We start from the raw sequence: 57,671 nt of genomic DNA, 5'->3' as shown, positions 1-57,671 counted from the left end.
TCTATCCAAAGACGTGAGGCGCTCCACCATGACAGCGGACTCAACGAGCCAACTGATGGTGGTGTCGTTCCCTTGTCTGGCTGAAGCGGCAATCAGGCTGAACCGGTTGCGTGAGCCTGATCGCCGTTGTCACCCAGTTTCGGCCCGATGGCCAAGCACCGAGGGAGTGATTCGCCCTGGTGCCTTGGTGTTTCAGCCAGTGGTTAGAGTGTCGGCCCGGAATCCTCGCCACCGCTGCTCTGGTAGAACCAATCATCGGCGAAGGGTGCACCATCGGTATCGTTGGCATCGACGCGGGCAATCTGACCGCGGCCGAATACCGGCTGTTTGGTGCCATCTCTGGCCGGGTCGACGTACTGCTCGAACCACGCAACCATGCGCTGCTCCAGCTCTGCCGCGATATTGGCATGCTCGGGGGAGTGGATGAGGTCGTTGAGTTCGTCCGGATCCTCGGTCATGTCGTAGAGTTCGTTGGGCCAGTCGCCCACGCGCCAGATAAACTTCCAGCGGCTGTCGCGGAGCATTCGCACGGGTCCATATTCGTCGAACACCACGACATCCCGGTCTTGCGTGTCATCTGGTCCCGTCAGGATCGGCAGAAACGACCTGCCAGGCAGATTGTCGCCGACCTTCGCATCGATGCCGAGGTACTCGAGCAAGGTCGGGCAGAAATCGTAGTGACTGACGAGTGCCGTCGAGGCTCTTGGTGTGATCTTGCCGGGCTGGGCCATGATAAAGGGCACGCGAACCGCCTGGTCGTACATATTCTGCGGGTAGGTCGCGTTGCCTTTGCCGTAGATGCCGTGGTGGCCAAGGCTCATGCCGTTGTCGCTGGTGAAGATGACCAGAGTATCTTCGGTGAGACCGAGATCCTCGAGCCTGGCCAGGACCCGTCCGATCGCCGCGTCGGCTGCGGTCAGTGAGGTACAGTAGCCCTGGATCATCTCGTTGACGTCTTCCTGGGGATAGACGCCGTTGTTGATCTGATCGGGATGGCGCGGCAGGCGAGGGAAGGTGGAAAACTCACAATCGTCGTACTGGCTCCAGACCTCGCGTGGATGCTGTGACTTGTGCCAGGGCCGGTGGGGAGCGGAAAAGTTCAAGGACAGGAAGAAGGGACGGTCTTCTTCGGCACGGGTCTCGAGATAGTGGGTCGCCTCGTCGGCCAGGAAGTCCGTAAGATAACCCGGGACTATCTCTTCGACGCCGTTGCGGTACATTCTGGCGCCGTAATAGCTGTCGGAGCCTTTCGGCATGGTGATCCAGTGGGTGAATCCCTTCTGGGGGCGTGCGCTATCACCCAGATGCCACTTGCCGATCAAGGCGCAGTCGTAGCCGTTGTCATGAAGCACGTCACTGAATCCCAGCATGCCTTGCAGGTATTCGACGGACCTGTCGCCATTCTTGTCCTCGGAGCCCTGACGGATCCAGTCGAGCACACCGTGCTGCGACGGGATGCGCCCGGTGAGTAGCGAGGCACGGGCAGGGGAGCACACCGGAGAAACACAGTAGCAGTTGACGAAATCCACTCCGCTTCGCGCCAGAGCGTCGATATGGGGGGTCTGGACTTCCTGATTGCCGCGCGTTCCCAGGCTCCAGAAGCCCATGTCGTCGGCCAGGATCATTATCACGTTGGGTTGCTTATCCATATTGTTCTCCTCGCATGCGTGATGGATGACTGTAGAGCGAGATTTGGATAGACGTCAATAGAACGATCTAACTAGGTGTCAAGTGAGCTAGTATTTGTGGCAGGACGGCGGCATGATTGAGAAAAAGGAGGTCCGATGCGTAAGAAAGTGACGATGGAGATGGTGGCCAAGGCGGCCGGTGTGTCTCGGGCGACCGTTTCGCTTGTCGCGCGAAATTCGCCACTGGTGTCGGATGCGACTCGCGAGCTGATCACCAAGACCATGAAAGATATGGATTATGTCGCTGATCGTGCGGCCGCCCGGCTGCGCAGCAACAGCAGCGGTACGGTGGGGCTGATCGTTCCAAACCTGATTAATCCGTTTTTCATCGATTTCCTGGCGGGCGCCGAGCGGACCATGGCCGACGAAGGTCGGGTCATCCTGTTGGCCAACAGCTACGATGACACCGATCGTCAGGAGGATATCCTGCAGAGGTTCCGGGAGCATTCGGTCGATGGCATCATCCTGTGTCCGGCCGTAGGCACCCCACCGGAGCTGCTTTCACGCATTGCCAACTGGGGTATTCCGGTGATTCAGGCCATGCGCGCAGTCTCTCCGACCGAGTCTGACTATGCCGGGACCGACAACGCCAGCGGCATGCTTAGCGCCGTTCGGCATCTGACCTCCCTTGGACACCAACGCATTGTTTTTGTGTCTGTTTCGTCCAGGTCGTCGGCGCGGGCCGAGCGGGTTGGCGCCTTCCATCAGGGGTTGGCCGAGGCCGACGGAGTCGAGGGAACCATCATCGAGACCGAGTTCTCGCTCGACGGCGCCATCGAGGCGGGGGCCCGCATCAAGGACGAAGCCGCTGACGCCACCGGCATCATCTGCTTCAACGATATCGTCGCTGCTGGGGTGATGCAGGGGCTACGCCAGAGCGGCGCAGTACCAGGCGAGACGCATGCCATCATCGGCTTTGGCGATCTGCCCGTGGCGCGGATGGCGTATCCGCAGTTGACGACGGTGGCAACGAATCCCGGCAACACGGGATCGAGCGCATCTACTCTTTTAGCGCGCCGTCTGGGCAAGCCGGAGGCGCCTTTCGAGCGTGTTCTTACCGTTCCCTCCCTGGTGGTTCGCGGCAGTACCTTCGCCCTGTAGTGGACAGTCGACGGTAGTACTTACAGGCTACTTCGCTGTTTATGCTTGCTATTTTTCGTCTAAATCACTCTCGCTGGAGCGGCTCGATGCTACCGGCGAGTGGTAGTGCGATCCTCCTTCGCCCTCTCTGTAGTCTCCCCTTGTCGCTGCTTGCTGCGGTATCGCTGACCCAAGCGCCAGGAGGTCTGAGATCTAGGCTTCTACGACTATTGATATCAAGCCTGGCGCCCGGCGAGTTTTCTGCTGTTCCGGCGTCGAAGAAGTTCTCGAATACGCCAGAAATATCCATGTTTAACAGTGTTGTAGGTTCATATTCGACAACGCTAACGGATTGCTTGACGAAGGTGCCGGCAGCGATGGCCCTTGGCGTGAACCGGCCTCCTACCTTGACATTGTGTAAGGTGCAATTTAGAACGATATAAACAACAAGGAGGACAAACATGTACGATTTCAATTTTCAGCCAGTCTTCGCGAGCTGGGATGCGCTGCTCGTTGGGGCACTGCTGACCATTCGGCTATCGGCCACCGCGATGGTGTTCGGGCTGGGGATCTCGATTCTCGGTGCCGTCGCCCGCACGTCACATGTTCGACCCCTGCGAATGGTCGTGGCGTCCTATGTCGAGGTCATCCGCAACACGCCCTTCATCGTACAGATATATTTCATCTTCTTTGGCCTGCCGGCGGCTGGCATCACGCTTTCCCCGAACACCGCGGCGCTAATGGCGCTGACGATCAACGTCGGCGCATACGGCACCGAGATCGTGCGATCCGGTATCGAAGCGATTCCGCGCGGCCAGATCGAAGCGGGGCGGGCGTTGGCACTCAGCCCGTTCAACATCTTTCGCCATGTGGTCATCAAGCCTGCGCTTCGCACGATATACCCCTCGCTGACCAGCCAGTTCATCTACCTGATGCTGATGTCGAGTGTGGTCTCGGTCATCTCGGCAAGCGACCTCGCTTCTGTCGGCGCCGACATCAACGCCGCGACCTTCGCAAGCTTTGAGGTCTATCTGGTGCTGACCGCCGCCTACCTGGCGATGGCACTGGGCTTCTCGGGCGTATTCGCGCTCATCCGTCGCAAACTCTTCACCTACCCTGTGAGCTGACGCCATGATTCGTGAATTCTCGACCGCCGACATACTTTTCATGGCCTCCGCCGTGCGCTGGACGCTCTTGCTGTCGCTTATCGCCTTTGGATGCGGCGCGATTGGGGGCTTGCTGATCGCCGCCATGCGTACCTCCGGTTACAAGATGGTGAGCACTGCTGCAGCCTTGTATATCCAGTTGTTCCGGGGCACTCCGCTGCTCATGCAACTCTTCCTGATCTACTTCGGTTTCTCGGTGTCCAGCTTTCCGGTCAGCCCCCTCACCGCTGCCGCGGTGGGCCTCACCCTGCATGCCAGCGCCTTCCTTGGTGAAATCTGGCGAGGCGCCATCGAGGCCGTACCGGGTGGGCAGACCGAAGCGTCGAAGGCCCTTGCGCTCAGCTACGTCAACCGGATGCGTCACATCATCCTGCCCCAGGCGATCAAGATCGCCACGCCCGCCACCGTCGGTTTTTCGGTACAGCTGATCAAGGGCACCTCGCTCGCCTCGATCATCGGCTTCACCGAGTTGACCCGCGCCGGACAGATCGTCAACAACGCCACGTTCTCGCCGATTCTGGTCTTCGGCACGATTGCCATTTTCTATTTTCTGTTGTGTTGTCCGCTGTCGATGTTCGCCAAGCGACTCGAAGCGCGGATGAGACTCTCAACCGTTCGATAATCCCCTAAGGAGCATAAAAAGATGATAAAAATAAAACATCTTGTCGCCAGCACCGCCTTGACCCTCATGGCCGTCGGGACACAAGCGTCCGCCGTCGCTGCTGAACTCACCGACATCCAGGAGTCCGGCAAGCTACGTGTCGGCATGCTGGTCGATTTTCCCCCCTTCGGTGTGCTCGATACATCAGGCAATCCCGATGGCTATGATGCCGCCGTGGCAACCGAACTGGCGGAAAGCCTCGGCGTCGATTTGCAGATCGTGCCGGTGACAGGGCCAAACCGTATCCCTTACCTGCTGTCCGGCCAGGTCGATGTTCTTGTGGCGTCCCTCGGCATTACGCCGGCTCGTTCTGAAAAGGTGGATTTCTCTGACCCTTACGCGGCCATCAGTATTGCCGTGTACGGCGATGCGTCCAAGGAAGTCGAATCGAAAGCGGACCTGGCCGACTACATCGTGGGCGTAGCCCGGGGCTCCACCCAGGAAAAGGGCGTCGTCGAGGCGGCCCCGGAGGGCACGGAAATCCGTCGCTTCGATGATGGTGCCGGTGCAGTACAGGCGCTGATGTCGGGCCAGGTCGACCTTCTAGGCGCCTCCAACGTAGTGATGGGAGAAGTGATCGCCGTCACCGGTGGCCGTTTCGAGAAGAAGCTCGATCTGTCCAACCAGCTCCAGGGTATCAGCGTGGCGCCTGGCTCCGACGAGCTGCTGGAGCAGATCAACAGCTACCTCGCCCAGATCAAGTCCGATGGCACCCTGAACGACATCCACCAGGAGTGGCTGGGTGAGCCGCTTCCGGATTACCTGAACAAGTAAGCCAATAATTGGGGACTGCCAATGTCTGCACAAGCTGTCGTGATGCAGGATGTCGTGAAGTACTACGGCGAGTTTGCCGCCCTGACAGACGTCAACCTGTCCGTCGAGTCGGGTGAGCGTATCGTCATCTGCGGCCCATCCGGATCAGGGAAGTCCACCCTGATCCGCACCATCAACCAGCTCGAAGAGATACATTCGGGCACGATCGTCGTCGACGGGATCGAGCTTACCGCGGGAGGCAAGAACGTTGCCAAGGTACGTGAAGACGTCGGCATGGTGTTTCAGAGCTTTAATCTGTTTCCTCATATGACGGTGCTGGAGAACTGCATCCTGTCACCGATGAAGACCAAGAAGGTCAGTCGTGCCGAAGCCGAGAAGACCGCTCGTCACTACCTCGAGCGAGTCAAGATCCCCGAGCAGGCCGACAAGTATCCGGCGCAGCTCTCCGGTGGGCAGCAACAGCGCGTGGCCATCGCACGGGCTCTGTGCATGAAGCCACGGATCATGCTGTTTGACGAGCCGACCTCTGCGCTCGATCCGGAGATGGTGAAGGAGGTACTGGATACGATGATCGATCTGGCCGGGGAGGGCATGACGATGATGTGCGTGACCCATGAAATGGAATTTGCCAAGGCCGTGGCCGATCGTATCGTCTTCATGGACGCGGGCAAGATCGTCGAGATCAACGAACCGACCGGGTTCTTCACCAACCCGCAGAACGAACGGCTACAGAACTTCCTGGGTCAGATCACCTGAGCTGACAAAGGGCCAGGCCTCCCTGCCGGTGCGTCGGCAGGGGGCGTCCTGCTTGGAGCAGAGGGACGCATGGCCTTCCATGCAAGGTGAGTGCTTTCTCTCCGGTTGAATACTCGCCATGGCAAGGGTGTCAGTACACGTAGTAGCGTATTCCCGATGTGAAGATGCTTTCATAATCTTCATCCGGGGAAAATACGTAGCTCGGGACGACCTCCGAGAAGACTGAAATATCGATCGGCGTCATCAGCTCAATGCCGATGGGAAGCCTGACTCCCCGGCGTTCGTTGGTATTGTTGCTCTTGTTCTCGAAGCCGTAGTCTTCTTGTCCTTTGAGCAACATGATCCCTGCGCCGGCGTAGAAGATGGGAGTTATACGTGCTAGCGGGTCCTTGGGTGATGTGTACAGGTGCGCATTCAGATGAAGCATGAATGAGTCGTCAAAGTCTGTGTGGGCGCCAAGCTCTGCACTGAAGTTTTCGTAAAATGCCTTGTCCGAGTAGTGTAGCTGTTCGTTGTTGTAATTTGCGATGCCGATGCCAAAGTGTAGCGTATCGCTGGCCCCCATGGTTGGCGCAAGGAATAGAACCGTCGCGATCGGAAGGGTCATGATATGCATTGCTTTTGCTCTCTTGTTTTTTCTGGTTTTTTCGTCTTGTCGAGATTTTTATATTTGCCATCCGATAGATGTTTCTTTTTCTGAGACTGCCCATAATTTCTCGGCGACGGCCCTGTCCCAGACAAATGGTTTGATCTCACATTTTCCGACTGGCCCTATCCAGTTAAATAAGCCGGAAGGACCATAATAAGCTTGCTGTTCGAGGTTTTTAGTGGTGGCACACATCACTTCCGGGTAGGCGCCTCTTTCCGCTGTTTGCACCATCGGTGATTTTGCCATCAACGAAAAGATCAAACGTGACGCCACATTGGCCTTTTCGTTTATCAGGGAAGTCCGGGATGCACCAGGATGGCACACATATACTTTTATGTTTTTCCCTGCCTCTGTTGTTCTTCTCTGTAACTCGTAAGCAAATATCATCTGAGCTAGCTTGCTATGGCAGTAAGTGCTGTTTGGGTGGTAATTCTTGTTCCAGTTCATATCATCGAACTGGATGGTTTTTAAGCCCATCTTGTAGCCTTCACTGCCAACTACGACTATGTGCCCGTTCGAATCATCGATTCGCTGGTAGAGCAGTCCACAAAGAAGGAAATGGCCGTAGTGGTTTACGCCGAGATGACTTTCAAAACCATCCTGAGTAAATTCCTGCCTGGCGACCTGTGCAATAGCACCGTTGCAGATAAGGGCATCAATTCGGGGGAGCGTTGCCAGTACTTCTGCCGATGCTTTACGCACCGAGTCAAGCGAAGCAAGATCCAGTCGAACGAACGTTGCTTGTACCTCTCTACCGAATTCTTGTTTCAGTGCTGCTATCGCTGCTTCCGATTTTTCGACACTACGATTCATCATCACCACCCCGGCGCCTTTGGACACTAGAATGCGCGCCGCCTGAAAGCCCGTACCTGAGTTGGCTCCAGTAATTACATAGGTGTTTCCCTGCAGGGACTCGAGTTGATCTGGTGTCCAGCCCTTCGCTAGGGTTTTTTTTGTACACATTTTCGTGTCTCCAATTCTAGCCAGACCGACTAGTCAAACAGTGACTGAAGTTTGTGGCGCCAATGATAACTCTCGGCCATGCGTGAATGTAGACCAGATAATCTCTAAAACATGCCTATTCGTATCACTTCGTTGACTTTGTCTCTTTTGGTTGATAGCTTTCTTCCACTAAGTTATTCGAGTTTTGTCGAATGAGCAGGCACAAGATAAAAGCGCTTGTCGAAAGCAAGCTTCACGAAGATGGGGTGATGGAAACGGGGGTATCGGGCGTTCAGATATTCCGTGTTACTGAGGCGCTTCATTGTACTCCTGCCGTCTACGAACCTAGCGTGATCGCGATCGTAGGCGGTTCCAAGGAAGCCATCGTGAATGGCAGGCGATATGTGTATGACAGCAGCCAATACATGTGTTGCCCCATTTCGTTGCCGGTCGAGGCGGGTACCCCGGCTGCCTCCCCAGAAAATCCCTTGTTGGGTGTGTCTATTTCCCTGAATACAAAAGTGATGAAAGAAATAGTTATTCAGGTAGAAAGCACCGCAGCGGGGGCTGAAAAACCTCGTGGGGATTCATTGTCGCAAAGCGTATCTCTCGCCCGATGGGATGATGAATTTTCTGAAGCACTGTTACGCTTGTTGCAATTAGGTGATAGCAAGACGCAGACCGAGGTTCTCGGAGAAGGGCGCCTTCGCGAGTTGTACTATGCCGTTTTGATGGGAGATGCCGGGGCTTCGGCGAGGCTCGCTTTTGGAGTCGGCAACGAGATTGCCAGAGCCATCGAATATTTACAGTCCCGCCTCGATGAAACTGTCACCATTGACGAAATCGTCTCGTATGTGGGGATGAGTCGTGCTGTTTTTCATCGGAAATTCAAGCAGGCGACCACGATGTCACCCATTCAGTTTGTGAAAACGATGCGGCTGAACAGCGCCGCCATGAAGATTGCTACGGGAATGAACGTGAGCGAAGCGTCAATGGCGGTCGGGTACGCAAGTGCTTCGCAATTCAGTCGAGAGTTCAAACGACTGTATGGAAAGTCCCCCAAGCAGTGGAGCCAATACCAGGCGCTTGCCAGGGGCTAGAGAAGTGGCAGGCATTCAGGTTTCAGGGGGAGAGCCCCAAGCGAGGGCGCCGAGCGCGTAATACCTGCTCGCCATTGTCTTGCCCGCTGCGATGGGTATCGATATTGGGTCGACCACGAGGTGATCTCGCTGAAGGCGGTAAATCCGGCTCGCAGGGCAGCATCCGCCGCCCTGCGTGTGTGAGTGGTAACTTATCCGAGCACGCCCTGGCTACGCAGGTAGTCGTCGTAGCTGCCACTGAAGTCGACGATGCCATCGTCCTTCATCTCGATGACGCGGGTGGCCAGTGAGCCGACGAACTCGCGATCGTGGCTGACGAAGATCAGGGTGCCGGGATAGTGCTCGAGCGCCAGGTTGAGCGCCTCGATGGACTCCATGTCGAGGTGGTTGGTGGGCTCGTCCATCACCAGCACGTTGGGGTTCTGCAGCGAGAGCTTGCCGAACAGCATGCGTCCCTGTTCACCGCCTGAAATCACCTTCACCGACTTGCCGATATCATCATTGGAGAACAGCATCCGCCCGAGGGCGCCGCGCACGATCTGCTCACCGGCGGTGGTCCACTGCTGCATCCATTCGAACAGGGTTTCGCCCCCCTCGAAGTCCGCCGCGTGGTCCTGGGCGAAATAGCCCACTTCGGCGGCGTCGGTCCATTTGACCTCACCGGCATCGGGCTCCATCGCGCCGACCAGGCAGTTGAGCAGGGTGGTCTTGCCTATGCCGTTGGGGCCGATGATGGCGACCCGCTCTCCGGCTTCAATACGCAGCCCAAAGCGCTCGAACAGGACATTGTCGTCCCAGGCCTTGGACAGCGCTTCCACTTCCAGCGCCTGGCGGTGGATCTTCTTGTTCTGCTCGAAGCGAATGAACGGACTGATCCGTGATGACGGCTTAATCTCGTCGAGCTGGATCTTGTCGATCCTGCGCTGGCGTGAGGTCGCCTGCTTGGCCTTGGAGGCATTGGCCGAGAAGCGGCTGACGAACTGCTTGAGTTCGGCAATTTCTGCCTTTTTCTTGGCGTTTTCGGATTGCAGACGTTCGCGCGCCTGGGTGGCGGCCGTCATGTACTCGTCATAGTTGCCGGGGAACAGCTGCAGCTCGCCGTAGTCCAGATCCGCCATGTGCGTGCACACACTATTCAGGAAGTGGCGATCGTGGGAGATGATGATCATGGTCGACGAGCGCGCACGAAGAATGTCCTCGAGCCAGCGAATCGTGTTGATGTCCAGGTGGTTGGTCGGCTCATCGAGCAGCAGCACGTCGGGGTCGCTGAATAGCGCCTGGGCCAGCAGTACGCGTAGTTTCCAGCCCGGTGCCACCACACTCATCGGCTGGTCGTGCTGCTCAAGCGGAATCCCCAGACCCAGCAGCAGCTCACCGGCACGAGCCTCGGCGGTGTAGCCGTCGAGCTCGGCGTAGCGCACCTCGAGGTCTGCCACCGCCATGCCGTCTTCTTCGCTCATCTCGGCCTGGGAGTAGATGCGCTCGCGCTCAGCGGTCACGCTCCAGAGTTCTTCGTTGCCCATGATGACGGTGTCGATGACACGTTCGTCCTCGAAGGCGAACTGGTCCTGGCGCAACTTGCCCAGGCGAGTGGTGGCGTCCTTCATCACCTGGCCGCTGGTCGGCTCGAGGTCGCCCCCGAGGATCTTCATCAGGGTCGACTTGCCACAGCCGTTGGCCCCGATCAGACCGTAGCGGTGGCCCTGGCCGAATTTGACAGAAACGTTTTCAAACAGCGGCTTGGGGCCAAACTGCATGGTGATGTTGGCGGTAGAGAGCACGGCGGAGTATCTCGCGGGATGAACATGAATGAGAGACTTGGGCCGGCACGGCAAGGGGCTTCGACCAAAGTGGAGGGCGCATTGTACGCGTCTGACCCGGTGACTAGCTACTCGAGAACCGGGCGGCACCGGCAGCTGCCAGCCGGCGGGGCAGGGAAGGCCTTTGAAACGCGGAGTGAATCTTGTCGGTACGTCGTGAGAGGGGGGAGGGTTGGCAGGCTCGGTTTAGCCTCGTGTGTTGGTGGGCGTGTGTAAACGGGTGAAGCGGTCCCGTGATACCGTCAAGTGCTTGTCCAGCTCCCGCTCGGCCAGGAAGGTGTTGCGCTTCAGGGCGTTGGCAATATCGTAGTGCCCAGCGTTGGATAGATCGAAGGTGCGGGTCATGTTGTTGCGAGCGAGACGGATCTTGTCTGCCACCAGGCGATAGGAGTCGATGAGATATTGATTGCCGGAAGATTCGATCAAGGTCATGTGGTATTGGTAATCGAACGCTTCATAGCTCAGCCAGTCTTCTTTCGCGATGGCCTCATCCATCTGATGGCACAGGGTCAACAAACTGTCTGAGAGGGATAACACATCCGGAGACATGTGCAGGGCGCCAATCTCCATCATCTTTCGGTACGCCATGAGCTGTTCAAGCTCGGTCAGCGTGGGGTTCCAGATCCTGTTGCCGCTCTTGGGTGAAATGGTGATCAGCCCTTCATGCTGCAGGCGTTTCAACGCCTCGCCTACCGGGCTGCGTCCAATCCCGAGGCCCTCGGTCAATTCCTTGATCGAGATCTTCTGGTCCAGGGCATAGGTGCCTTTCAGGACGCGATCCTTGATGATGGTATATGCCTGCTGCGACATCGACTCGGCACCGTCGGCCATCCTTCTTCTCCTGTTCTTGCTCTTCAGACCGTATCCGTTCCGCCGTGACAACGGGCGAGGTGCCAATGACACCAAGCCCGTGTGTTTTACTGTCGATCGTGGACTTAGTCCAGTTCTGGCGATACTGCGCCGGTATTGACTGGTGCATCGATGCCAGTGGTGGTCGGCGTTAGATACTTCTTGCCATCGATATCTCGCACCGCCGTTTCGTTGAACAGATCCCGATTCAGCATCAGCATGAAGCTACGTCCGACGATGGCGATGACGAAGCACAGCGGGAACCCCGTCAGGATCGATATCGTCTGTAGTGGCGTCAAGCTTTCTGGATTGAGGAAGTAGAGCGCTGTGGAGACCAGCCCGACCAGCACCAGCCAGAAAGACGCGTTATAGCGTGACGCCTCCTGCTCGGGAAGCAGGGTCTTTTGCGTCGCCGAGGCTAGTGAATAGCCGACCGCACATTGACCGCTGACATAGGACAGCAGGGCTACCAGGCCGAACACCACGATGAACAGTCCTGCGGCAGGCAGTTGCTCGAGCATGGCCTTCACCACCTCGCCGCGACCCGCCTCGTTCATCACCGCGATGAGGTCCAGTTGGCCGCTGGTCTGGAGGTGGATGCCGAATGCCGGAAAGACCATGTAGAACACCATGCAGCCCAGCGACCCGGCCACCAGGCCGGCGAAGACGATTCCCCGAATGGTCCTGCCACGCGATATCTTGGCGATGAAAAGTCCGTAGGGCAGGGCGTAGACGACCCACCAGGAGAAGTAGAAGATCGTCCAGGCTTGGGGAAAGCCGGTATTGCGAATAACGTCTGTGGCGAAGCTCATGTAGACGAAGTTCTGGAGCATCAGGCCCAGCCCGTCTACCGATTGGTTGAGCGTGAAAGACAGCGGGCCACACGCTAGGACGCCCACCAGCAAGGCAATATCCAGGCGGACGTTGAAATTGGACAGGCGAGCGACGCCTTTCTGCAGGCCGAGGATCAGCGCCATCATCGGAATGGCGGTCCACAGAAATATCACGAAGACGTCGAGTACCGGGTTGCCTGCCTGCATGCCAAATGCGTAGGCGAAGGTGCTCGAAATAAGCGGCGTGCCAAGGGCGATCGACGTCATTACGCCGCCGATGATGCCGAACATATACAGAAAGTTGATGGCGTGACCGACCAGGCCATCGGCCCAGCGCCCTAGCACCGGGCGAGTCAGTTCACTGAGTTTCAGGTTGCGTTGCTTGCGGACGTACATGGCATAGCCGATCGGTATCGCGCAGGCGATATACCAGGCCCATGCCGAGGGGCCCCAGTGAAACATGCCGAAGGCGCTGGCCCAGCGTGCCGCCTCTGCACTACCGGGCTCGGCGCCGAAGGGAGGCGACTGCATGATCCAGATCCATTCGGCGGCGCTGAGGTACAGCAGGCTACCGCCGGTGCCCGAGGTGAAGATCATGCCCAGCCAGGTGAGGGTCGAGAATTCTGGACGAGTGTCGCGGTCTCCCAGAACCACCTTGCCGTAACGCGACATCGCCAGATACAGGCAGAAGCTGATCGCGCCGATGGTGGCCAGCAGGAAGAACCAGCCAAGTTCGTTGGTGGTGAAGGCGTGAATCTGATGGAGGAGGCTCCCGCTCTGCTCGGGCCAGAGGGAAAAGACCAGAGCCAGTAGCAGGGTGAGGAGGAGTGCAGGCATGAACACCGCTGGATCGATGCCGGCGATTTCCTTTCTTATTTTCTGATAGCGCATGGGCGAAGCCTTTGCAGGTGAAAACAAAAACCCTGTCGAAGCAGGGGGCAGGCGTGTTGTGGCTATCTAAAATGCTAGTTTAGGGGTTGTCTTTCAACTGCTGTGCGAGGGTGATGTCGTGTCAGAGCGAGAGATGTCACTGAGTGAGTCCTTATATTTCCATAAAAAACAAATATATGAAGGTTTGTTGTGTTTTGGTTAAAGGTTTTTCGCTACGACAAAAGTCTATGCTGTTGTGATGGCTATGGCTATTTCATGTCTTCACAACACTAAATCTAGAATGTTAGATTGTGGTCAGTCATCACCTTTCCTGGCTGGAGCAGCCCGCATGGTTTCAGAGGTCGACATCATCATCATTGGAGCAGGCTCCGCCGGCTGTGTACTGGCGGAAAGGCTGTCACAGGATTGCGATCGACAGGTGCTGGTGATCGAGGCAGGAGCACGCGGCAAGACGCCGACAATCTCGGTGCCGGCAGGGTTCGTCCATCACTTCAACAGTCCTCGCTACAACTACTGCTATCGCTCCGAACCTGAGCCCGAGCTGGGGCAGCAGCGGGTTTACCAGCCCCGGGGGAAGGGGGTTGGTGGCTCCGGTGCGATCAACGCCATGATCTACGTGCGTGGTGATCGGCGAGACTTCGATGACTGGGCTGCGGTCAGCTCTCCACGTTGGTCCTATGACGCTGTCCTGCCCTATTTTCGGCGCCTGGAGCGACACCATAGCGAGGACACAAGGTATCACGGTCGTGATGGAAGCATTGGGGTCCTTTCCACCCGGGATAGTGCCCCCGAGCTTTGCCATGCCTTCTTCGCTGCCTGTGACGCGTCTGGACTGCCGAATAATCATGACTTCAACGGCGAGCGCCTGGATGGCTATGGCTTCTACGACATGAATGTTCGGGCCGGTCTGCGTTCATCGAGCGCTCGGGAATACCTGACCCCGGCGCTGAAGCGCTCGAATCTGTCGCTGATGACGCAGACTCAGGCGAGGCGACTGGTATTCGAGGGGCGACGTGCCGTCGGTGTCGAGGTCGCGTGCGGTGGCGAACGACGCACGATCAAGGCCCGTCAGGAGGTAATCCTGTGTGCCGGAGCGGTGGATTCCCCGAAGTTGTTGCAGCTTTCTGGCGTTGGTGACGCCAAGGCGTTGGCGCAACTGGGCATCGACAGTGTCATCGACAACCCCAGGGTTGGGCAGAATCTGCAGGATCATTTGTGCGGCAGTCTGTTCTTCGAGAGTCGCGAGCCGACACTCAACGTGACGCTTGGCCGGCTGGCGGGCAAGTTGCGGGCTGGCTGGGACTACGTGAGTCGCCGCCAGGGCCCCTTGGCCTTTGGCGTCAAGCACGCTGGCGCCTTTGTCCCCCTCGAGGGGACGGGGCTGTCGGGTCACGGGGAGCACCCGGTGCAAGAGAGTGGCGATGGTCACGCCAAGGCGCAGGTGTTCTTCAATCCCATCTCCTACGCCCTGCCGGAAGAGGCCGGGGGGCGCCTGGTGTTGCATCGGCACGCCGAGGTGTCGCTTTTCTACAATGTCTGCCGACCCTACAGTCGCGGCTCCGTGACGCTGAAGAGCGCTGACCCCGACGATGCGCCGGCGATTCACAATCGTTACCTGTCCGATGCTCGTGACAAGGCAGAACTGCTCGCGGCCTTTCGTCAGGTTCGCAGTCTGGCCAGCGCGGGGCCGCTCAAGGACATCCTGGTCGATCACCGCGGTTACGCCGATATGCACAGTGACGAGGCCATTCTCGACGACTTCAGGGCGTCGTGCGGGTCGATCTACCACCTCTGCGGAAGCTGCGCCATGGGGACCCGGCTCGAGAATTCAGTCGTCGACCCGTCACTCAAGGTTCACGGAGCCGAGGGCCTGAGGGTCGTCGACGCGTCCATCTTTCCCAACATTACCTCCGGCAATACCCAGGCCCCCACCCTGATGGTGGCCGAGGTGGCCGCCGACATCATTCGCCAGTCCTGGAACACTTAGATGAAAATCAAGAAGGTCGAATCTTTCTACAGCGAGGACGTTGGTATCGTCCGCGTCACCATGGCCGACGGCAGCCAGGGCGTGGGCCAGGTGTCCACCTACAACGCCGACATCAGTGTCGAGATCATGCATCGTCAGGTGGTTCCCTTGTTCGAGGGGCGCGACATCAACGGGATTGATGATATCGCTGACAGCGTGGCCCTGGTGCTGGAACGCCAGCACAAGTTTCTGGGCTCCTATCTCTATCGCGCGCTGTGCGGTGTCGAGACGGCGCTGTGGGACTGGCTCGGCAAGGCTCATGACAAGACGGTCTGCGAGCTACTCGGTGGTACGGTTCGACCGCTCAGGGTCTATGCCTCCAGCATGAAGCGCGACATTACCCCCGAGCAGGAAGCTGAACGCTTTCTACGCTTGCGTGATCGCCACGGCTATGACGCTTTCAAGTTTCGTGTGGGCGCCGAGTGCGGTCGTAACCAGGATGAATGGCCGGGGCGCACGGAGGCGATCATCCCGACCATTCGTCGAGCCATGGGGCCTGACGTCGACCTGCTGGCCGACGCCAACAGCTGCTTTCGCCCAGAGCGCGCCATCGAGGTAGGGCGTCTTCTGCAGGACAATGGCATCCAGCATTTCGAAGAACCCTGCCCCTATTGGGAAATGGAGTGGACTCGCCAGGTCACGGCCGCGCTGTCGCTGGACGTCACAGGGGGCGAGCAGGATCACTATCTGCCGGCCTGGCAGAAGATGATCGATGACCGCGTGGTCGACGTGCTGCAGCCAGACATCTGCTACATCGGCGGCATCACACGCACCCTTCAGGTGGTGGAAATGGCCCGCAAGGCTGGGCGTGTCGTGACCCCTCACACCGCGAATCTCAGCCTGGTGACCATCTTCACCCTGCACCTTCAAGGGGCCATCGACAATGCTGGCCCTTATCTCGAGTTTTCCATCGAGGAAGACGACTACTATCCCTGGCAGTACGGCATCTATGACAACTTCCCGGTGGCCAAGGATGGCAAGGTTGCCATCCCCGACGAGCCAGGCTGGGGCATCCGCGTGCGCCAGGACTGGCTGGAATCCGCCCACTACCGAGCGAGCGAATTGACATGACAGCACTCAAGACTCTTTGCGAGAAAGCCGGCGTGATCGATCCGACGCCGCACCTTACGCCGCAGCACTTCATTGACGGGCGGTGGCATACGTCTACCTCGGGCGAGACTATCGAGGTTACCGATCCCGGCAGCGAAAGCACGATTGCACACATCGCCAGGGGCACCCCGGAAGACGTCGAGGCTGCGGTAACCGGCAGCCAGCGTGCCTTCGAACACTGGCGCCGCCTTGCGCCTGCCGCGCGGGCCGAGCACCTCTTTCGTCTCGCCGACACGGTGCGGCGTAATAGCGAACTGCTCTCGGTCATCGAGTGTCTGGATTCGGGCAAACCCCACGCCGAGGCCGAAGCCGATATTCAAGGGGCGGCATCACAGCTCGCCTACTATGCAGGGCTAGCCGACAAGATCGAGGGAAGCACCACCCCCCTGGGCGACGGGTTTGTCTCGATCAATCGCCGCGAGCCGGTGGGGGTGACCGCCCACGTCGCTCCGTGGAACTTTCCGCTGTTGACCGCCGTACGCGGGATCGCCCCGGCACTGGCGGCCGGCTGTACCGCGGTCGTCAAACCGTCCGAGCTGACGTCGCTGTCCACGCTGGTCATGGCGTCCTTGTTCAGCGAAGCCGGCCTGCCCGACGGTGTGGTCAATGTCGTGACCGGCTATGGTCACGATATTGGCGATGCCCTGACGTCCCATCGTCTGGTTCAGCACGTGACCTTTACCGGTTCGGTTGCGACCGGGAAGCAGGTAATGAAGTCGGCTGCCGACAATGTTTCCAGCGTGCTGCTGGAGCTTGGCGGCAAGTCCCCTGCCGTGGTGCTGGCCGACGCCGATATCGACAAGGTCGCCGAGGACATGGTCTGGGCGATCTACTACAACGCAGGCCAGGTATGCACCGCCGGTTCGCGCCTGGTGATCCATGAGTCCCAGCACGAAGCCTTCATGCAGGCCTTTCTGCCACGCGTGGCGGAGCTGACATTGGGACATGGCCTCAAGGGACGAGACATCGGCGCTATCAATTCCGCCGGCCACCTGGCCAAGATTGCCTCCTTCGTCGATGACGCCAAGGCGCGCGGCTTGACCATCCGCTGTGGCGGAAATGTTACCCGTGACCCTGAGAGCGGCAAGGGGCTCTTCTTTGAGCCCACCGTGATTGATCGACTGGAGCGTGATGACCGACTGGTGCAGGAAGAGATCTTTGGTCCGGTCCTGGCGGTACAGGTGGTCGCCAGCGATGAGGAAGCCCTCTCGATTGCCAATGGCACCGACTACGGCCTTGCCGCCTGTGTCTACAGCCGCGATGTCGCCAGGGCGCTTAGACTTGCCGCCGAGATCGATGCAGGTCAGGTCACCATCAACCAGTACTTTGCCGGCGGAATATACGCACCGGTCGGTGGCACCAAGCACTCAGGGTTTGGCCGAGAAAAGGGCCTTTTGGCACTCGACAATTACCTGAGGAACAAGAACGTGACGGTCAAGCTCTAGGGCTTGTCTGAAAAGTGCCTGCGCTCGTCGACTTTTCGGACAGCGCCTAGCGTCCCTGGACGGCTGAATGATACCGCGCCACCCGCGTGGTGGTGCGGTATCGAGCGCTGTTCACCCGTCTTCCCCATGCAAAACGCTCGGCCAGGTGGTACTTGGCCGAGCGCCCCTCTTGCCTGGCATCTGCCTGCCGATTCCCTCACCATACCCCCTTCAGATCACCGCACCCTTCGCGGCGCGCTCGCCAACCGCCTGCCTCGGACTGGATGGCTGGTGCTATCTGCCGCTGTCTGCCGCTGCCTGTCACCCCAGGGGCGTCCCTGCAAACTACCCGGCCCATCACATCTTCTGCCTATGAACCCCAACCCCGCTTCCATGAAGTCGCTGATCGCCTTCGAGGCCACGGCCCGGCTCGGCTCCATGACCGCCGCTGCGGAGGCCGAGCGTACCACCCAGCCGACCATCTCCCAGCGAATCCGGGGGCTGGAGGAATACCTGGGGTTGGTACTGTTCGACCGGCACGGCGGCCGGCTGAGCCTGACCGTCGACGGCGAGCGCTTCTACCGCGAGATGGCGCCGAGTCTCACCACCCTCAGAGACACCTGTGATCGCTTCGTGCGCCACGGCCAGGGGCCAGCGCCAACGGTCGTCATCGCAGCCGACGCGGGTTTTACCCACCTGTGGCTGTTGCCTCGGCTACCGGCGCTCAAGCGGGCCTTTCCCGACTTCAGCTTTCACCTGATGCCGATCGACCGCTCGGACGATCCGCAGCTGCTGGCCGCCGACATCGCGATTCGTTTCGGGCCTTATCTGCCCCAGGAAGAGGGGCAGTTGGTGGCCCGGGAGGCGGTCTTCCCGGTGTGCAGCCCAGACTACGCGCAGGCACATGGGCTATCAGGCCCCCTGTCAGCACAGGACCTGTCACGGCTCTCGCTGTTGCACCAGGACATCAGGAATCCGCGTTGGCTGGACTGGGCCCAGTGGTGCCGCCATGCGGGGCTCACTCCACCCCCGGCGGAGGATATCTTCGCCTACCACAACTACGCGCTGTTGCTGAACGCGGCGCTGGCGCATCAGGGCGTGGCGCTGGGCTGGTCGAACCTGGTCGAGGAGTATCTGGTCACCGGCCAGCTCACTGCCCTGGGACCGCAGGTTACGCGGGAAGACTATGGCTACTGGCTGAGCGTCAAGCACCAGCGCAGCGCGGTCACGGAGCCGGTCAGGGACTGGCTGCTGGACGCGGTGCATCGTGGCGAGGGTGCCACCTCGGGAGATCCGGGGCGGTTGCGCTGAGGGGGCGCCAGATCGGGGCTGATAAGACGCACTGACGCAAAGCAGGGCATGCGTTGGGCGTGGATGCGTTCGCAATGGTGATGGCAAAGGTGCAGAGAGGTAGAGAGGGGCGAGGAGAAAGAGCGGGCGAGAATAGAGAGGGGCGGGGCACAGGACCCCGTGCCCGATGTGGGCACGGGGTGACCTGTCAGCGCCGGCGCGGGCGCAGTCGGAAGCCTTGGCGATAGGGATCGCCCGGTTCGCGGAACAGCGAGAGCAGCACGCCGAGGGTCATGACCAGGATGACCACGCTGACCGGCAGGGCGGCAGCGATCAGGGCGGTCTGCAGGGCGGAAAGCCCACCGACCACCAGCAGCACGGCGGCCACCAGGCCGATCACCACACCCCAGAAGACGCGGAACAGCTTGGGCGGATCATCATCGCCCAGCGACAGGATGGTGGTCAGCACCAGGGTGCCGGAGTCGGATGAGGTGATGAACCAGCTCATCAGCAGGAACACCATCATGGCCGACAGCACCCAGCCGAAGACGCCAGAGCCGACGATCCCGTCCGCAGTGGCGAACAGCGCAGACGGCAGATCCCAGGCGCGCACCATCTCCATGATGCCGGCAGTGCCGGCGCCACCGGCGGCGTTCAGCTCCTGGTGGATGGCGTTGCCGCCGAAGATGACCAGCCAGACAAAGGCCAGCAGTGTCGGTACCAGCAGCACACCGAGGACGAACTCGCGCAGGGTGCGGCCCTTGGAGATGCGAGCGATGAACAGCCCGACGAAGGGAGCCCAGGCGAGCCACCAGCCCCAGTAGAAGATGGTCCAGGCCTGCTGCCATTCGCTGGTACCGGATTGCTCGGCGTACCACAGGCCCATGGGAATGACCTCGGTGGCGTAGTCCGCCAGCGTTTCGCCGAAGGTCTGGATTAGCCACAGGGTCGGCCCGCCGAACAGGAAGATGCCGATCACGACCGCGGATACCCAGATGTTGAGCACCGAGATGATGCGGATGCCCTTCTGCACGCCGCTGACTACCGAGATGATCGACAGCGTCGAGATCACCGCGATCAGCACCAGTTGGGTCGGTAGGCCATCGTCGATGCCGAACAGCTTTTCCAGTCCCACGCCCATCTGGCTGACGCCGAGTCCCAGCGAGGTGGCCACACCAAACACGCAGCCCAGCACGCCGAAGATGTCGAACAGATGCCCGGCGGGCCCGAAGATGCGATCGCCGATAAAGGGGTAAAGCGCCGATCTTAACGCCAGCGGCAGGCCCTTGCGGTAGGCGAAGTAGGCCAGCGACATGCCGACGATGACGTAGATCGCCCAGCCGTGCAGCCCCCAATGGAAGACCGTCACCCGCAGCGCGTCGATGGCGCGCTCATGCCCGATGGCGGTGGCCCCGGCCATATCGGCGTGGGGGTTGTTGGGGTAGCCGAAGGAGTCGGTATTATCGAGATAGAAGATCGGCTCGGCGACACCAAAGAACAGGATGCCGATACCGATGCCGGCGGAGAACAGCATCGAGAACCAGGCGAAGTTGCTGAACTCCGGTCGGCTGTCGTCGGTGCCCAGGCGGATGCTGCCGTAGCGACTGCAGACGATAAAGGCGCAGACCACCAGCAGGGCGACCACGGTCACCAGGTAGTAGCCGCTGAAGGTGCCCTCGATCCAGGCGCGTGCGGTGCCGAAGACCACGGCGGCGGTGTCGGAACTGAGACCGGTGAACAGTACGAAGAGCAGGATCAGCGCCCCTGACGTGATCGTCATGCCGCGGTGCATGCCCTGGAAGGGGCCGCGTTGTTCGAGTTCGGTCACCTTGTAGTCGGTGCCCATTACCGCGTGGGGATTGTCGTCGGGGGGAGACCCCGGGGAAGATGATTCTGGAGTAGCGATAGTCTGTGTCCTCTTGAGCCGGACCTCGGGCCGGCGATCCCGCTGCCGCTACCGTGAGCGGCCTTGTCGGCGCGGCGGCTCGGGGCGAGCCGCCGCGTCAGACCTGTGGCTCATGGCTCCAGCGGATGCTCCTCGCCGATCACCTCCGGATCGAAGGGCTGGCGAGCGAAGATGCGCCGCAGCATGGGCTCGAAGTGTTCCAGTGGTGGCGTCGGATAGTCCGGATCGAACGCCGCCTGATCGTAGCGTTCACAGAAGTCCACGCAACTCTGGTACCAGGGATGGTCCTGGTAGCGATCGCGTTCGTGCGGATCCTCTCCGAAGTGGTGCGCATAGTACACTTTTTGGAACAGTCCGTGGTGATGGATCACCCAAGTCACTTCGGCGCGCACATAGGGCCGGATGATGGCGGCGGCTAGCTGGGAGTGGTTGTAGGGCGCCAGGTCGTCACCGAGATCGTGCAGCAGCGCGGCCACGATCATGTCCTCGTCGGCACCGTCGGCTTCGGCCCGTGCCGCCGACTGCAGCGAGTGTTCCAGGCGCGTCACCTGGTAGCCGCTCAGGCTGTTCTCGAGTCGGCGCAGCGCGTCCAGCAGGCGGTCGACCAACCCCTGGTTGAAGTTATCTTCGAGTTGCTCGAGAAAGACGTATTCCTCCCGAGTCCCGTCCTTCATCTGGCGAAACGTGACCTTTTCCATTCAGGCGACCTCCTCGATGGACGCATGTTGCTTCAAGAGACTGGCGAAACGCTCCCGCGGGCCGTCGGTATCCAGGTAGCAGCCCTGCAGGTGGCGCTGTCCTTCGTTGCTGTCATAGCTGGTGCGGCCGTGCAGTACGCGACTGTTGTCGAACAGCATCAGTTCGCCGGCGCCGAGCGCGAAGCGTACCTCGTAGGTCGGGTCGGCAAACAGCTCGCCAAGGCGCTGGCGGGCGCGGTGGAACAGCCGTGTCTCGGCGTCGGAGAGCAGCGGCAGGCCATCCAGGCGCGGGCTGTAGTGAACGCCGGTGGGGCGACCGTCGTCATCGGTCTGGATCATGGTGCGCTGGGTCACCAGCTGGGTGCCGGCGTCGACGAAGCGAAAGCGTACCGGGGTATGTTTCAGTAGCTCGTAGCCCTCGGGGGTCTCCTGGCGTAGCCGCTCCAGAACCTTGAGGCTGTCGACCAGGGTGGACAGGCCTCCGCTGGTCTCGTTGACCAGACAGTGCAGCAGCTGGATACCCGGCACCGGGTTGCGGTAGGGGTTGTCGGTGTGGGGACCAAGCGCCACGCTGCGATAGGCTAGGTCATTGCCGCTGGGGCGTGAATAGACCTCGAAATAGCGACCGAAGTTGGTTTCCTTGACGTAGCCATAGTGGCTGCCGACCTGAAGGATGCGTTCCGGGTCGGTGGGTACCTTGTAAAGCACCAGATAGCCGTAGCGTAGATAGGCATCCAGTGACTCGCGAAAGACGTCGGGGTCGTCAAGCACCTGGGTCCAGTCAAAGCGCACCTTGTTCTGGTCGAGCGAGGCGTCCCAGGGTTCGGCGGCCGGAAACAGCTCGCTTTCACCGAGTTCCTCGGCCAGGACGCGCAGGTCGTAGGTCTCGCGATGGCCATCGCTGAAGGCCAGCGCCACATGCTGCTCATCGACCTGGGTCGCCTGGGTCAGCGTCAGATTCGCGTCGATGGCGTGGGAGTCGAACAGCCGTTGCTGGGTCATCGGCTCCAGTTGATCCGGCGCCTGGGTACGTTCGCGCAGCCACAGCGGGCTGATTTCGCGGGACTGCTGGCCGTCGATGACAACGATGGCCGGGGGCTGTTCTTGGATGACGAACTCAGGGCGGGAGGTTGGCTTTCGCATCGCGGGTCTCCGGTGTCTGGCAAGCGTTCGGCGCGCATGCTGAGCCATCTCCCGGCGACGGAGTAGAGGCGCTGGCTTATCCTCCACCATGCATTTTCTTTATACCCGTGATGGCAAAGCGCCCGGCAGTACCGGACGCCTGAGGGAGACGCTGTAATACGCACAGATGGGTTCGTGGCCGTCAAGCTAACCTGGATTTGGCTCCAGGCGACAGCTCTCTACGGCCGCCAGTTGTCGCGAGTGTTATCCGGTGTCGAGTGGTGGCGCGAGGGGTGGCGTAAGCGGCTGTCGAGACCCGCAAGAATCACGTCGTTGCGAAATTCCGCGCGCACTAGATCGTCCTGTGTCAGACACAGTGTCTTGAGTTGAGCGGACGGCTTGGAAGAGGTGGTGAGGCTGCGAGCAGGACGGGTGGAAGTGGTCATGTCTGTCTCCTGATCCCCTTGTGAGTCGGCAAGCGCCGACCCAGGGGTTAGGAGTCGCACGCCGCTTTAGCTGCACTTGTATTCCGCCCGCAAGTTGGTGCTTAAATCGGCGGCGTTACGTGTTCGGCAATAAAAAGAGTTCGGGCAACAAAAAACCCGCTCAGCAATAGCTAAAGCGGGCCTCTGGCGTCGCTTTAGCTGCATTTTTTAAAGCGCCCGCAAGCTGAGATTCAAATCGGCGCAGACCCCAACCTATCCCGCAGGTGACCGGCTGTCAATGCAGGGGGGAGGATGGGCGGTCTTTCTCTCGTCGGGCCGGTGTAGCCCTGCTGACGTCGCTAGCGAAAAGGGGGCTTGGGTATGCTGATGGCCTAGATGCGCCCCCGGTGAGCAAGTGGTTGCTCATCGGGGGCGCGTCTGTTCTGGCGACGTCGCCTCAGGCGGTGGCGAGGGGCGCCGGGCGTTCCAGGGTCAGCAGGGTGTCGTGGTCGCGCAGTCGGTAGAGGGTATAGCAGGCGGCCAGCATCGGCAGGGCGGCGAAGAACAGCATATGGCCGAAGGGATCGGTCACCATCGCCGGGATAGTCACCAGTGTCGAGACGCCGTGTACCAGCAGCACGCCACCATAGCTTATGCGCTTGAAGCTGCCGCTGACGAAGGCCAGGATCAGCACCAGTTCGAGCACACCTAGCGCCACCACGACGGCGGTGCCGACGCCGGCGATGCCGAAGTACTTGTCCATGATCCCGCTGCCCTGGCTTGGATTGATGAACTTGCTCAGGGTCCAGACCAGCAGTACCAGAAAGATGCCGATACGCATCGCCAGCAGCCCGCCCTTGAGGCCCGCCATCTCGTTTCCTTCAGTGTGCATCTGAGCTTCCTTGGTCGTCTTCTAGGGGATGGCGCTCGATGGGCGAGCGCCGTGGGAGGCTGTGTCGCATCTGAAAGCGGGACCTTACAACCAGAAGAAAACTTTTCGTGCGGGAGCAGGGAAGGGGCCAGGCCATGTGCCGAGCCACCGAAAACGGAGGGTCTCAGCCGGCGACGCCCCTGGTAGCTGCTCGGACGGGGCTTACTCGGATGGGGCTTACTCGGGCGGAGCTAGCCCGGACGGGGACTACTCGCGGGGGGCTACTTTGACCGGGCCTGCTCGGACGGGGCCTGCGGCGCGGCGCAGCCTTTGAGGTGGTCGACGAACTGGCGCACCTTGGCGAGCTCTCCCAGGTGCTCGGGATAGACCAGGTAGTAGGCGTCGGGACCGCGCAACAGGGTGGGCCAGGCCGGGACCAGGGCGCCGGCCTCCAGTTCATGGTCGATCATGAAGCGTGGAATCAGGGCAAGGCCGCCGCCGGCCATGACCGTGCGAATCAGCGTCTGAAAGGTTTCGAAGCGGATACCGTGGTAGCTGCGATCGGTGCGAATGCCCTGTTCATCGAACCAGCGGTGCCACGCGTCGGGGCGGGTTGACAGGTGCAGCAGCCGGCAGTTGGCCAGATCGGCGGGGCTGTCGATGCGCTGGCGCGCCAGGTAGCCGGGTGCGCCGACCGCCATGACTTCTTCCTCGAACAGCTTGTGACACTCGAGGTTGGGCCAGCTGCCGTGGCCGTGGAAGATCGCTACGTCGATGCCTTCGTTTTCCAGATCGAAGGTCTCCACGCGGTCGGACAGGTGCAGGGTGATACCGGGGTAAGCCTCGAAGAAGGCCGGTAGCTGCAACGACAGCCAGCGCGTGCCGAAGGTGGGAAGCGTGGCCACCTTGAGCACGTCACCGTGGCCGCTGTAGGTCATGATGGCGTTGGCCGACATCTCGAGGTGGGCCAGGATCTTGCGCACCTCGGTCAGGTACAGCGAGCCTTCCGGCGTCAGCACCAGGGTGCGCCTGAGTCGACGGAAGAGCTTGTGCTGCAGGTAGTCCTCGAGCTGGGCCACCTGCTTGCTGATGGCGCTCTGGGTGATGCTCAGCTCATCCGCCGCCCGGGTGAAACTCAGGTGCCGGGCGGCGGCTTCGAAACACTGAAGCGTGGTGGTCGAGGGGAGATGACGGGCCTTCATCGAACGCTGACTCCAGCGTAAAAACGCCATTCTACCGCAGTCGAGGCACTACCGTTGAGGCCGATACCGTCTGCAGATATACGCCAGCAATGGCCGGGCAGATGTTTTTCAGGCCATTGCCAGGGCACCGTTCGGGCACATCTACGCAGCGATCGACACTGGTTCGGGCATGGTGGTCCGGTAAAACTCACCGTCTTGATAGCTCGTAAAATACAAGATGGATGGGAGGAATCTTCTTTCCATATCGCTTCTTTTTTCGACGCTTTATCGCAGCAGCTTTGCCTGAAAAGTCGGTGAAGCAATGATGGGGTCGGAAAGCGTAGAAACTGGGCTAGGCTGTTGTCTTTTCTTGTGCGGAAGTTCACAGGTGAGGATGTTCTATGCCACTTTTTACGATCTCCGGGCTTGACTCGTCGGCCTCTGCCGAGCTCGCCGTCACCTCGCATGCGCTGGCGACCTACTCGCAGACAGACCGTGCGCTCGGGCTACCCCTTGGACAGATGCTGGTGACCCTGGACAACATCGCAGGACCGGGGACCTTTTCAGCCAATCAGGTCACCAGTGGCCTACCGGGAGGCTGGCGAGAAGTCTCGGCCAGCGAACTGGGGTTGCCATCCTCTCTGGTGGACGTCGATGGCTACATCACGCTTCAGAGCCCCTTGCTCGGCAATGTCTCCCGTGGCCCTCAGCTCAAGGTCCTGGCCGAGCAGGACGCCCTGGGCAACATCAGCCGCGTCAGCGTGGCCTATGCCGGTACCAATGCCCCGGTAGATATCGTCGACTACTCCTTTCTGAATTCCGGCAAGCAGATCGCGAAGACCATGGCACCCGTGCTGTCCGGGGTGGCGTCGTTCATGGACCAGCATGGGCTTGAGGGTGATGACGCCATCATTACCGGCTACAGCCTGGGTGGGGCGCTGGCCAATATCCAGGCGCGCTTCTCGGATCAGTTGGCGGGCGGGTTCTTCGCTGACAGTCACTATCTTGGCCATGCGTCACCGCTGATCTTCGAAGCCGACAATGTGCTCAATATCGGTTTCGAGAACGACGTCATCCATCGTTTCGTCGGTGACCACGAGGATCTGAAGTCGGCGCTCGAGGGCTTCGATGGCTTTCTGGAGAACAGCGATGAGAACTACTCAAGCTCCGTGGACAATCTGGTGCTGTTCGATGCTGTCTACAGCAAGTCGCCCTGGCTGTTAGCCAGCGACAGCGGCCTGAATCCCTTCGCCTGGGGCGCGCATCTTGGTGGCATCACGTCGGACGCGGTCGCGCGCATTGTCTCCTCATCGTTTTATGAGCTGATGAGTCAGGACAGCGTAGTGGTGGTGTCCTCACTTGGTGCCGGTGGGCGCGCGATACACTGGGTGGGCGATATCGACTCGCCGACATCCAATCACGCGGGCGAGCCGGCCTTTATTGTCGGCAGTGTCTTTGACGACCTGCTGCGTGACGGCGCGTCCGATGATTACATCGAAGGCTTTGCCGGAGACGACGAGATCCGGGTCTCGACCGGCACCAACCAGGTCGAAGGGGGGCAGGGCACCGACACCCTGTTATTCGAGGGAGAGGCGGATGACTACGAGGTCTACCGGCTGGATGATGGGCGGATTGGCGTGTCCGGCCATGATTCCCTGACCCTGGCGGGCGGCATCGAGCGCATCGAGTTCGAGTACGGCGGCGGCTTTCGCGGTGCCGGTCCCGGCCTGCGCTACGTTATCGAAGACGATCGTCTGGAAGACGAGTTTCGATTCGATTGGTTCGATCGCGATATTGCCTTCGTCGATGCACCCCAGGACGGCCAAGGCGGCGAGTGGTCGAGGGAAGAGGTCGCGCTTGCCGATGCCGGCGATAGGGTCTTCTCGGCCGCGGCCCGTGATGACGCCCTTCACCTTGGTGACCTGTTCGATGACGAGGCTTCCTTCAGCGCTGAATCTTCTCGGGACACCGGCGACGGCATCTTCGGCTGGCAAGGTGGCGCCATGGCGCTGGCCGGACTCGAGGCTGCCGCCTTCTTTGTCGGATCGGCACTGAGTGGGCATGTGGAACTGCCGGAGGCATGGCAGGCGATTTAAGATCTGCAAGAGGGCGCGGCTGGGGCCTGAGAGCGGTTCTTCAGGCCGTCCGCGCCCGTTTTCAGGCCATGAAGACACATCGGCCTGCTCGACAGCCCCCACGGCAAGCCCCTTGCGGTAGTCGTCCGCCCCCTGCACGCCGATGGCCAGGCAACGGCGCTCGAACACCATCCCCAACCCGTGCACGCCCAATACCGCCCGGTCCCCCGGGCGTCGTTGTTTGTGGCTTCAACTTTAGATGCAACTCCAGGACATGTTCACCAGCGGGAGATGTCGTCGTGATGTCGATCGGTTGGGCACACCATCGTGATGCTGGCGCGCCTCGGGCGGTGAGTACCGTATCGGGTTCTCACTTAGTGGGTTTTGATATTTTCAAAACTTATATCTGGATTGCGAATAACTGAATTGTACTGGTCTTTGGTCCCCATATTCTGAGGCATAACCAAGAAGGAGCCCCGCCAAGGGTCGATTCCCCTCGGTGCAGATTAAACAAATTTTATAAAGGGCCGATCCCCATGACCGCTATCGCTTCCCATCTCGTCGCTGGCCAGATCGGTGAACGTGCCTCTCCGGGCCATCAGCACGCCTGCCACCGTGCCTCCGGTGTGGCCAGTCGCCAGCTGACGCTGGCGCTCGATACAACAACACAGGAGACAAGTTGATGGCCAACACACCACTGGACGAACCAAAGAAAGGGCCTCTGGACGGCGTGACGGTACTGGACTTCTCGCGGGTGCTTGCAGGGCCCTACTGCACCATGGTCCTGGCGGACCTTGGCGCCCGCGTCATCAAGGTCGAGAAGATCGGCACCGGTGACGATACACGAGAGTTCGGCCCCTTTGTCGAAAACGAAAGTGCCTACTTCAGTTGCTTCAATAGAAACAAGGAAAGCATCGTACTGGACATCAAGTCGCCGCGTGATCGCGAGTTGCTGGAGCGCCTGCTGGACGAGGCCGATGTGCTGGTGGAGAACTTCAGACCCGGGGTCATGGAGCGTCTTGGCTATGGTCCGGAGCGCCTCGCCCAGACCCATCCTCACCTGATCTATTCCTCGATTTCAGGCTTCGGTCACACCGGCCCGTTCAGCGAGTTGCCAGGCTACGACATGGTGGTGCAGGCCATGGGCGGCGTGATGAGTCTGACCGGTTGGCCGGACGGTGAACCGGCCCGAGTCGGTACCAGCTTTGGCGACCTGAGCGCGGCCCTGTTTGCGGCGGTGGGCATCATTTCTTCGCTGTATAGCCGAACCAAGGACGCCCAGGGGACCCGTGTCGATATCGGCATGCTGGACTGCCAGGCGGCGATGATGGAAACGGCGCTGGCACGCTACGACATCGAAGGCGTCGTGCCGAATAGAACCGGTGATTGCCACCCGTCGCTGGCGCCTTTCGAAAGCTTCAAGGCCGAGGATGGCAAGCTGGTCATCGCCGCCGGCAACGACACCCTGTTTCTGCTGATGGCCGATGCCATCGGCGCCTCGCGACTGGCCTTCGATCCCCGGTTCATCACCAATGATCTTCGCTGCCAGAATCGCCCGGCGCTGGTGGAGGAGATGGAGCGCATCCTGACGACCAGGCCCGTGCAGCACTGGGTCGACCTGCTCAACGAGGAAGGCGTTCCCTGCTCGCCGATCAACACCATCGACAAACTGCTCGATCATCCCCAGTTGAAGGCGAGAAACATGATCGTCCAGGTCCAGGGAAGCGCTGGGAAGCCCTTCAGGACAGCGGGCAACCCGATAAAGATGACCGGCAGGGTGGACCTTGGCAGCGATACACCGCTTGTGGCGCCAGGCCTGGGTCAACATCGACAGGCCATTCTCGATGAGTTGATGGCGCGTCACGGTTCCTATTGCCTGCCTTCCACGCCAGGGCAAGCCGACAAGGCGCGGTCGGCCAAGGCCGGCTCGACATCTTCGGGGCAACGTCGAGGAGCCCAGAGTGATCAAGCAGCGAGGGCCAGGCAAGACTCGCGCAAGGCGAGTGGCAGCGCCGCCACCCGGATAAAGGGTGGCCAGTCGGCCTCCGACAAACAGGGTCAAGAATCCGCTCGAGATCTGGGCAAACGGGTCGGAAAACCCTAGTCGTCAGACGCGTTTTTTCATCAGATGTACGCCGCTTGGCGATATCGGGTCGTGAATATCCGGTGTGGCGCGGCGCAGTCAGGTCGCATCACGACCAGGCGAGGTGGCGGCCGCAGGTGGGAGCGTATCGAACCGATACGTAGCTGGTTTACGGGTAACGTCAGGAGACAAGAGATGAACAAGAAGGTCGAAGAACAAACACAGAATGTCGCCTCGGAGGCTTCGCTTGAGGCAGGTAACGGTGAGCCAGAGATGATCGTGGTGGAACGCCGTGAACGGGTCGGGCTGATCATCCTGAATCGCCCGAAAAGCTTGAACGCACTCAATCGCCAACTGGCGGAAGAAACGCTCGCGGTACTGCGCGAGCTGGACGCCGACCCCGGCATCGGTGCCATCGTGATTACCGGCAACCCGAGAGCCTTCGCGGCCGGCGCCGATATCGAGGAGATGGCCGAGAAGTCGTTCACCGATTTCTACATGGATGACTTCCTGGCCCCCTGGGACGAGGTGCGCCAGATTTCCAAGCCCATCATCGCTGCGGTGGCCGGCTTTGCGCTGGGCGGAGGCTGCGAGCTGGCCCTGCTGTGCGACATGATCATCGCCTCAGACGATGCCCAGTTCGGGCAACCCGAGATCAAGCTGGGGATCCTGCCCGGTATCGGTGGCTCCCAGCGACTGGCACGTTCGGTCGGCAAGGCGATGGCGATGGACCTGGTGCTGACCGGTCGCAACATCGGTGCCCAGGAGGCCAAGGAGATCGGCCTGGTGGCGCGAGTCGTGGCGAAGGATGAGCTGATGCAGAACGCCCTCGAGGCGGCGCACACCATCGCAGGCTACAACGCGCCAGCCGTCAAGATGGCCAAGCGAGCGGTCAACGCGGCCTTCGAGACCCCGCTGGCGGAAGGCCTGCGCCAGGAGCGTCTACTGTTCCAGGCGGCCTTTGCCACCGAGGGGCAGAAGGAAGGCATGAATGCCTTCGTCAAGAAGCGTGCGCCGGTCTTCCGCCATCGCTAGACGTCGGCCGAGCTAGCGACGAAAGACGACCAACAGCGTCGAATACAGAGCGTCAATCATTGACCGGGGCAGGAGGGGTGGATGCCGTTTGTGACGATCAATCTAGTGAAAGGGAAGTCGAGAGACTACGTCAGGGCCGTGGCGGATCAGGTTAACGCCGCCGTCATCGATACCATGGGCTTCCCAGACGACGATCGCTATCAGGTGATCAATGAGTGCGAGCCGGAGAACCTGCAGTTGCAACGGCGTGATTCGGATCGCGTCATGATGCACCTGGTGATGCGAAGTGGCCGTCCGGACGCCGACAAGAAGGCGTTCTACGCCAGGGTCGTCGAGTCACTTGCCGAAAACCCCGGCATCCCCCCGCACAACGTCATGATCACCATCACCGAGAACCAGGACATCGACTGGTCGTTCAGGGATGGCGTGGCGCAGTTCTGCGAAGCCTGAAGACGGATGCACCGAGACGACCATGGCCCGCGAATAGCGGGCCATTTTTTAGGCGAATCAGAGGGCCTGCCCGGCTCGTTCGTCCACCGGTTCTCTTCCTTGATTTCTGAACTCTTTGCCAAGGCACTTCAGCAAAGCCCCTCATCAAACCCCTCGCCAAAGCCGCTTGCAAAGCCCTTCATCAAACCTCTCACCAAAGCCGCTTTCCCGGGAGTCGGGCTAGAGCGGTCGCCCATCCAGTGAATGTTCCATGATCGCAAGCGTCAGTGTGAAGTGATGCTGGGCGACGCTGAAGGCGTCGTCTGCGCGTCGCTCGAGGATGGCCTGGACCAGTTCACGATGTTCCCGTCTTGCCCTTGGCAATGATTCGGCGGGGTAGGGTTCGGAGCCGAATCCCAGGGTGGCGCGCGCCGTCAGCTGACGTGACTGGGCGACCAGATGGTGATTGTCGGCCATCGCCATGATGCAGTCGTGAAGGCGCTCATCGAGTTGGCGGGCGACGGAGGCGTCGTCGGTGTCGCAGAAGCGGTCCAGCAGCGCCTGCAGTGTTTTGGCCTGGGCCTCGTCGTGACGCTCGGCGGCGGTTCTGGCCACCAGCCCCTCCACCAGACAGCGATAGTCGAAGAAGTCCCTGAGCTGGGGCAGCTCCTGTCCGAGGATACGCTGGGCGGTGTTGGGCGAGGCCTCGTCGACCCGTTTGAAGGTGACAAAGGTACCGCCATCGCGGCCTCGACGGGATTCGATCAGGCCAAGCTCGCCCACGATCTTCAAGGCGCCGCGCACGGTAACGCGACTGACCCCCTGGCGCTCCGCCAGGTCGCGCTCCGGCGGCAGGCGATCCCCGGGGGAGTAGGCGCCAATGGCGATCGCCGTCACGATCCGGTCCGCCAGCTCCTGGGTGGCCGAGCGGGCGCCGCCGGCGCCTGGCAGGTCGGTTCGAGACGGTTCAAGCATAGGGTTCTCTCCAAAAGGTATTGTCACAATACCTTTAAGTGTGATTTTCTAAAAATGAAGCGGCCAACGTCGCTGTGTCCGGCGCACTGTCGCAGGTCGCGAACCGCGTCCGGGTCTGCTGGCGGGTTCGAGTATACACGGCGCCGTCAGATTCTTGACCGGCCATGGGAATGCACAGCAAGAGGCCGCCCAGTGTCGCCACGCAGGCAGCCTCGCCCCCGGTGGACGTCTTCGACCGCTCGATGGCGGGAGATCCCCGCCTTGCCAACTAGAACAAGAGGAAATCACCGATGAGTGACAATACCCTGGAGAGTCTGGGCTACACCCAGGAACTCTCACGAACGCTCAAGCTGAGAGATCTGGTGATCTACGGCCTGATCTTCATCGTGCCGATCGCTCCCTTCGGTATCTTCGGCCACGTCATGAGCGCCAGCGGTGGCATGATCGTCACCGCCTATGTCATCGGCCTGGTGGGGATGCTGTTTACCGCCATCTGCTACTCCCAGATGGCCAAGGAATTCCCGGTAGCAGGCTCGGTGTACTCCTACGTGTCCCGCGGGGCGGGCAGCTTTGCCGGCTTCGTCGCGGGCTGGATCATGCTGCTGGACTACATCCTGATTCCGGCGCTGTTGTACGTGGTGGGGGCGCTGGCGATACACGACATCTTCCCGTCACTGTCACCGATCCTGCTGGTGGTGGCCTTCGTCGTGTTCAATACCTACATCAATATTCGCGGCATCAGCTTTACCGCTGCCTTCAACCGCTGGATGCTGGTGGCGGAACTGCTGGTGCTGGCGGTGTTTCTGGTGGTGGGGGTGGTGACCATCAGCAACAACGTCAACGGTGCGGTCTTCTCGATGGCCCCGGTCTACGATGCCGATGACTTCTCGCTGGGGCTGATCATCTCCGCGGTGCCGATCGCGGTGCTGAGTTTTCTCGGCTTCGATGGCATCTCCACCCTGGCGGAAGAGGCCAAGGGCGGCGGCAAGGCGGTCAGTAAGGCGATCTTCCTGGTGCTGTTGATCATCGGTGGCCTGTTCATCGCCCAGACCTGGGTGGCGGCGCTGATCCAGCCCGATCCCGCCTCGTTCAACAATCTCGACACCGCCTTCTATGAAACCGCACGTATCGCCGGGGGCGGCTGGCTGGCGGTGTTGACCGCCGCGACCACCGCTATCGCCTGGGGTGTCGCTGACTCCCTGGTGGCCCAGATCGCGACCGCGCGAATCCTCTACAGCATGGGCCGTGATCGGCTGCTGCCGGCGCCGCTGGCTCGCGTTCACCCGCGCTTCAAGACGCCCTACGTCAGTGCGCTGCTGGTCGGTGCCGTGTCCATCGTCGCGGGGATCGCCTTCATGCAGCAGCTGGCGTTGTTGACCTCCATCGTGACCATCGGCGCCTTGACCGCCTTCATCATTCTGAACATCACCACGCTCTACTATTTCGTGTTCAAGAAGAAGGCCGCCAATCCCTTCCTGCATATCCTGTGTCCGCTGCTCGGCCTGGCCGTGGTCGGCTACATCTGGAGCGGGTTCGAGTCCTATACCGTGCTGATCGGGCTGGCCTGGGCGGTTGTCGGTGTCGGCGTCTACGCCTTTGCCAAGCGCGGTGGACGTGCCGTGCAGATGGAAATCTAAGGCTTGCCTGAAAAGTGCCTGCGCTCGTCGATGTTGAGAACAGCGCCCAGGGCCAATTGAAAACACTCGAGGCGTCGGTCGGCGGAGACGACCGGCGCCTCGAGGTGGAGACACAAGAATGAAGATCAAGACGATACACGACGTTCATCACTGTTTTGACCACGCCCTCGAGCCGCAGGAAACGATCAGTTCCGGTGATACTCGGCGCTTCGATATTCTCGATGCCAGCGGTGGCTTGATTACCCGACACAGCCAGGCCGACGCGCTGACCCGACTGCCGGCAGGGGAGCTCAATCCGGTGTGTGGCCCCCTCTATATGGAGGATGCTGAACCCGGCGATGTGATCGAGGTGGAACTGGTCGACTTCGAACCGGGGCAGTGGGGCTGGACGGGGCTGATCCCGGGTTTCGGGCTGCTGGCCGACGATTTCACCTCGCCCTGGCTCAAGGTGTCGGAGTACGACAGCGAGTCAGTGTACTTCGACGAGGACATCGTGATTCCGTTTCGGCCCTTCGCCGGTACCATCGGGCTCGCGCCTGCCGAGCCGGGGCAGCACTCCATCGTGCCGCCGCGCATCTGCGGCGGCAATCTTGACATCCGCGACCTGGTAAAGGGAGCTCGGCTGTACCTGCCGGTGCAGGTCAAGGGAGGACTTCTGAGTATCGGCGATACCCACGCCTGCCAGGGTGATGGTGAGGTCTGCGGAACGGCGGTAGAGACCCGCATGGCCGCCACGGCCACATTGCGTCTGCACAAGGCAGGCAATATTCCTGCGCCGATGTTCGACGTGCCGCCGGGAGCGTCGAGCGAGGAAGATGCGGGCTTTCTGGTCACCACCGGGGTGGGGCCGGACTTGATGCAGGGCGCCCGTGACGCGGTGCGCTTCATGATCGATCGGTTGCACCGTCAGGCCGGCATGGATGAGCAGCTGGCCTACGCGCTTTGCAGCGTGGCAGGGCGGCTACGGGTCAGCGAGATCGTCGATCAGCCCAACTGGGTGGTGTCCTTCTACATGCCTCGGTCGATCTTCCGCTCGAAGAGTCTTAGAGCCATCTAGGGGTGAGCTGAACTGACCTTTCCGTTCGTCAGAACGTAGGGTCAGGCCCGCGGGCCTGACCAATAACGCCGGGTGTTGTGGCACCCGGCGTTGTCGTCATGACGTCACTTCGGCTCGCTCGGCGGCCACCTGCGCAAGGACTTCCTGGTAGTTCTCGACGCCCTGGGCGCCGGTGACCAGGTAGCGGCGGTTGAACACCATAGCGGGTACCCCGCTGATGCCCTGCTGTTGCCAGAAGGCCTGGCGCTGTCGTACCGATTCGCCACGCTCGCCCGACTCGAGCGTCGCCACGACCTCGTCGCGGTCATGGCCGAGACTCTCCGCCACATCGGCCAGCACATCGATCCGGTGGAGGTCGCGGCGCTCGGTGAAGAAGGCGCTGAACAGGGCCTGCTTCATGCGGTGGCCTTCATCTGGAGAGCGCTGCTCCGCCCAGTCGATCAACTGGTGGGCGCGGAAGGTATTCACCATGCGCATGTCATCGGTGTAGTTGAAGGTGAAGCCGAGGTCGGCGCCCATCTGGGTGAGCCGTTCCCGTGCGCTGCGCGAGTCCTCATCGCTGGTGCCGTACTTGGCGGCGATATGCTCTCGCAGGTTTTCGCCTTCTGCGTCCATCTGCGGATTGAGCTCGAAGGGGTGCCAGTGCACCTCGATGTCGATCCCGCTCTGGCGCGCCGCCTCGGCGAGCTGGCGGTAGCCGATGATGCACCAGGGACAGACGACGTCGGAGACGATGTCGACGGTGATGGTGGTGTCGCTGTCGCGGCTATCTGGGGATGTGGGCATGTCGGCCTCTACTCCTGAAGAAAGGTGTCCCGGGTTGGTCGTTAGCAGGGCAACCAACCTTACAGGCCCCGGGACACGATCAACAGGGGCGCCTAGGCTCTATTCGAAAAGTTGGCGAGCGCAGGCACTTTTCGGGAAAGCCTCAGATGAGTCGATCCCACAGCCCATCCTGATATTCCCTGGCGCTGGCCTCGAAGCTGTCCGGGTAGACATTGCGGAAGCGGTGCTCGTCCAGCGGGATCAGTCGTGCCATCTCGTCGATCATCGCCGCCGGGTCCTGCTGCAGGTCGTCCCCGGCAAACTGCTGCTGCACCGAGCGAATCGGTTTTTCAGGGGTGAAGCAGGCGTCGGGGTCGTACCACTGGTCCAGGGTGTTGTACATGCGGTCGTTGAAGCCGGTGCGGAAGGGGCCGGGGTTGATGGTGGCCACCTTGACGCCCAGCGGGGCGAGCTCTTCGTAGAGCAGTTGCGCCATGCCTTCGAGGGCGTGCTTCGAGGCGACGTAGGGACCGAGGTAGGGGAAGGTGGTGAAACCAGCGATGGAGGAGGTCAGTACGATCTTGCCCTTGCCTCGCTCGACGAACTCGCGGGCGTAGGGCTGCACGAATTCCAGGGTCGAGAAGACGTTGGTCTCGAACACTCGGCGTACCCGGTCCACCGGGATCTCGGCCAGCGGACCGGTCTCGCCGATGGCGGCGTTGGCCACCACGATATCGACCTGGTGCCCGTAGCTGGAAAACACCGCGTCGCGGTCGCGCTTGTCGGTGATATCGAGCTTTTCGACGGTGAGCGTCAGTTCCTGCTGCCGGGCCTTTTCCTTGAGCGAGGTGACCTGGGGCCAGATCTCCGTGGTAGCGATGACCTTGTGTCCCGCCCTGGCCAGGGCCAGTGCCGTACCTTCGCCGAGTCCGCTGCCGGCGCCGGTGATCAGAATGGTCTTCATCATCGTGCTCCTGTCTGGGAAAAGGAACGGTCGCGGCACGCCTGGGCGTAGCGCCTGGCAAGGCCATTGGGCGCTTGCCTCTGGGTGCTTGCCTCTGGGCGTTTGACAATCCGGGACCCTAACGTGCCGCGACGGCGCTGCTCAACCATCGCGCCAGCATCGCGTCGGCACCCTGGCCCGTATCCTGGCCAACATCATGGCCAGCATCGTGATCAGGGCGGCCGACCGTCGCCACCGCGAGTCCCAGCGTGCTGCCGAGGTCATGTCACGATGATGACGCTTCGGTGTCGGGGACCGTCGATCGACGATCCTTGTGCACTGCCCTTGCCTGCGAGTGTGGCCTGCGGTCCTGTCGACCCAGCGGGACCATCATCGGGCGGCCGCTGACGGGATCGGCGAAGACGTGGCTGTCCAGTCCGAATACCTCCCTGACCATGGTGGTGGTCATCACCTCACTGGCCGGGCCGCTTGAGTAGACCTTGCCGGCGGCCATGGCGATCAACTCATCGGCATAGCGCGCGGCAAGGTTGAGCTCATGCAGCACCATGACGATGGTGGTGCCGCGCTGGCGGTTGAGGTCCTCGAGCAGATCGAGCACCTCGACCTGGTGGTGGATATCGAGATAGGTGGTGGGTTCGTCGAGCAGCAGCACCTCGGTGCGCTGGGCCAGGGCCATGGCGATCCATACCCGCTGGCGCTGGCCGCCTGACAGTTCCTCCAGCACACGCTCGGCGAGGCCGGTGGTGTCGGTGGCTTCCAGCGCCTCGCTGACGGCGTCATCGTCTTCGCGGCTCCAGCGCTGAAACATGCCCTGGTGGGGGTGGCGGCCACGGCTGACCAGCTCCAGCACGGTGATGCCTTCAGGGGCGAGTGGCGCCTGAGGCAGCAGGCCCAGGCGCTGGGCCAGGCGCCGGGCGGGCAGCCGGTGCAGGTCGTGGCCGTCGAGCAATACCTGGCCGCGCAGCGGCGCCAGCAGGCGTGACAGCGAACGCAGCAGGGTCGACTTGCCGCAGGCGTTGGCGCCGACGATGGCGGTGATACCCGCTGGCTTGACCTCCAGATCGATGTTGTCGAGGACCGCTCGGTCACGGTAGCCGGCGGTCAGGCCTCGGGCACTGAGTCGGGTAGGCGTCATCAGGTGGATCCTCGGGCGTTGTCGCGCATGACGAGGGTAATCAGGTAGGGGGCGCCGATCACGCCGGTGACCACCCCCACGGGATAGCGGGCCGGCAGCAGATGCTGGCCGATAAAGTCACCCAGCAGCACGAACAGGGCGCCGACCAGGGCAGCGGGGATCAGCACCGAGCCATTGTGACGGATCAACCAGGCGGCGACCGGGCCGCTGAGGAAGGCGACGAAGGCGATCGGCCCGGTCACCGCGGTGGCAAAGGCGACCAGCCCCACCGCCGCGACCACGATGCCCAGGCGGGTGAGCGACAGCCTGACACCGAGCCCCCGGGCCATGTCATCGCCCAGGCGCATCGCCTCCAGGTCCCTGGCGAAGTGAAGTAGCGGCAGGCCAAGCACGACCAGCGCCAGCAGCAGGGGCAGGCTCTGATCCAGGTGCACGCTGTTGAGGCTGCCGGTCATCCAGCGCATGGCCTCCTGCAGTGGCCAGGCCGGGGCCTGGGTCAGCAGGTAGGCGATGGCGCTCTGGAGCATGGCGGCGAGGCCGATGCCGGTCAGAATCAGGCGGGTATCGGCGACGCCGCGGCGCCACGACAGGGCATAGATCAGCAGGGCGACGCCAAGACCGCCGACGATGGCCACCAGTGCCACCGGAGCGCCACGCAGCGACAGCATGACGATGGCGAAGACCGCCGCTGCGCTGGCGCCGGCGCTGATACCGATCACGTCGGGGCTGGCCAGCGGATTGCGCAGCATGGCCTGGAAGGCGGCGCCGCCGAGGCCGAAGCAGGCCCCGGCCAGCACAGCAATCAGCGCCCGGGGTAGCCTCAACTCCATCAGGGTGAAGGAGGCGCCGGGTACCTGCTCGCCGGACAGCACCGCGATCACCGTGGCAGGGTCGATCCACGACTGGCCCAGCATCAGGGTGAGGCAGACCCCGGCAAGCAGCGCACACAGCAGCAGCGCAATGATCCGCCGGCGCTGGCGTTGGCGTTGCCGTCGCAGTTGCCTGACGGTCGACGGCGTGGACCTTGCTTGGGTGGACCTTGCTTGAGAGGACGTCGCTCGGCAGGACATGGCTTGAGTGGCCGTCGCTCGCTGGGAGGTGGTCGGTGTCGTCGTCACAGTGACCTCAGCGTATGGCGGCGGACGATCCAGATGAAGACCGGACCGCCGAGCAGGGCGGTGACGATACCGACGTCGAGTTCTGCCGGTCGGACCAGCACCCGGCCCAGAGTGTCGGCAAGCATGACCAGCAGGGCGCCGCCGAGGGCACACAGCGGCAGCAGGCGGCGGTAGTCGGCACCGACCAGCAGGCGCAGCGCATGGGGCACCACCAGACCGACGAATCCGATGGGACCACAGGCCGCGGTGGTCGCCCCGCACAGCAGGATGGCCCCCACCGCGGCCAGCGCTCGGGCCATGGCCACGCGCTCGCCTAGGCCGGTCGCCGCCTCATCGCCCAGCGCCATCAGGTTGAGCTTGCGCGCCGCCAGCAGCGACGCGGCAAGGCCCAGGGCCAGGAAGGGCAGCACCGGGGTGATGCGATCGAGGGTAGCGCCGCCGACGCCGCCGATCAGCCAGGAATGGATCAGCCCGGCGATGTCGGCGCGGGGCAGAATCACGGCGGAGGTCAGCGAGGTCAGGGCGGCGGTCACCACCGCGCCGCTCAGCGCCAGCCTGAGAGGGGTGGCGCCGCCTCGTCCGAGGTTGGCCACCAGGTAGACCAGCAGTGCACTGGCGCCGGCGCCGGCGATGGCCACCCAGATGTAACGAGAGGCCTGCTGCATATCGAACCAGGCGATGCCGATGACGACTGCCAGCGCGGCGCCGGCGTTGACCCCGAGCAGGCCTGGATCGGCCAGAGGATTGCGGGTCAGGCCTTGCATGGTCGCCCCGGCCACGGCCAGCGCGGCCCCTGCCAGCAACCCCAGCAGGGTGCGGGGCAGACGGCTGGCGATCGCCGCTTCGTCGATGGAGTCGATACGCCCATCCAGCAGACCCATGAGCGCGGTCAGATCCGTCGGCCTGGCGCCGATGACCACCGACATCATGACGCCGGCGGCCAGCGCCGCCAGCAGCAGATAGACGCCGGTCGGGCCCGAATGGCCTGTCCTGCCAGGCGCCAGCGGCCTTGCCTTCATATCCTTCCCTTCCTGCTCATTTGTGCGTATCCATCCTGTCCAGACGCTTGATTCAGGGTTGCTGACGCTTGCGAGCGGCTTCGGCCAGTCGTTCGACGTAGTCGTCGAGCACCCAGGGAATCGACAGCGGCGTCGGGTTGGCTGCGGTTCCGGTGGGATTGTTGCCGAGCAGCACCAGCGAGCCCTGTTCCACCGCGGGCAGGCGCGAGGTCAGCATATGCTCGTTGAGTCGCTCCACCAGCGGCTCGCCACCATAGGTGATGATGATGTCGACATCGGCGATCTCGTCGATACGCTCGGCGCTGATGGAGCCGGCGAAACGGCCGTCAACGGAGCTGTCGGTGACGAACTGGGGCGAGGTCAGGCCGATCTCGTGCAAGAAGCGCACTCGGGCGTCGTTGTCGTTGTAGAAGTTGATCTGACTGAGGTCGGTGGGCTTGATATGGCTGATCAGCATGGCGCTCTTGCCGGCGAGTTCCGGGTGCTCGGTGATCTGCTGCTCCACCTGGGCCTCCAGGCGTGCGATCAAGGCCTCGCCTTCCTCCGCCATGCCCATGCCTGCGCTGTTGAGTCGGATCATGTCACGCCAGCCCGAGGACCAGGGGGCTTCGGGGTAGGCCACCACCGGGGCGATCTTGCTGAGGGTGTCGTAGTCGGAGCGGCTGAGGGCGGAATAGGCCGCCAGGATAACGTCGGGCTGGCTCGCGGCCACCGCCTCGAAGTCGATGCCATCGCCTTCGTCGAACAGGTTGGGGGGGCCTGCGTCGAGCTCGTCAAGGCGCTGCTCCACCCAGGGCCAGAGGCCATCGCCATCGTCATCGCCGAAGGTGGTGGCGGGAAACCCCACCGGCACCACTCCGAGCGCCAGCGGCACCTCGTGGTTGGCCCAGGCCACCGTGGCGACCCGTTCGGGCTTTTCCTCGATCACGGTGACGCCGAGCGCGTGCTCGATTTCGATCGGATAGCCATCGTCGCCAGCGGCGAAGACAGGCTGGACGGCGGCGAGTAACACAAGGCCGAGCGGCCAGCGTGGGTGGATCAGGGGCATGGGATCTTCCTTGTAGAGGCGATGACCGGCTCTCGCAGGAGAGCCGGTTTGACAGTGGTGTCGCGAGTGCCAGTCGGGCACGCAGCGCCCGACGCGGATGTCGAGGTTTCGGCGTTCCAGGGCACTAGAAGTCGTAGGTCAGGCTCAGCAGCGCGCTGCGCGGCTCGCCATAGATACCCTGGCTATAGAAGCCGAGCTGCGAGTAGTACTCCTCGTCGAACAGGTTGGTGACGTTGAGCTGGGCGCTCATGTTGTCGTTGATGCGATAGCGGGCCATGGCATCGGCGACGAAGACGTCACCCTGACCGATCTTCTCGGTACCGTTGGGGGTGTCGTTGTCGCGGTAGGTGTCACCCTGCCAGCGCGCACCGCCGCCGAGGGTCAGGTTCGACCAGCGGCCAGGCAGCTGCCAGCTGGCGAACAGCTTGGCCTGCTGGCGGGCATAGCTGGTGTTGAGCTGCTCACCGTCGGCGTCCTCGGCGTCCACCAGGGCGTAGCTGGCGGACAGGTTGACGCCGTCGGCCACCTCGCCTGCGATCTCGAGCTCAAAGCCTTCGACCTCGGCGCCGTCGGTGGTGGTGTAGGCCTGGTCGGTGGTGCCCGCGACGAAGACCCCGGGGATTTCCACCGCCAGATTGTCCTGCTGGCTGTGGAACACCGCGAAGGACACGTCGGCACGATCGTCGAACAGCTCGGCCTTGAGTCCGGCCTCGTAGTTGATGCCTTCCAGCGGATCCAGCAGGGCGCCGCTGGGCGAGCGCTCGCTCTGGGTGTTGAAGATCTCGGTGTAGCTGGCGTAGGCGCTGAGGTCGTCGGTGATGTCGACGATCAGGCCCGCGTAGGGGGTGAACTCGTTGTCGTATTCGTACTCACGCTCGCCGCGATAGTCCTGGTCGATCTTCCAGTCGGTCATGCGCGCGCCGACGATAAAGTGCACCGGGTCTGCCAGCGAGAAGCGGGATACCGCGTAGTAGCCCTGCTGTTCGGTCACGGTGTCGTCGGTCAGGCCCCACTCGCCCCAGACCGGTTCTGCCAGGGCCGGGTCGTTGCGGTCGCTGAAGCTGCCCAGCGCCGGCACGTCGCCGGCAGGGCCGCGACTGTTGATCTGGTAGTCCTCGTGCAGGTCCATGTAGCCGAAGCCGAGCTGATGCTCGCGGCCGAACAGGGTGAAGGGACCTTCGGCGCTGACATGCAGATTCTTCTGGGTGCGATCGCCGCGATAGTCGACCAGGTAGGACTCGGTGGCGTAGCTGGGCGTGTAGTAGAGCACACCGGTCTCGCGATCCGGATAGCCGCCGCGGTAGTTGTAGGTCAGGCCATAGTTGGCGTCGCCGTAGCTGTAGGCGGCTCGGGCGGACCAGCCATTGTCGAAGTGGTGGGTCAGGTCGACGAAGGCGCGGGTGTTCTCGGTGAAGAAGTTGGCCCAGTCGGTGTTGTTGGCGGTGGAGCGGTCGAAGTCGGTACGGCCACCGTCCAGGTAGTACTGCGGCACGCCGATGTAGGCGCCGTCCTGGTCGTAGTGCTGGTACTCGATGCCCACGCTGAGCTCGGTGTTGTCGGTCAGCTCGGCGGCGATCACCCCGTAAAGGGTCTCGCGGTCGTTCTCGACGCCGTCCATGAAGCTGTCCGAGCTGTCCTTGGCCGCCACGAAGCGCACGCCGACGCGCCCCTCGCTGTCCAGCGGAGTGCTGACATCGACCACGCCGCGCCCCCGGTCCCAGCGGCCCACCGCGGCAGTCACGCTACCCGCCGCCTCGTCCAGCGGCTTCTTGCGCACAAAGTTGACGGTGGCGGAAGGGTCGCCGACCCCGGTCATCAGGCCGGTGGCGCCGCGCACGACCTCGACCCGGTCGTAGATGGCAGTATCCCACTCGGCGTCGCCGAACGGCCAGAACGCGCTGGTATTGCTCTGCAGGCCATCGAACTGGAAGTTGCGAATGGTGTAGCCGCGGGACTGGAAGCTGGTGCGAGTGCCGTCCAGACGGATCGCCGAGACGCCGGGCAGCCGTTCCACCGCCTCGGTGGTGCTGGTGATGGCCTCATCGTCCATCTGCTGGCGGGTCAGGAAGCTGATCGACTGTGGCGTCTGGCGCGGCGTCAGCGTCAGGCCGTTGGCGCTGGTGCTGGAGGCCACCTGATAGCTCTCGGTCGATTCGGTGGTGGCACGCAGATCGTCACCGACCACGGTCATGCTGGCGAGTTGCTCTGCGTCCTGGGCCAGCACCGGGGTCGACAGGGCGGCACCGGAGGCCAGGGCAATGGCGATAGCAAGGCGGCCAGGAACGAGGTGGCCAGGAACGAGACGGCCAGGAACAAGGCAGGTGAGGGGAGCGGAATGGTACGGCACGAAAGGGGTTCCCTGTTTATGTTTTAAGAATGCAAATTATTCAAGTTTCCATTGGTGGGTGTTTATGAGCGCTGCCAAGTTGTCTATGCGAGATGCCACAAATGCACAAAACGGCAGAACTTTTTGGCGAAGTGGCACCATTGGCCAGGTGCTGGGGCCGAGCAAGCGGAGAAGGTCAGGAACCACGAGAAGGTCAGGCAAGAAAAGGAAACCTGGCAAGAAGAGCAGCCCTGACGCGAACGATTTGGGGCAAGACGACGATCTGGCAGAAGGCGGCCGGCGGTAGAAGACGCCGCTGGAGGTGGGAAGGGACATTGGCGGTGATGCGAGGCCCGCCAGCGCAAGGCGCCGGCGGGAAAAGACGACGGTAGGCGTGTTCTGGCGGGCGCGTTCGGCAGGGGCCTGTCAGGTACGCCCGGGTTCGGCGGCGCTCACCTGACCTTCCTCCAGGGAGGACTCCTCGTCTGCTTCCATGAGTTCCAGGTCGAGTTGCACCGGATCGTCGGCCGCTTCCTCGACCCAGGTTGCCCCCAGGGAGGCGGTGCCGGCGGGGACCGCGACATAGTGGCCGTGGGTGTCCGAGGGCTGGTTCGGATAGCGCCACAGGCAGTAGCCGCCGAAGACCACGATAAGCGCGTGGATCAGCGCCAGGTCCCACAGAAAGCCGGCAGAGCCCAGCAGGTCCATCAATAGCCCCGTGCTTAGCGGGCCGAGGATGGCGCCGATGCCGAGCGCCAGCACCAGACTGCTGCTGGCGGACACCGTCTGCTGCGGCGTCAGGACGTCATTGGCGCAGGCGAGAAACAGTGAATAGAGCGTCAGGGTGGTGCCGCCCAGCAGCACGCCGAGCAGCGTCAGCGCATGGCTTGCGCCCTGGTCGAACAGCAGCCCGGCCAGCGAGAAGGCGGTGGCCAGGGCGGCGACGATGAGGATCACCCACTGGCGATCGGTCTTGTCGGAGAGCTTGCCCAGCGGCCATTGAAACAGCGCCCCACCGAGGATGAACGCCCCCATGAAGGCGGCGATCTGGTGGGTTTCCAGCCCATGGTTGGCGGCAAACACCGCGCCCATGCCGAACACAGTACCGTTGGCGATCCCGGTCAGCAGGCAACCGAGGGTGCCCAGCGGCGACAGTCGATACAGGCGCAGCAGGTTCATCGCCTCGGGCTGGCTGGTGTCCGGCTGCGGGGTGTAGCTCAACAGGATCGGCACCAGCGCCAGCGACATCAGTATCGAGACGATCAAGAACAGCAGGATGCCGCTGGGGTCGGCCACGTTCAGCAGCAACTGGCCGCCGCCCATGCCGAGATAGCTGATGACCATGTAGAACGCCAGCAGTCGCCCGCGCAGGTGGTTGCTGGCGTGGCCGTTGAGCCAGCTTTCGGTCACCACGTAGAGCCCGGCGTAGGCGAAGCCGGTCATCAAACGCATCGCCGCCCACACCCAGGGGTCGATGAACATGACGTGGACCAGGATGGCGATGGAGGTGATCGAGGCCAGGGCGGCGAACACCCGGATATGGCCGACGTCGCGAAGCTTGCGTGGGGTCAGGGTGGAGCCGGCCAGAAAGCCGACGAAGTAGGCCGACATCACCAGGCCGGTGACCGTGTTGCCGAAGGATTCCTCGGCGGCGCGCACCCCGAGCAGGCTGCCCTGCAGGCCATTGCCGAGCATCAGCAGGCCGACGCCGAGCAGCAGCGCCCAGAGGCTCCAGGCCGCCGACAGGGTGGAAGTGGGAGTCGATGTGGTCACGGCGGCCTCGCTTGTCCGGGGAGGGGGCGACGGAAGTCTGTTGTCGTCTGGGGTACCGCGGCGCCAGTCCATCGCCGCCGCCGCTAATCGTCAGTGTGTCCGGCGTACCGCTGATCGGCAAGGGGCGCCTCGATCGGGGCAGCAAGTGGTTGTCGGCAAAGAATTTCCTTCCGCTAATACTGGATTAATCTTCGCCGCCTAACGTGCCCCTCGGAGTTGGACGGAACCACTCCTTGCGTCGGGATGCCCTCGGCGTCCCAAGCCAGGGACGCCCGATGAAGGGACTGACAAGGCATCCCGACCACCCGTTTTCGCACCCGGCGACGAGCCCACCGCGCAGTGTTCAAGCGAGCCCGCGGCTTGCGCCGGTCTGCAGTGGAAGATCATTCGACGACAACGACCGACGCGTCGACCTGCGTTGCCAGGCATCGAGGCGGCTCGTCGCTGGAGCATAGAACCGCATGAATATCACCATCTTTGGATCGGGCTACGTCGGCCTGGTGACAGGCGCCTGTCTGGCCGACGCGGGACACAATGTGATCTGCATGGACGTCGACAAGGACAAGGTCGCGCGTCTTGAACAAGGCGACATCCCGATCTACGAGCCTGGCCTGGAAACGCTGATCGCCAGCAACGTCGAGGCCGGCCGTCTGAACTTCACCACCGACCCGGCCCTGGCCGTGGCCTTTGCTACCCTGCAGTTCATCGCTGTCGGCACGCCCTCGGATGAGGATGGCAGTGCCGACCTGCACTATGTGTTGAGCGTGGCGCGCACCATCGGTCAACACATGGAGGGTTACAAGGTCATCATCGACAAGTCCACCGTGCCGGTGGGCACCGCCGACCGGGTTCGCCAGACCGTCGAGCAGACCCTGGCCGAACGTGGCGCCGAGCAGGCCTTCGATGTCTGCTCCAACCCCGAATTCCTCAAGGAAGGGGCGGCCATCGATGACTTCAGTCGTGGTGCGCGCATCGTGGTCGGCACCGACTCCGACGAGGTCCGCCGCCTGATGCGGGAGTGCTACAGCCCGTTCAGCCGTCAGCAGGACAAGATGATCTTCATGGACGTGCGCAGCGCCGAGCTGACCAAGTACGCCGCCAACGCCATGCTTGCCACCAAGATCAGCTTCATCAACGAGATGGCCAATCTGGCCGAGGAGCTGGACGCCGACATCGAACAGGTCCGCCACGGCATCGGCAGCGACCCGCGCATCGGCTACCACTTTATCTATCCGGGCTGCGGCTACGGTGGCTCCTGCTTCCCCAAGGACGTCAAGGCGCTGGCCCAGACCGCCAACGAAGTCCAGCAGCCGGTGGCGCTGCTCAAGGCCGTCGAGCAGGTCAACAAGGGCCAGAAGCATCGTCTGTTTCGGATGCTCGACGAGGCCCTGGACGGCGATGTCGCCGGGCGCACCATCGCCCTGTGGGGGCTCGCCTTCAAGCCCAACACCGACGACATGCGCGAGGCGCCGAGCCGAGTGCTGATGGAGTCGCTGTGGGAGGTCGGCGCCAGCGTTCGCGCCTACGACCCCGAGGCCCAGGCGGAATGCCAGCGGCTGTATGGAGAGCGTGACGACCTGGCGCTGGCCGACTCCGCCGAACAGGCGCTCGAGGGTGCCGATGCCCTGGTGATCTGCACCGAGTGGAAGAGCTTTCGTGGCTTCGAGTTTGCCACCATCCGCGAGCGCTTGAAGCGTCCGGTGATCATCGATGGACGCAACCTGTTCGAGCCGAGCCGTGTGCGTGAGGCGGGGCTTCAGTACCACGCCATCGGCCGCCGTCACGTGGCCAACGGCTGAGGAGGAGGCATGAGCAAGGCGACCTTCGCCTCCTCCAGGGCCAGCCGCGTCACCGAGCTTGCAACCATGCTTCTGTTGCTGGCGCTGCTGACGATCCTGGTACTGGAGCTGCCCGACGACGTCTTTTCCCCCGAGTCGCAGAGCTTCTTCTTTGCCATCGGGGCCATCGGTGCCTGGCGCTACAGCTGGTGGTTCATCCATGCGGCGCGCTCGCTGTGGTACAACCGAGTGCGTTTTCCGCAGCTGCGCCGTGACGCCGACGCCACGGCCCAGGCCATACGGCCGGACGAACTCTTCGTACTGTGCACCTCCTTTCGCATCGAGCCGGAGGTGAGCTTCCCGGTCTATGAGGCGCTGGTGCAAGAGTGCGCCAACTACGGCGTGCCGACCACCATCTTCGCCTCGGTGTCCGACCGCACCGACGTCGACGTGATCCAGCACGTGATGGACGTATGCGGCCAGCCGGCCAACGTGTCCGTGCGTTACATGTTTCAGCGCGGAGACGGCAAGCGCTCGGCCATGGCCGAGGTGCTGCGTGCCATATCGCGCCAGATGCCCGGGCCCTCGTCGCTGCTGGTGTCGATGGACGGGGACATCCTGCTGGAGCCGGGCACCCTCGAGCGCTCGCTGCCATTTCTGCTGATGCGCTCGGATCTGGGCGCCATCACCACCAACAACCGCGCCAGGGTGACCGGTGGCGACGCTACCCGCGAGTGGTACGACCTGCGCTACGCCCAGCGTCACCTGATGATGAGCTCGATGTCGATCTCCGAGCGCCAACTGGTGCTGACCGGTCGCTACAGCGTGTTTCGCGCCGATGTGGCGGTGGAGCGGGAGTTTATCCAGACGGTCGAAAGCGACCATATCGACCACTGGCGCTTCGGCACCTTCAAGTTTCTGTCCGGGGACGACAAGTCCACCTGGTTCTGCCTGCTCAAGCGCGGCTGGAAGATGCTGTACGTGCCGGACGTGTACGTCAGTGGTTTCGAGGAGCTGCCCGATCGTCATCGCTTCTTTCATTCCACCACGGATCTGATGCGTCGCTGGTACGGCAACATGCTGCGCACCAGTGGCAGGGCTATTCAGCTCGGCCCCAGGCCCATGGGCTGGTTCACCTGGTGGTGTCTGGTCGATCAGCGGCTGTCGATGTGGACCACCCTGATCGGTCCCACGGTGGCGATCCTGGTCACGCTGTTCGTGCGGCCTTCGTTCATCTTCGCCTACCTGCTGTGGATCCTGTTCACCCGCGGTATCGCGACTCTGGTGCTGGCCCTGCAGCGTCGCCGCTTCAGCGTGCTGTGGCTGCCGCTGCTCTACTACAACCAGATCTTCGGTGCGCTGCTGAAGACCTACGTCAGCTTTCGCTTCAACCGTCAGGCCTGGTCGCGCCAGGGCATCGCCGCCGGCGAGCCCGACGACCCCCGGGCGGCACGTCGCCAGCGGCGCATGGGCCACCTGCTGCATGGCTTCCATATGGGTGCACTGGTGCTGGTGCTGGTGCTGGTCACCGGGGCACTCAAGGCCCCTGATCTGCCCAGCGCCAACCTGCTGAGCGAGCAGCTTGCCGCCGACCAGGTCGACACTGGCAGCGACAACCGCTGGTTGTCCCAGGCGGCAGTGCGGGCACCGGAAGGCACGGCGCTGCGCCTGCCCCCCGGCGTGGTGGCACTGGACCATCAGCTGGCCAGCGAACTGGGCAGCGAGGACGAGGTGCGCGTCGAGCGCCTGCTCGGCGCCGATGACGGCGACGCCACCGTGCTGTCGCTGAGCCCCGAATTCGCCGCCCAGGCACTCAGGCTGCCGGGGCTGACCGCGAGCCGCGAGGCCAGGGTGAGCTGCCCGGTCGATGCCGGCTGTGCACTGTCCCTGGGCGGGCAGGAGATCGCCCTGGAACGCCTCGAGGTGCAGGTGCTCTAGCCACCGTCACACCGCCCGCGCGACACCACGTGCGCAGAGTGCCTGCCACTCGCCAACTTAACGACACCACAGCAAGCAAGCGCGTCCCGGCCCGAGAGGCGGGCGCGCCCTTCGGACACCAAGCACAACGGATCAACCATGACCACAGACAACGACGGCAACAGGCGTGACGACACCGCGAGCCGGATGGATCAGGTCAGCCATGAAGCTCGCAGCGAGCGTCACCATATTCGCGTCTCACCCGACTTCGAGGTGGTGATGCCGCAGGGCGAGCACGCCAGGGGCATCGATCTTTCCCTGGGCGGCATGGCCATGCGAGGCGACCAGCGCCACGCCCCCGGCGACTGGATCCAGGCGGAGCTGCGTATCCAGGAAGCCGGGCGCGAGTTCATCGTGCCCTTCTCGGCGGTGTGCCGCCACAAGACCGAAGCCCACCAGGGTGAAGCGCCGCTGACCGGCTGGGAATTCACCTCGATCGAGCCGCAGCACCTGGCGCTGGTCAAGGACATCGTCCGGGCACGCCTGAGTGGCCGCCACCTCGATCCCCAGTCGATGGTTGGCAGCGAGAACGCCCAGACACCGCGCAAGCGCAAGGGTGGCGCAGGTGCCGGCGCCAGCCACAAGGGGGGCGGTGGTCGGCGCTGGGGCCGCTATCTGCTGCTGGTCGCCGGTATTGCGGCGCTCGGTCTGGTGTTGACGGCGGCGCTGTATCGCAACTTCATGCTGATCGAACCAAGCTTTGCCGCGGTCAGCGCACCGCGTATCGAGGTGCGCGCCCCCGGGCCCGGCGTCTTGATGGAGCACGGGCTGCGCGCCGGGGATCGCGTCGAGCGCGATGAAAAGCTCACCAGTGTCAGGAACCACGAGCTGCAGTCCGGGCTGATCCTGACCCAGGCCGCCCAGGAGTATAACGACCAGCTGATCGACAACCTGGAGCAGAGCCTCGAGGCCGCGGGCTCCGGCCCGGTCAGTGTGGCCAACTCGTCGAAGCCGGCCGGGCGCAGTTCGGTGAGCTACGACACGGTGTCACCGGCGGTGGCGCGGGCCCGCATCGACCAGTTCGAGACCGCCCGCGAGTATCAGAGCTCGCGCCTGGCCGCGCTCGAGGCCGAGCAGGCCCAGAACGAGATCTTCAGTCCCTGCAACTGCCTGGTGGCCTGGGCGCTGTCCAGCGCCGACGGCACCTATATCGACCAGGGCGAGCGGATCATGACGCTGGTGCGCACCGGTGACGACGAGATCATGGTTGAGGCACTGGTTCACATGAGCGATATCGAGCGAATCGAGCCCAACCAGAAGGCCTTTATCTCGTTGCCCCACGAGTCCGGCATGATCGATGCCCGGGTGCGCAGCGTGGCGCTGGATGTCGAGCGCGAGCCGCGCGCCGGCTTTCCTGGCTGGGTTCGCCAGCAGAAGAACGTGGCCAGTGTGCTGTTGATTCCCGAGAAGCCGCTACCTGCCAGCAGCGTCGGTACCCCGGTGGACGTTCGCTTCAACGAGACCCCGATCATCGGCGAGACCGTCGAGCGGGTCTGGCAGGGCGGCCGTACCGTGTTCAACGAGGCCCAGGACCTCTATGAGCAGGTAGAAGAGAGCGTGCGCGAGAACGTCTAGCGCAGCACTCGAGACGCCCCTGTGGCGGGGCCGACCAGACCCCGTCACGGCGATGACCGCCACCGAGGGCCCGAACGGGCCGACGGGAGCGACCGATGCACCACGACAAGACCATCGACACAACGCAGTCACAGACCGGGCCGACGCTGTATGTCGGGCTCGCCCTGGGGCTCTCGCTTGCCACCCTGGCCCCCGGGGCAGGGGCCGACGCCATGGAGGTCACCCGCGACGTCTCTGCGACGCCCTGTTCGCAGCGGCTGCGCCCCGTGTTCGCGCCGGATCTCGACGACGTCGAGGGGGAGATCGGCGACATCATCGAGCAGCGCTTCGGTAGCCATCGCGACTGGGGCCTGGAGAACCTGAGCCTGGTCGAGGACCCCGAGGCGGGAGCCGTGTTGCGGGCCTTCTATCCCGCGGGCACCTCTTCACCCAGCGATGGTAAACGTGGCGGTGCGGGCTTCTACGCCGCGCCCCAGGCCCTGGCCGGGGCCGAGCATGCCTGCCTGCGCTATCGGCTGCGTTTTCCCGACGGCTTCGATTTTGTCAAGGGCGGCAAGCTGCCCGGGCTCTATGGGGGCGAGGCGCCCAGTGGCGGCACCCAGGCGACCGGTGACAACGGCTTCAGCGCCCGCTTCATGTGGCGGCGCGACGGTCAGGGTGAGCTCTACGCCTACGTGGTCAATCAGGATACGGCCTACGGCGCCTCGCTGGGGCGCGGGAGCTGGCACTTCGCCAGTGGCGATTGGGTCACCGTCGAGCAGGAAATCCGGCTCAATGAGCCGAGCCGTCAGGATGGCCTGATGCGGGTGTGGATCGACGGCGAGCCTCGACTCGAGGTATCCGGCGTGGAGTTTCGCGACGTCGAGGACGGCTACATCGACGGCCTGATGTTTTCCACCTTCTTCGGTGGCACCGGCGAGTCCTGGCGCACCCCGCGAGACCAGCACCTGGACTTTGCCGACTTCGAATTTTATCGCCGGTAGCGACCTGCTGCCGGCCAGGAGACACGATGCTGAATGTAGCGATAACACTGCCGCGCCTGGCGCGAGCAGGCGGCCTTGCGTTGCTGCTGGGTGGCTGGCTGCCCGTGGCCAGCGCGCTGACCCTGGAGCAGCGCCAGGCGCTTGACCTCGAGGACTACCGGGTTTCGGACCCACAGGCCTCCTACTTCGATGTCGAGGCGCGCATGGCGCTGCTGGAAGAGCAGGACAACAGCATCCTGACGCAGATACAGGATTCCCTGGGTGAGGGTGTCAGCTGTCGTCAATTGTTGCAGCCGCCGCCCATCACCTCGCAGATGCGCATTCCCGGCTTCTACCCGAGCCCCGAGGAGTGGCGTGAAGCCTCGGCGCCGCTGTTCGAGTTCGAGGACAGCGTGTCGCTGCTGGCGGGAACCTTCGTCGCCACCGGCGATGACTACTACGCCAATTGTCTGGTGCGCTATCTCGATCACTGGGCCAGCCAGGACGCCCTGACTCGCTTCCATTACGAGCCCGAGGAGCCCCAGGCCTGGTTTGCCACCGAGTCGATGATCTTCGCCGCGGCGCTGGCCTACTCGGTGGTGCGCCCCGAGGTGGACGGTCTGGAAGAGCCGAGGCAGAGGGTCGAGCGCTGGCTCGAGGATCTGGCGCTTGAGCATTCGGCGATCCCCGGCGACGCCGGCAACAGTTGCTGCAACAACCACTTCTACCGGCGGGCGCTGTACGCCAGCACGGTGGGGGTGCTGGTGGAAAACGACGAGCTGTTTCGCTTCGGCGTCAGCGCCATCCACTCGGCGCTCAATGACATGACCAAGGAAGGCGCCTTTCCGCTCGAGATGGAGCGAGGGCGTCGCGCCACCCACTACCAGAACTACGCACTCTTGTACTTGATTACCAACATGCAGGTGATCGCCCGTCAGGGCTACGACATCTTCTCGCTGGAGGTGGACGGCAAGACGATCCATGACGCAGTGGACTTCACCATGAGCGCCATCGATGACCCTGGCGTGCTGGGGGATATGGCCCCCAGCGAGCAGTACCGCGGCTTTCTGACAGACCCCCAGTACTTCTCGTGGATGGAGGTCTACCAGTCGCGCTTCGACGACCCACGCATCGCCGATTTTCTCGAGCAGCGTCGGCCGATCTACAACCGCAGCGCCGGGGGCTACGTGACGCTCTATTTCATGGCGCCGGGAGCCCAGCAACACCTGGAGCTCGAGGATCAGTCGCGCAAGCAGCAGACCCTGGAGGCACTCAACGAGGCCGATGGCGTCTCGCTGATACCCGATAACGGAGGCCCACAATGACAACACCCAGATTGATCACAAATGTCAGGCACTGGGGCAGCGCCGCCGGCGTGGCACTGCTGTTATCCGGCTGTGTCACCACCGCAAGCGACCTGGGGCCCCACGGGACACGCGAGCTTGCCGCCGAGGACCAGGCGCTGTTTGACGGCGGCCAGGCCAATAACCTTCTGTGGATGCACAAGAACCGCGTCGAGGAGGCCGACCGAGCCCTGGCCGCCGGAGACACGCAGCAGGCGATAAGGGCGCTGGAGCGGTTGACCCATCAGGGGCTGCCCCAGGGCTACTACGAGCTGGCCAAGATCTACGACCAGGGGCTTGGCGTGCCGCGCGATGCCGAGCGAGCCGCCGAGCTTTATCGCAAGGCGGTGGCGACGCCTTCCTGGATTCGCGGCCATGCGTCGCTGAACCTGGCGAGACTGACCCTGGAAGGCGACGGTGTGCAGCGGGATGATCTGCTGGGCTACTACCTGCTCCAGCAGGCCATCGAGGAGGACGTCGGGCGCGACGCCAAGGCCCGGCTGGCAGCGCTGCTCAGCCGCGGAGGGGACGGCGTGCGTGCCGATCCGGCGAAGGCTCGAACGCTGTACCAGGAACTGGCCGATGACGGTGATAGCGAGGCCATGGCGGCGCTGGCCGAGGCCCATGCGCCGGGCGGCTGGCTGGCCGAGGCGCCGGAGTTGGTGGAAGACTATCGCCGGCGTCAGCTCAGGGCCCTTGAGCGCGAGGCCGAGGCCGGCGAACCCGCGGCCATGGTCGACCTGGCCGAGCTTTATGCCGAGGGTGGCTGGCATCCAGGCAACAGTGAACGGCGTCGGCAATGGCTGTCGCGGGCGGCAAACGCCGGTGAGGTGTCGGCGATGACCGCGCTGGGACGTGACCACCTCAGGGCCAGCGACGGCAATGCGCGCCTCGCCCGTCGCTGGCTCGATCGCGCTGTGGCCGCCGGGGACGTCAACGCCATGGTGGTACTGGGGCGAGCCCTGGTGGAAGGCAACGGCCTTGAGCGAGATCTGGACGAGGGCACGGCGCTGTTGAACCGGGCCGCCGAACAGGGCGACCCGTTGGCCCACGCCGTGCTCGGAAGCCTCTATCTGGACGGGGACAAGGTGCCTGCCCAACCGCAACTGGCGCTCGAGCATCTGCGCCAGGGACAGCAGCTTGGCCACCCCTGGGCGAGCTACCAGCTCGGCAAGGCCTACCTGGAAGGCGATCATGTCGGCCAGGACCCGCTGCGCGCGATGACACTGCTGCAGGACGCCATCGACAAGGACCACGCGGCGGCGCGACGCACCCTGGGCGCGGCGTTGCTCGAAGGTGAGGTGCTGGACGCAGACCCGGCGCGAGCCGAGGAATTGTTGACGCAGGCGGTCGAGCAGGGCGACGTGCGTGCCATGACGCTGCTCGGTCTGGCTCGACTCACCGGCCAGCTGCCGGGGGGCGGTGGCCGAGGCCAGGGCGTCTCGCTGCTTGAGCAGGCCGCCGAGCAAGGCGACGCCTACGCCATGCTGGTGCTCGGGCGCGCCTATCGCAAGGGTACCGGCGTCGGCGTCGACCTGGCGCGCTCGGCCGAATGGCTTAAACGTGCCGAGCAGGCCGGCCACACCTCCGCTGGCGAGGCCTTGATGAGAACCCGCCTGGCCCAGGGGGACGCCGGCAATATCCGCCAGCTCCGGCGCGCCGCCGAGGCCGGCCACGCCGGTGCCATGACCCAGCTTGGCCAGGCCTACCTGGCGGGCAATGGGATCGCTCGCAATCCTGTACAGGCGCGTACCTGGCTTGCCCGTGGACTGAGTAGTGGCGATACCAGCGCCGCGGCGCCGCTGGGGCGCATCTACATGGAGGGCATCGGAGTGGCCAGGGACGCCGGCAGGGCCATGGACCTGTGGCGCCAGGCGGCCGAGGCGGGCGACAGCCACGCCATGGTCGACCTTGGGCGCGCCCTGCTCGAAGGAGACGGCGTTGCGGCCAATCCGCAACAGGGTGTCGCCTGGCTCGAACGCGCCGCCGAACACGGCCGCCTGGGGGCCCAGCTGGCGCTGGGCAAGGCCTATCTGGAAGGGGAATCCGTGGCGGCCGATAGCCAGCGAGGCCTGTCGCTGCTGCGCGATGCAGCCGCCGCCGGCAACGCCTACGCGGCCCAGTTGATCGGCCGTGCCTTTCTCGACGGCCAGGGCGTGAGCGCCGATGGCGAGCGGGCCGACCGTTGGCTGACCCAGGCTGCCGAGTCGGGTAGCGATTCGGCCCAGAAGATTCTGGGCACCGCTCTGGTACGTGGCGAGGGACCGCTGTCGGTGGACGCCGAGCGAGGCCGGCGCTGGCTGACCACCGCCGCCGAGTCCGGCCATGCCGGGGCCAAGGCGACCCTGGGGCGCGAGCTGCTGCGAGGCCAGGCGCTCGAGCAGGATCGTGAGCGTGGCGCCGAGTATCTGGTCGACGCGGCGCTCGAGGGCCACGGCTCGGCGCGACTGGCGTTGGCCAAGGCCTACCTGGCGTCCAGGGGGCTTGAAACCGCCAACCAGCAGGCGGCGTTGTTATGGCTCGACGGCGTGCTGGAAGGCGAGGGGGATCTGGCCATCGAGACCCTGCATCAGCTATTGATGGAAACCCCCAACCTGGAAAGCTGAAGACCCGCCACGTTGCGCCTCTAGCGAGGCGTACCGCCATCAAGTTGTAGGTCGCAAGACGCACGTTTCGCGGCGAATATCCACGGTGTCGTGCTCAGGGCTGGTGCCGAAGATCAGGCCCGGGGCAGCACCACACGGATCTCGGTGCCCAGCATCGGCCTGCGGTGGGCGGAGACGTCACCGCCGTGGGCCTTGACGATGGCGCGCACGATGGCCAGGCCCAGCCCGCTGCTCTTGCCGGTCTCGCTCTGATAGAAGGGCGAAAAGATCTGGTTACTTTCTTTGGCATCGATGCCCGAGCCCTGGTCGGACACGCTGAGTACCAGCCACCTGTCGTCACTGCAGTTCACCCGAGTGAGGATCTCGCCGCCGCGAGGCGAGTAGCGGATGGCGTTGTCGATCAGGTTGGTCAGCAGAGTGCGCACCAGCTCAGGCTTGGCCTCGATCTCGGAGTCGTGGGGGCCGTCGACACGCCATTTGAGCACCACCCCTTCACGCTGGGCGGTGACGGTGCGCCGTTCGATGCTCTCTTGCACCAGAGCGCTGAGGGTGATGCGGGAAGGATTCTCCAGCGGCGCGGACGGGTCGGTGCGGGCCAGCAGCAGCAATTGATCCACCAGCTGGGTCATTTGCAACAGGGCGCGCTCGGCCTTGGCAAGCGATTGCTTGAGGCGGGAAGGGTCCTCGATGCGCTGGGCCACCTGGACCTGGCTGAGACAGCCGGCCAGGGGGGTGCGCAGCTCATGTCCGACGCCGTAGGCGAAGGTGCGTTGCTCTTCCAGCAGGTTCTTGGTCTGGTCAAGAATCCGGTCGAGCTGGGTCACCAGTGGGCGCACGTCGCGGGGCAGTCGCGCCGGATCCAGCGCCAGGGGGCGAGGGTTGAGCAGGTCTTGATTTGCGAGCGCGTCCTCGATCTTCTTGAGCGGGGTAAAGCACCGATTCTGAATAGCGATCGCCAGCAGACCGAGAAGCGTGATGGCCCATACCAGCGGCTGCTGCAGCGTCAGCAGCAACATCTCGGTCAGCGGCTTGGGCTCGGCCGGTGTAAAGGCGACGCGAGACCAGGTCTGCTGGTCTTCACTCACTGCGGTAAAGACGCGCCAGCGTTCGTCTCCCTGGGAATGACGGGAGAAGCCGTCGACTGCCTCTTCTGATAGGTCTGGAAAGGAGGAGGAGCGCAGTGCCTGGTCGCCAGAAGAGCGACCGAATTCGTAGGACATCGTTTCGCCCAGGCTTTCGCCGATCTGGTTCAGTTGGCGGATCAGGGCGTCTCCGGTGACAGGCTCGTCGGTCTGGCTGGCGGCGCGCAACATCAGCCAGGCCACCGCCTGGGCCCGCTGGGCCAGCTGCTCTTTGGAGGCTTGCTCGATACCGGAACGAGTGGCCAGCGAGCTGGCGATCCAGGTCAGCACGATCAACAGGCACGACAGAAGTACCACGCGCTTGCGTAGCCCGGTATAGAAGGTGCTCATGGCGACACCCGATAGCCTAACCCGCGCAACGTCTCGATCCTGTGGTCACCGAGCTTGCTGCGCAGCTTGTGGATCAGCACGCTCAGGCTGTTGCTGTCGGGACCATCGTCCCAGCCGTACAGACGCGCTTCGAGCTGACTGCGGGCGACCACGCGGCCAGGTCGCTCCAGCAGGCTTTCGAGTACCACGTATTCGTAGGCCGAGAGGTCCAGCGGTTCGCCACCGAGCCACGCCAGCCTGTCGCTTCGGTCGAGACGGATGTCGCCGCATTCCAGCAAATTGTCCGCATGTCCACGGGCTCGGCGCAGCAGCGCCTTGAGGCGAGCGTCCAGCTCGTCCAGGTCGATGGGCTTGGTGATGTAATCGTCTGCCCCCTCGTTGAGGGCCTCGACGCAGCGACGGGTATCCTCGTCGGCGGTCAGTACCAGAATCGGTTCACGAAACCCCTCGTCCCGCCAGCGCCTAAGCAGCTCCATGCCGGTAAAGCCCGGCAGGGACAGGTCGAGGATGACCGCGTCAAAGGCGTTGTCGGCAAGGGCGTGGGCCGCGGTGTCGCCACGGGTCAGCCAGTCGACCTGATGGCCGAGCAGCGATAGCCCCTCGGAGAGTCCATCTCCGAGGATATCGTCATCTTCAATAAACAGGATTCTCACGTCGATATTCCGAAACTGGCGTCTGATATCGACAAAAGCCTACCACCGATCGTTGGGTTTTTCCCGGCGCCCTGTCCCGCCCCTTTCCTGATCAAAGCAGACTTTGTTGCTTCGCACATTGGAAGTTGGTGAGTGAATAATTGGTAAGGATTATCATTTGCCGCTTCTCCTCGTTGACCTCACATGGGGAAGCTGACGCGTAGATGGGCAGGATAGCCTTCAGTAATAGGGACCAACGCAAAGCGTGTCGCTGATGAAAATGGCCAGGCAGTACCTGCTTCTTGTTGTCTGGATTTTCGATCGGCTACCGGAGGCGATGCGTGTGGAAGGGAAGAGCGAGATTGCCGAAGGTTTTACGCCACCATCCGAGAGAATTCCGCTATCTTGACGTCTGGTCGAAAATGGGTAAATTATCCTTCGTCCGTCAGGTTGGACATTTTCTGCACAGCACAGTAGGGTGTGTGCGCCGCAGCGATGGTTTTATCCCGCCTTTTACAGGCCTCACGTCGCTCTGGACGCCGAGCCCTTATCCTGGCTCGCGATCCGATGCCAAGCTGGCGTTATACCGCCAGGAGAAGTGCCATCGCTGGATGGATGTGGCACC

At 62.7% G+C, this 57,671-nt stretch carries 46 protein-coding genes; 23 read left to right on the top strand and 23 right to left on the bottom strand.

Annotation, left to right across the window (positions count from 1 at the left end; all coding sequences use genetic code 11):
• Nucleotides 1-203: 203 nt before the first annotated feature.
• Nucleotides 204-1,649: a sulfatase gene (locus tag EBB56_RS00575; protein ID WP_124802368.1), complete on the bottom strand. Its 1,446-nt coding sequence runs from the start codon at nucleotides 1,647-1,649 to the stop codon at nucleotides 204-206.
• A 135-nt stretch (nucleotides 1,650-1,784) separates the two neighbouring features.
• On the opposite strand from EBB56_RS00575, the gene EBB56_RS00570 reads away from it, so the two are divergent.
• The 5 genes from EBB56_RS00570 (at nucleotide 1,785) to EBB56_RS00550 (ending at nucleotide 6,125) form a co-directional block, all read left to right on the top strand.
• Entirely contained in the window at nucleotides 1,785-2,789 is a 1,005-nt protein-coding gene (locus EBB56_RS00570) for a LacI family DNA-binding transcriptional regulator (RefSeq protein WP_124802366.1), read from the top strand.
• A 440-nt stretch (nucleotides 2,790-3,229) separates the two neighbouring features.
• The gene (locus EBB56_RS00565; RefSeq protein ID WP_124802364.1) at nucleotides 3,230-3,895 is read left to right on the top strand and encodes an amino acid ABC transporter permease; all 666 of its coding nucleotides are present in this window, start codon (nucleotides 3,230-3,232) and stop codon (nucleotides 3,893-3,895) included.
• Between the two features lie 7 nt (nucleotides 3,896-3,902).
• Nucleotides 3,903-4,556: an amino acid ABC transporter permease gene (locus EBB56_RS00560; RefSeq protein WP_221621135.1), complete on the top strand. Its 654-nt coding sequence runs from the start codon at nucleotides 3,903-3,905 to the stop codon at nucleotides 4,554-4,556.
• A gap of 66 nt (nucleotides 4,557-4,622) precedes the next feature.
• Complete coding sequence (locus EBB56_RS00555; RefSeq protein WP_221621126.1) at nucleotides 4,623-5,369, top strand: transporter substrate-binding domain-containing protein; 747 nt, start codon at nucleotides 4,623-4,625, stop codon at nucleotides 5,367-5,369.
• A 21-nt stretch (nucleotides 5,370-5,390) separates the two neighbouring features.
• Nucleotides 5,391-6,125: an amino acid ABC transporter ATP-binding protein gene (locus EBB56_RS00550; RefSeq protein ID WP_124802358.1), complete on the top strand. Its 735-nt coding sequence runs from the start codon at nucleotides 5,391-5,393 to the stop codon at nucleotides 6,123-6,125.
• Nucleotides 6,126-6,255: 130 nt separating this feature from the next.
• Here the strand turns inward: EBB56_RS00550 and EBB56_RS00545 are convergent, their stop codons facing one another.
• Together EBB56_RS00545 and EBB56_RS00540 are read right to left on the bottom strand one after the other, a co-directional pair.
• Complete coding sequence (locus tag EBB56_RS00545; RefSeq protein ID WP_124802356.1) at nucleotides 6,256-6,741, bottom strand: hypothetical protein; 486 nt, start codon at nucleotides 6,739-6,741, stop codon at nucleotides 6,256-6,258.
• Nucleotides 6,742-6,789: 48 nt separating this feature from the next.
• Nucleotides 6,790-7,737, bottom strand: coding sequence for an SDR family oxidoreductase (locus tag EBB56_RS00540; RefSeq protein WP_124802354.1), 948 nt, complete (start codon nucleotides 7,735-7,737; stop codon nucleotides 6,790-6,792).
• Between the two features lie 191 nt (nucleotides 7,738-7,928).
• On the opposite strand from EBB56_RS00540, the gene EBB56_RS00535 reads away from it, so the two are divergent.
• On the top strand, nucleotides 7,929-8,816 hold the full coding sequence (locus tag EBB56_RS00535; protein WP_124802352.1) for an AraC family transcriptional regulator: 888 nt from the start codon (nucleotides 7,929-7,931) through the stop codon (nucleotides 8,814-8,816).
• A gap of 191 nt (nucleotides 8,817-9,007) precedes the next feature.
• On the opposite strand, the gene EBB56_RS00530 is transcribed toward EBB56_RS00535, so the two are convergent.
• The 3 genes from EBB56_RS00530 to EBB56_RS00520 form a co-directional block, all read right to left on the bottom strand.
• Entirely contained in the window at nucleotides 9,008-10,597 is a 1,590-nt protein-coding gene (locus tag EBB56_RS00530) for an ABC-F family ATPase (RefSeq protein ID WP_124802350.1), read from the bottom strand.
• Nucleotides 10,598-10,822: 225 nt separating this feature from the next.
• Complete coding sequence (locus EBB56_RS00525; protein WP_124802348.1) at nucleotides 10,823-11,467, bottom strand: GntR family transcriptional regulator; 645 nt, start codon at nucleotides 11,465-11,467, stop codon at nucleotides 10,823-10,825.
• Between the two features lie 104 nt (nucleotides 11,468-11,571).
• Nucleotides 11,572-13,209 (bottom strand): BCCT family transporter, encoded by a 1,638-nt coding sequence (locus EBB56_RS00520; protein ID WP_124802346.1) that lies wholly within the window; start codon nucleotides 13,207-13,209, stop codon nucleotides 11,572-11,574.
• A 328-nt stretch (nucleotides 13,210-13,537) separates the two neighbouring features.
• On the opposite strand from EBB56_RS00520, the gene EBB56_RS00515 reads away from it, so the two are divergent.
• From EBB56_RS00515 to EBB56_RS00500, 4 genes are all read left to right on the top strand, one after another.
• On the top strand, nucleotides 13,538-15,196 hold the full coding sequence (locus EBB56_RS00515) for a GMC family oxidoreductase (protein WP_185696357.1): 1,659 nt from the start codon (nucleotides 13,538-13,540) through the stop codon (nucleotides 15,194-15,196).
• A complete protein-coding gene (locus EBB56_RS00510; protein ID WP_124802342.1) occupies nucleotides 15,197-16,306 on the top strand; it encodes a mandelate racemase/muconate lactonizing enzyme family protein in 1,110 nt (369 codons plus the stop codon).
• A complete protein-coding gene (locus EBB56_RS00505) occupies nucleotides 16,303-17,790 on the top strand; it encodes an aldehyde dehydrogenase (RefSeq protein WP_124802340.1) in 1,488 nt (495 codons plus the stop codon). The genes EBB56_RS00510 and EBB56_RS00505 overlap by 4 nt, the downstream gene beginning before the upstream one ends.
• Before the next feature lie 351 nt (nucleotides 17,791-18,141).
• Nucleotides 18,142-19,080 carry a LysR substrate-binding domain-containing protein gene (locus EBB56_RS00500; protein WP_185696356.1) on the top strand — a complete coding sequence of 313 codons (939 nt, stop codon included), beginning with the start codon at nucleotides 18,142-18,144 and terminating at the stop codon, nucleotides 19,078-19,080.
• A gap of 187 nt (nucleotides 19,081-19,267) precedes the next feature.
• Here the strand turns inward: EBB56_RS00500 and EBB56_RS00495 are convergent, their stop codons facing one another.
• The 6 genes from EBB56_RS00495 to EBB56_RS00470 form a co-directional block, all read right to left on the bottom strand.
• Nucleotides 19,268-20,905: a BCCT family transporter gene (locus tag EBB56_RS00495; RefSeq protein ID WP_181248556.1), complete on the bottom strand. Its 1,638-nt coding sequence runs from the start codon at nucleotides 20,903-20,905 to the stop codon at nucleotides 19,268-19,270.
• A gap of 170 nt (nucleotides 20,906-21,075) precedes the next feature.
• Nucleotides 21,076-21,663, bottom strand: a complete 588-nt coding sequence (locus EBB56_RS00490) for an HD domain-containing protein (RefSeq protein ID WP_124802336.1) — start codon at nucleotides 21,661-21,663, stop codon at nucleotides 21,076-21,078.
• A complete protein-coding gene (locus tag EBB56_RS00485) occupies nucleotides 21,664-22,806 on the bottom strand; it encodes a TauD/TfdA family dioxygenase (RefSeq protein WP_124802334.1) in 1,143 nt (380 codons plus the stop codon).
• Between the two features lie 218 nt (nucleotides 22,807-23,024).
• On the bottom strand, nucleotides 23,025-23,231 hold the full coding sequence (locus tag EBB56_RS00480) for a hypothetical protein (protein WP_124802332.1): 207 nt from the start codon (nucleotides 23,229-23,231) through the stop codon (nucleotides 23,025-23,027).
• Between the two features lie 436 nt (nucleotides 23,232-23,667).
• Nucleotides 23,668-24,102 (bottom strand): hypothetical protein, encoded by a 435-nt coding sequence (locus tag EBB56_RS00475; protein WP_045990950.1) that lies wholly within the window; start codon nucleotides 24,100-24,102, stop codon nucleotides 23,668-23,670.
• A 260-nt stretch (nucleotides 24,103-24,362) separates the two neighbouring features.
• Nucleotides 24,363-25,283 (bottom strand): LysR substrate-binding domain-containing protein, encoded by a 921-nt coding sequence (locus EBB56_RS00470; RefSeq protein WP_124802330.1) that lies wholly within the window; start codon nucleotides 25,281-25,283, stop codon nucleotides 24,363-24,365.
• 380 nt (nucleotides 25,284-25,663) lie between these two features.
• Here EBB56_RS00470 and EBB56_RS00465 point away from each other — a divergent pair, with 380 nt between their 5' ends.
• The 5 genes from EBB56_RS00465 (at nucleotide 25,664) to EBB56_RS00450 (ending at nucleotide 30,905) form a co-directional block, all read left to right on the top strand.
• Nucleotides 25,664-27,358, top strand: coding sequence for a hypothetical protein (locus EBB56_RS00465; protein ID WP_124802328.1), 1,695 nt, complete (start codon nucleotides 25,664-25,666; stop codon nucleotides 27,356-27,358).
• Nucleotides 27,359-27,873: 515 nt separating this feature from the next.
• Nucleotides 27,874-28,020: a hypothetical protein gene (locus tag EBB56_RS21785; RefSeq protein WP_156088600.1), complete on the top strand. Its 147-nt coding sequence runs from the start codon at nucleotides 27,874-27,876 to the stop codon at nucleotides 28,018-28,020.
• Nucleotides 28,020-29,441 carry a CaiB/BaiF CoA-transferase family protein gene (locus tag EBB56_RS00460; RefSeq protein ID WP_260425256.1) on the top strand — a complete coding sequence of 474 codons (1,422 nt, stop codon included), beginning with the start codon at nucleotides 28,020-28,022 and terminating at the stop codon, nucleotides 29,439-29,441. Before EBB56_RS21785 ends, EBB56_RS00460 begins: the two co-directional genes overlap by 1 nt.
• Nucleotides 29,442-29,615: 174 nt before the next feature.
• Nucleotides 29,616-30,455 carry an enoyl-CoA hydratase-related protein gene (locus EBB56_RS00455; protein ID WP_185696355.1) on the top strand — a complete coding sequence of 280 codons (840 nt, stop codon included), beginning with the start codon at nucleotides 29,616-29,618 and terminating at the stop codon, nucleotides 30,453-30,455.
• An 81-nt stretch (nucleotides 30,456-30,536) separates the two neighbouring features.
• Complete coding sequence (locus EBB56_RS00450; protein WP_124802326.1) at nucleotides 30,537-30,905, top strand: tautomerase family protein; 369 nt, start codon at nucleotides 30,537-30,539, stop codon at nucleotides 30,903-30,905.
• Between the two features lie 219 nt (nucleotides 30,906-31,124).
• Here EBB56_RS00450 and EBB56_RS00445 read toward each other — a convergent pair whose 3' ends face one another.
• Nucleotides 31,125-31,859 carry a FadR/GntR family transcriptional regulator gene (locus tag EBB56_RS00445; RefSeq protein WP_108449868.1) on the bottom strand — a complete coding sequence of 245 codons (735 nt, stop codon included), beginning with the start codon at nucleotides 31,857-31,859 and terminating at the stop codon, nucleotides 31,125-31,127.
• Nucleotides 31,860-32,149: 290 nt separating this feature from the next.
• Between EBB56_RS00445 and EBB56_RS00440 the strand changes: the two genes are divergently transcribed.
• Entirely contained in the window at nucleotides 32,150-33,496 is a 1,347-nt protein-coding gene (locus tag EBB56_RS00440; RefSeq protein ID WP_124802324.1) for an APC family permease, read from the top strand.
• Nucleotides 33,497-33,614: 118 nt separating this feature from the next.
• Nucleotides 33,615-34,553 (top strand): acetamidase/formamidase family protein, encoded by a 939-nt coding sequence (locus EBB56_RS00435; protein WP_045990938.1) that lies wholly within the window; start codon nucleotides 33,615-33,617, stop codon nucleotides 34,551-34,553.
• Between the two features lie 96 nt (nucleotides 34,554-34,649).
• Here the strand turns inward: EBB56_RS00435 and EBB56_RS00430 are convergent, their stop codons facing one another.
• The 8 genes from EBB56_RS00430 to EBB56_RS00395 form a co-directional block, all read right to left on the bottom strand.
• Nucleotides 34,650-35,339 carry a DsbA family protein gene (locus EBB56_RS00430; RefSeq protein WP_124802322.1) on the bottom strand — a complete coding sequence of 230 codons (690 nt, stop codon included), beginning with the start codon at nucleotides 35,337-35,339 and terminating at the stop codon, nucleotides 34,650-34,652.
• Between the two features lie 142 nt (nucleotides 35,340-35,481).
• On the bottom strand, nucleotides 35,482-36,282 hold the full coding sequence (locus EBB56_RS00425) for an SDR family oxidoreductase (RefSeq protein WP_108131693.1): 801 nt from the start codon (nucleotides 36,280-36,282) through the stop codon (nucleotides 35,482-35,484).
• A gap of 265 nt (nucleotides 36,283-36,547) precedes the next feature.
• A complete protein-coding gene (locus EBB56_RS00420; protein WP_124802320.1) occupies nucleotides 36,548-37,417 on the bottom strand; it encodes an ABC transporter ATP-binding protein in 870 nt (289 codons plus the stop codon).
• The gene (locus EBB56_RS00415) at nucleotides 37,417-38,535 is read right to left on the bottom strand and encodes an iron chelate uptake ABC transporter family permease subunit (protein ID WP_260425255.1); all 1,119 of its coding nucleotides are present in this window, start codon (nucleotides 38,533-38,535) and stop codon (nucleotides 37,417-37,419) included. Before EBB56_RS00415 ends, EBB56_RS00420 begins: the two co-directional genes overlap by 1 nt.
• A complete protein-coding gene (locus EBB56_RS00410; protein ID WP_124802318.1) occupies nucleotides 38,532-39,554 on the bottom strand; it encodes an iron ABC transporter permease in 1,023 nt (340 codons plus the stop codon). Before EBB56_RS00410 ends, EBB56_RS00415 begins: the two co-directional genes overlap by 4 nt.
• A gap of 52 nt (nucleotides 39,555-39,606) precedes the next feature.
• Nucleotides 39,607-40,602, bottom strand: a complete 996-nt coding sequence (locus EBB56_RS00405) for an iron-siderophore ABC transporter substrate-binding protein (protein ID WP_124802316.1) — start codon at nucleotides 40,600-40,602, stop codon at nucleotides 39,607-39,609.
• Between the two features lie 124 nt (nucleotides 40,603-40,726).
• Nucleotides 40,727-42,949 (bottom strand): TonB-dependent siderophore receptor, encoded by a 2,223-nt coding sequence (locus tag EBB56_RS00400; protein ID WP_124802314.1) that lies wholly within the window; start codon nucleotides 42,947-42,949, stop codon nucleotides 40,727-40,729.
• 405 nt (nucleotides 42,950-43,354) lie between these two features.
• Nucleotides 43,355-44,701, bottom strand: a complete 1,347-nt coding sequence (locus EBB56_RS00395; RefSeq protein WP_260425254.1) for an MFS transporter — start codon at nucleotides 44,699-44,701, stop codon at nucleotides 43,355-43,357.
• Between the two features lie 461 nt (nucleotides 44,702-45,162).
• Between EBB56_RS00395 and EBB56_RS00390 the strand changes: the two genes are divergently transcribed.
• The 6 genes from EBB56_RS00390 (at nucleotide 45,163) to EBB56_RS00365 (ending at nucleotide 54,942) form a co-directional block, all read left to right on the top strand.
• Entirely contained in the window at nucleotides 45,163-46,500 is a 1,338-nt protein-coding gene (locus tag EBB56_RS00390; RefSeq protein WP_124802312.1) for a UDP-glucose/GDP-mannose dehydrogenase family protein, read from the top strand.
• Between the two features lie 9 nt (nucleotides 46,501-46,509).
• Nucleotides 46,510-48,417: a glycosyltransferase gene (locus EBB56_RS00385; RefSeq protein WP_124802310.1), complete on the top strand. Its 1,908-nt coding sequence runs from the start codon at nucleotides 46,510-46,512 to the stop codon at nucleotides 48,415-48,417.
• 138 nt (nucleotides 48,418-48,555) lie between these two features.
• Nucleotides 48,556-50,031 (top strand): HlyD family efflux transporter periplasmic adaptor subunit, encoded by a 1,476-nt coding sequence (locus EBB56_RS00380; RefSeq protein ID WP_124802308.1) that lies wholly within the window; start codon nucleotides 48,556-48,558, stop codon nucleotides 50,029-50,031.
• Nucleotides 50,032-50,126: 95 nt separating this feature from the next.
• A complete protein-coding gene (locus EBB56_RS00375) occupies nucleotides 50,127-51,014 on the top strand; it encodes a polysaccharide lyase (protein WP_260425253.1) in 888 nt (295 codons plus the stop codon).
• A gap of 26 nt (nucleotides 51,015-51,040) precedes the next feature.
• Nucleotides 51,041-52,318 (top strand): alginate lyase family protein, encoded by a 1,278-nt coding sequence (locus EBB56_RS00370; RefSeq protein WP_124802306.1) that lies wholly within the window; start codon nucleotides 51,041-51,043, stop codon nucleotides 52,316-52,318.
• Nucleotides 52,315-54,942, top strand: coding sequence for a tetratricopeptide repeat protein (locus EBB56_RS00365; protein ID WP_124802304.1), 2,628 nt, complete (start codon nucleotides 52,315-52,317; stop codon nucleotides 54,940-54,942). The genes EBB56_RS00370 and EBB56_RS00365 overlap by 4 nt, the downstream gene beginning before the upstream one ends.
• Before the next feature lie 113 nt (nucleotides 54,943-55,055).
• Here EBB56_RS00365 and EBB56_RS00360 read toward each other — a convergent pair whose 3' ends face one another.
• A complete protein-coding gene (locus EBB56_RS00360; RefSeq protein WP_124802302.1) occupies nucleotides 55,056-56,414 on the bottom strand; it encodes a HAMP domain-containing sensor histidine kinase in 1,359 nt (452 codons plus the stop codon).
• Nucleotides 56,411-57,067: a response regulator gene (locus EBB56_RS00355; protein ID WP_124802300.1), complete on the bottom strand. Its 657-nt coding sequence runs from the start codon at nucleotides 57,065-57,067 to the stop codon at nucleotides 56,411-56,413. The genes EBB56_RS00360 and EBB56_RS00355 overlap by 4 nt, the downstream gene beginning before the upstream one ends.
• Nucleotides 57,068-57,671: the final 604 nt, after the last annotated feature.

This window comes from Halomonas sp. YLB-10, assembly GCF_003856855.1.
Classification (GTDB): Bacteria; Pseudomonadota; Gammaproteobacteria; order Pseudomonadales; family Halomonadaceae; genus Halomonas; species Halomonas litopenaei.
Note: the sequence above shows the minus strand (reverse complement) of the source record. Positions and strands in the feature narration are given on the sequence as shown.

Bases quoted from the DNA above. Each gene is read 5' to 3' on its own strand.
- EBB56_RS00405 (WP_124802316.1), bottom strand. From the start codon at position 40,602: ATGCCCCTGATCCACCCACGCTGGCCGCTCGGCCTTGTGTTACTCGCC.
- EBB56_RS00515 (WP_185696357.1), top strand. From the start codon at position 13,538: ATGGTTTCAGAGGTCGACATCATCATCATTGGAGCAGGCTCCGCCGGC.
- EBB56_RS00365 (WP_124802304.1), top strand. From the start codon at position 52,315: ATGACAACACCCAGATTGATCACAAATGTCAGGCACTGGGGCAGCGCC.
- EBB56_RS00575 (WP_124802368.1), bottom strand. From the start codon at position 1,649: ATGGATAAGCAACCCAACGTGATAATGATCCTGGCCGACGACATGGGC.
- EBB56_RS00475 (WP_045990950.1), bottom strand. From the start codon at position 24,102: ATGCACACTGAAGGAAACGAGATGGCGGGCCTCAAGGGCGGGCTGCTG.
- EBB56_RS00470 (WP_124802330.1), bottom strand. From the start codon at position 25,283: ATGAAGGCCCGTCATCTCCCCTCGACCACCACGCTTCAGTGTTTCGAA.
- EBB56_RS00430 (WP_124802322.1), bottom strand. From the start codon at position 35,339: ATGCCCACATCCCCAGATAGCCGCGACAGCGACACCACCATCACCGTC.
- EBB56_RS00540 (WP_124802354.1), bottom strand. From the start codon at position 7,737: ATGTGTACAAAAAAAACCCTAGCGAAGGGCTGGACACCAGATCAACTC.
- EBB56_RS00460 (WP_260425256.1), top strand. From the start codon at position 28,020: ATGGCCAACACACCACTGGACGAACCAAAGAAAGGGCCTCTGGACGGC.
- EBB56_RS00545 (WP_124802356.1), bottom strand. From the start codon at position 6,741: ATGCATATCATGACCCTTCCGATCGCGACGGTTCTATTCCTTGCGCCA.
- EBB56_RS00420 (WP_124802320.1), bottom strand. From the start codon at position 37,417: ATGACGCCTACCCGACTCAGTGCCCGAGGCCTGACCGCCGGCTACCGT.
- EBB56_RS00505 (WP_124802340.1), top strand. From the start codon at position 16,303: ATGACAGCACTCAAGACTCTTTGCGAGAAAGCCGGCGTGATCGATCCG.
- EBB56_RS00570 (WP_124802366.1), top strand. From the start codon at position 1,785: ATGCGTAAGAAAGTGACGATGGAGATGGTGGCCAAGGCGGCCGGTGTG.
- EBB56_RS00380 (WP_124802308.1), top strand. From the start codon at position 48,556: ATGACCACAGACAACGACGGCAACAGGCGTGACGACACCGCGAGCCGG.
- EBB56_RS00520 (WP_124802346.1), bottom strand. From the start codon at position 13,209: ATGCGCTATCAGAAAATAAGAAAGGAAATCGCCGGCATCGATCCAGCG.
- EBB56_RS00485 (WP_124802334.1), bottom strand. From the start codon at position 22,806: ATGCGAAAGCCAACCTCCCGCCCTGAGTTCGTCATCCAAGAACAGCCC.
- EBB56_RS00440 (WP_124802324.1), top strand. From the start codon at position 32,150: ATGAGTGACAATACCCTGGAGAGTCTGGGCTACACCCAGGAACTCTCA.
- EBB56_RS00450 (WP_124802326.1), top strand. From the start codon at position 30,537: ATGCCGTTTGTGACGATCAATCTAGTGAAAGGGAAGTCGAGAGACTAC.
- EBB56_RS21785 (WP_156088600.1), top strand. From the start codon at position 27,874: ATGACCGCTATCGCTTCCCATCTCGTCGCTGGCCAGATCGGTGAACGT.
- EBB56_RS00390 (WP_124802312.1), top strand. From the start codon at position 45,163: ATGAATATCACCATCTTTGGATCGGGCTACGTCGGCCTGGTGACAGGC.
- EBB56_RS00495 (WP_181248556.1), bottom strand. From the start codon at position 20,905: ATGGGCACCGACTACAAGGTGACCGAACTCGAACAACGCGGCCCCTTC.
- EBB56_RS00465 (WP_124802328.1), top strand. From the start codon at position 25,664: ATGCCACTTTTTACGATCTCCGGGCTTGACTCGTCGGCCTCTGCCGAG.
- EBB56_RS00360 (WP_124802302.1), bottom strand. From the start codon at position 56,414: ATGAGCACCTTCTATACCGGGCTACGCAAGCGCGTGGTACTTCTGTCG.
- EBB56_RS00455 (WP_185696355.1), top strand. From the start codon at position 29,616: ATGAACAAGAAGGTCGAAGAACAAACACAGAATGTCGCCTCGGAGGCT.
- EBB56_RS00385 (WP_124802310.1), top strand. From the start codon at position 46,510: ATGAGCAAGGCGACCTTCGCCTCCTCCAGGGCCAGCCGCGTCACCGAG.
- EBB56_RS00435 (WP_045990938.1), top strand. From the start codon at position 33,615: ATGAAGATCAAGACGATACACGACGTTCATCACTGTTTTGACCACGCC.
- EBB56_RS00425 (WP_108131693.1), bottom strand. From the start codon at position 36,282: ATGAAGACCATTCTGATCACCGGCGCCGGCAGCGGACTCGGCGAAGGT.
- EBB56_RS00370 (WP_124802306.1), top strand. From the start codon at position 51,041: ATGCTGAATGTAGCGATAACACTGCCGCGCCTGGCGCGAGCAGGCGGC.
- EBB56_RS00550 (WP_124802358.1), top strand. From the start codon at position 5,391: ATGTCTGCACAAGCTGTCGTGATGCAGGATGTCGTGAAGTACTACGGC.
- EBB56_RS00535 (WP_124802352.1), top strand. From the start codon at position 7,929: ATGAGCAGGCACAAGATAAAAGCGCTTGTCGAAAGCAAGCTTCACGAA.
- EBB56_RS00445 (WP_108449868.1), bottom strand. From the start codon at position 31,859: ATGCTTGAACCGTCTCGAACCGACCTGCCAGGCGCCGGCGGCGCCCGC.
- EBB56_RS00410 (WP_124802318.1), bottom strand. From the start codon at position 39,554: ATGAAGGCAAGGCCGCTGGCGCCTGGCAGGACAGGCCATTCGGGCCCG.
- EBB56_RS00565 (WP_124802364.1), top strand. From the start codon at position 3,230: ATGTACGATTTCAATTTTCAGCCAGTCTTCGCGAGCTGGGATGCGCTG.
- EBB56_RS00480 (WP_124802332.1), bottom strand. From the start codon at position 23,231: ATGACCACTTCCACCCGTCCTGCTCGCAGCCTCACCACCTCTTCCAAG.
- EBB56_RS00525 (WP_124802348.1), bottom strand. From the start codon at position 11,467: ATGGCCGACGGTGCCGAGTCGATGTCGCAGCAGGCATATACCATCATC.
- EBB56_RS00500 (WP_185696356.1), top strand. From the start codon at position 18,142: ATGAACCCCAACCCCGCTTCCATGAAGTCGCTGATCGCCTTCGAGGCC.
- EBB56_RS00555 (WP_221621126.1), top strand. From the start codon at position 4,623: ATGGCCGTCGGGACACAAGCGTCCGCCGTCGCTGCTGAACTCACCGAC.
- EBB56_RS00375 (WP_260425253.1), top strand. From the start codon at position 50,127: ATGCACCACGACAAGACCATCGACACAACGCAGTCACAGACCGGGCCG.
- EBB56_RS00510 (WP_124802342.1), top strand. From the start codon at position 15,197: ATGAAAATCAAGAAGGTCGAATCTTTCTACAGCGAGGACGTTGGTATC.
- EBB56_RS00490 (WP_124802336.1), bottom strand. From the start codon at position 21,663: ATGGAAAAGGTCACGTTTCGCCAGATGAAGGACGGGACTCGGGAGGAA.